The 55544-nt window shown below is 71.4% G+C and carries 54 protein-coding genes and 1 pseudogene (1 of these 55 running past the window's edge); 21 read left to right on the top strand and 34 right to left on the bottom strand.

Features of this window, described 5'->3' with window-relative positions:
* Both menD and A1QA_RS0111085 read right to left on the bottom strand, forming a co-directional pair.
* Positions 1–548: the beginning of a 2-succinyl-5-enolpyruvyl-6-hydroxy-3-cyclohexene-1-carboxylic-acid synthase gene (gene menD / locus A1QA_RS0111090; protein ID WP_017178976.1), read on the bottom strand. Its footprint begins 1273 nt before the window's first position; only the first 548 of its 1821 coding nucleotides appear in the window; it begins with the start codon at positions 546–548; its stop codon lies off the left edge, out of view.
* A gap of 35 nt (positions 549–583) precedes the next feature.
* Positions 584–1699 (bottom strand): o-succinylbenzoate synthase, encoded by a 1116-nt coding sequence (locus A1QA_RS0111085; protein ID WP_017178975.1) that lies wholly within the window; start codon positions 1697–1699, stop codon positions 584–586.
* 263 nt (positions 1700–1962) lie between these two features.
* Here A1QA_RS0111085 and A1QA_RS0111080 point away from each other — a divergent pair, with 263 nt between their 5' ends.
* The gene (locus A1QA_RS0111080; RefSeq protein WP_017178974.1) at positions 1963–3228 is read left to right on the top strand and encodes a hypothetical protein; all 1266 of its coding nucleotides are present in this window, start codon (positions 1963–1965) and stop codon (positions 3226–3228) included.
* 22 nt (positions 3229–3250) lie between these two features.
* Here A1QA_RS0111080 and A1QA_RS0111075 read toward each other — a convergent pair whose 3' ends face one another.
* Both A1QA_RS0111075 and A1QA_RS0111070 read right to left on the bottom strand, forming a co-directional pair.
* Positions 3251–4168 carry a DUF3800 domain-containing protein gene (locus tag A1QA_RS0111075; RefSeq protein ID WP_017178973.1) on the bottom strand — a complete coding sequence of 306 codons (918 nt, stop codon included), beginning with the start codon at positions 4166–4168 and terminating at the stop codon, positions 3251–3253.
* A gap of 158 nt (positions 4169–4326) precedes the next feature.
* Positions 4327–5724 (bottom strand): arginine deiminase, encoded by a 1398-nt coding sequence (locus A1QA_RS0111070; RefSeq protein WP_017178972.1) that lies wholly within the window; start codon positions 5722–5724, stop codon positions 4327–4329.
* A gap of 53 nt (positions 5725–5777) precedes the next feature.
* Here A1QA_RS0111070 and A1QA_RS0111065 point away from each other — a divergent pair, with 53 nt between their 5' ends.
* Complete coding sequence (locus A1QA_RS0111065) at positions 5778–6923, top strand: 1,4-dihydroxy-2-naphthoyl-CoA synthase (protein WP_017178971.1); 1146 nt, start codon at positions 5778–5780, stop codon at positions 6921–6923.
* A gap of 150 nt (positions 6924–7073) precedes the next feature.
* A complete protein-coding gene (locus A1QA_RS0111060) occupies positions 7074–7649 on the top strand; it encodes a YagU family protein (RefSeq protein ID WP_017178970.1) in 576 nt (191 codons plus the stop codon).
* 79 nt (positions 7650–7728) lie between these two features.
* Here the strand turns inward: A1QA_RS0111060 and A1QA_RS14540 are convergent, their stop codons facing one another.
* The 3 genes from A1QA_RS14540 to A1QA_RS0111045 all read right to left on the bottom strand — a co-directional run bounded on the left by A1QA_RS14540 (position 7729) and on the right by A1QA_RS0111045 (position 10950).
* A complete protein-coding gene (locus A1QA_RS14540; RefSeq protein ID WP_017178969.1) occupies positions 7729–8592 on the bottom strand; it encodes an anti-sigma factor in 864 nt (287 codons plus the stop codon).
* A 17-nt stretch (positions 8593–8609) separates the two neighbouring features.
* Positions 8610–9185, bottom strand: a complete 576-nt coding sequence (locus tag A1QA_RS0111050) for a sigma-70 family RNA polymerase sigma factor (RefSeq protein WP_017178968.1) — start codon at positions 9183–9185, stop codon at positions 8610–8612.
* Between the two features lie 73 nt (positions 9186–9258).
* Complete coding sequence (locus A1QA_RS0111045; RefSeq protein WP_017178967.1) at positions 9259–10950, bottom strand: cytochrome c biogenesis protein CcdA; 1692 nt, start codon at positions 10948–10950, stop codon at positions 9259–9261.
* 201 nt (positions 10951–11151) lie between these two features.
* Between A1QA_RS0111045 and A1QA_RS0111040 the strand changes: the two genes are divergently transcribed.
* Both A1QA_RS0111040 and A1QA_RS16345 read left to right on the top strand, forming a co-directional pair.
* Positions 11152–11397: a hypothetical protein gene (locus tag A1QA_RS0111040; protein WP_017178966.1), complete on the top strand. Its 246-nt coding sequence runs from the start codon at positions 11152–11154 to the stop codon at positions 11395–11397.
* A gap of 330 nt (positions 11398–11727) precedes the next feature.
* Positions 11728–12081, top strand: a complete 354-nt coding sequence (locus tag A1QA_RS16345) for a hypothetical protein (protein WP_017178965.1) — start codon at positions 11728–11730, stop codon at positions 12079–12081.
* Between the two features lie 76 nt (positions 12082–12157).
* On the opposite strand, the gene A1QA_RS0111030 is transcribed toward A1QA_RS16345, so the two are convergent.
* The 3 genes from A1QA_RS0111030 to A1QA_RS14530 form a co-directional block, all read right to left on the bottom strand.
* Positions 12158–13117, bottom strand: a complete 960-nt coding sequence (locus tag A1QA_RS0111030; RefSeq protein WP_017178964.1) for a 1,4-dihydroxy-2-naphthoate polyprenyltransferase — start codon at positions 13115–13117, stop codon at positions 12158–12160.
* Positions 13118–13287: 170 nt separating this feature from the next.
* Positions 13288–14877 carry a hypothetical protein gene (locus tag A1QA_RS16050; RefSeq protein WP_017178963.1) on the bottom strand — a complete coding sequence of 530 codons (1590 nt, stop codon included), beginning with the start codon at positions 14875–14877 and terminating at the stop codon, positions 13288–13290.
* A gap of 100 nt (positions 14878–14977) precedes the next feature.
* On the bottom strand, positions 14978–16246 hold the full coding sequence (locus A1QA_RS14530) for an AMP-binding enzyme (RefSeq protein ID WP_017178962.1): 1269 nt from the start codon (positions 16244–16246) through the stop codon (positions 14978–14980).
* 78 nt (positions 16247–16324) lie between these two features.
* Here A1QA_RS14530 and A1QA_RS0111015 point away from each other — a divergent pair, with 78 nt between their 5' ends.
* Positions 16325–16699 carry a PLD nuclease N-terminal domain-containing protein gene (locus A1QA_RS0111015; protein WP_017178961.1) on the top strand — a complete coding sequence of 125 codons (375 nt, stop codon included), beginning with the start codon at positions 16325–16327 and terminating at the stop codon, positions 16697–16699.
* A gap of 192 nt (positions 16700–16891) precedes the next feature.
* Here the strand turns inward: A1QA_RS0111015 and A1QA_RS0111010 are convergent, their stop codons facing one another.
* The 4 genes from A1QA_RS0111010 to A1QA_RS14520 form a co-directional block, all read right to left on the bottom strand.
* Entirely contained in the window at positions 16892–17449 is a 558-nt protein-coding gene (locus tag A1QA_RS0111010) for a hypothetical protein (protein WP_017178960.1), read from the bottom strand.
* A 275-nt stretch (positions 17450–17724) separates the two neighbouring features.
* A complete protein-coding gene (locus A1QA_RS16045; protein ID WP_154652393.1) occupies positions 17725–18510 on the bottom strand; it encodes a DUF6318 family protein in 786 nt (261 codons plus the stop codon).
* Between the two features lie 237 nt (positions 18511–18747).
* Positions 18748–20070, bottom strand: coding sequence for a hypothetical protein (locus A1QA_RS16570; protein WP_017178958.1), 1323 nt, complete (start codon positions 20068–20070; stop codon positions 18748–18750).
* Entirely contained in the window at positions 20067–20741 is a 675-nt protein-coding gene (locus A1QA_RS14520) for a histidine phosphatase family protein (RefSeq protein ID WP_017178957.1), read from the bottom strand. Before A1QA_RS14520 ends, A1QA_RS16570 begins: the two co-directional genes overlap by 4 nt.
* Before the next feature lie 85 nt (positions 20742–20826).
* Between A1QA_RS14520 and dapD the strand changes: the two genes are divergently transcribed.
* The 3 genes from dapD to A1QA_RS16825 all read left to right on the top strand — a co-directional run bounded on the left by dapD (position 20827) and on the right by A1QA_RS16825 (position 22348).
* Positions 20827–21807, top strand: a complete 981-nt coding sequence (gene dapD, locus A1QA_RS0110990; RefSeq protein WP_017178956.1) for a 2,3,4,5-tetrahydropyridine-2,6-dicarboxylate N-succinyltransferase — start codon at positions 20827–20829, stop codon at positions 21805–21807.
* A gap of 79 nt (positions 21808–21886) precedes the next feature.
* On the top strand, positions 21887–22192 hold the full coding sequence (locus tag A1QA_RS0110985; protein WP_017178955.1) for a nucleotidyltransferase family protein: 306 nt from the start codon (positions 21887–21889) through the stop codon (positions 22190–22192).
* Positions 22193–22240: 48 nt separating this feature from the next.
* Positions 22241–22348: a HepT-like ribonuclease domain-containing protein gene (locus A1QA_RS16825; RefSeq protein WP_017178954.1), complete on the top strand. Its 108-nt coding sequence runs from the start codon at positions 22241–22243 to the stop codon at positions 22346–22348.
* A 54-nt stretch (positions 22349–22402) separates the two neighbouring features.
* On the opposite strand, the gene A1QA_RS14515 is transcribed toward A1QA_RS16825, so the two are convergent.
* Positions 22403–23824, bottom strand: a complete 1422-nt coding sequence (locus A1QA_RS14515; protein WP_017178953.1) for a citrate synthase — start codon at positions 23822–23824, stop codon at positions 22403–22405.
* A 114-nt stretch (positions 23825–23938) separates the two neighbouring features.
* Entirely contained in the window at positions 23939–25144 is a 1206-nt protein-coding gene (gene dapC / locus A1QA_RS0110970; protein ID WP_017178952.1) for a succinyldiaminopimelate transaminase, read from the bottom strand.
* 167 nt (positions 25145–25311) lie between these two features.
* On the opposite strand from dapC, the gene A1QA_RS14510 reads away from it, so the two are divergent.
* A complete protein-coding gene (locus A1QA_RS14510) occupies positions 25312–25776 on the top strand; it encodes a helix-turn-helix domain-containing protein (RefSeq protein WP_017178951.1) in 465 nt (154 codons plus the stop codon).
* Here A1QA_RS14510 and A1QA_RS14505 read toward each other — a convergent pair.
* Together A1QA_RS14505 and fdxA are read right to left on the bottom strand one after the other, a co-directional pair.
* A complete protein-coding gene (locus A1QA_RS14505) occupies positions 25742–26536 on the bottom strand; it encodes a DUF3039 domain-containing protein (RefSeq protein WP_017178950.1) in 795 nt (264 codons plus the stop codon). The two genes, A1QA_RS14510 and A1QA_RS14505, sit on opposite strands and share 35 nt — an antisense overlap.
* Positions 26537–26848: 312 nt before the next feature.
* Entirely contained in the window at positions 26849–27202 is a 354-nt protein-coding gene (gene fdxA / locus A1QA_RS0110955) for a ferredoxin (protein WP_017178949.1), read from the bottom strand.
* A gap of 291 nt (positions 27203–27493) precedes the next feature.
* Here fdxA and A1QA_RS0110950 point away from each other — a divergent pair, with 291 nt between their 5' ends.
* Complete coding sequence (locus A1QA_RS0110950; RefSeq protein WP_154652392.1) at positions 27494–27691, top strand: hypothetical protein; 198 nt, start codon at positions 27494–27496, stop codon at positions 27689–27691.
* A 156-nt stretch (positions 27692–27847) separates the two neighbouring features.
* Here the strand turns inward: A1QA_RS0110950 and A1QA_RS15105 are convergent, their stop codons facing one another.
* From A1QA_RS15105 to A1QA_RS0110920, 6 genes are all read right to left on the bottom strand, one after another.
* Positions 27848–31048 carry a VanW family protein gene (locus tag A1QA_RS15105; RefSeq protein WP_017178947.1) on the bottom strand — a complete coding sequence of 1067 codons (3201 nt, stop codon included), beginning with the start codon at positions 31046–31048 and terminating at the stop codon, positions 27848–27850.
* Positions 31049–31086: 38 nt separating this feature from the next.
* Positions 31087–33009, bottom strand: coding sequence for a translational GTPase TypA (gene typA / locus A1QA_RS0110940; RefSeq protein WP_017178946.1), 1923 nt, complete (start codon positions 33007–33009; stop codon positions 31087–31089).
* A gap of 153 nt (positions 33010–33162) precedes the next feature.
* A complete protein-coding gene (locus A1QA_RS15100; RefSeq protein WP_017178945.1) occupies positions 33163–33918 on the bottom strand; it encodes a hypothetical protein in 756 nt (251 codons plus the stop codon).
* Positions 33919–34086: 168 nt separating this feature from the next.
* The gene (locus A1QA_RS0110930) at positions 34087–35094 is read right to left on the bottom strand and encodes an MsnO8 family LLM class oxidoreductase (RefSeq protein ID WP_017178944.1); all 1008 of its coding nucleotides are present in this window, start codon (positions 35092–35094) and stop codon (positions 34087–34089) included.
* Between the two features lie 202 nt (positions 35095–35296).
* Positions 35297–35863, bottom strand: coding sequence for a biotin transporter BioY (locus tag A1QA_RS0110925; RefSeq protein ID WP_017178943.1), 567 nt, complete (start codon positions 35861–35863; stop codon positions 35297–35299).
* A 211-nt stretch (positions 35864–36074) separates the two neighbouring features.
* The gene (locus tag A1QA_RS0110920) at positions 36075–37139 is read right to left on the bottom strand and encodes an alpha/beta fold hydrolase (protein ID WP_167320657.1); all 1065 of its coding nucleotides are present in this window, start codon (positions 37137–37139) and stop codon (positions 36075–36077) included.
* A gap of 3 nt (positions 37140–37142) precedes the next feature.
* On the opposite strand from A1QA_RS0110920, the gene A1QA_RS0110915 reads away from it, so the two are divergent.
* On the top strand, positions 37143–37712 hold the full coding sequence (locus A1QA_RS0110915) for an NUDIX domain-containing protein (protein ID WP_017178941.1): 570 nt from the start codon (positions 37143–37145) through the stop codon (positions 37710–37712).
* 82 nt (positions 37713–37794) lie between these two features.
* Here the strand turns inward: A1QA_RS0110915 and A1QA_RS0110910 are convergent, their stop codons facing one another.
* The gene (locus A1QA_RS0110910) at positions 37795–38739 is read right to left on the bottom strand and encodes a patatin-like phospholipase family protein (protein WP_017178940.1); all 945 of its coding nucleotides are present in this window, start codon (positions 38737–38739) and stop codon (positions 37795–37797) included.
* 202 nt (positions 38740–38941) lie between these two features.
* Here A1QA_RS0110910 and A1QA_RS0110905 point away from each other — a divergent pair, with 202 nt between their 5' ends.
* A complete protein-coding gene (locus A1QA_RS0110905; protein WP_017178939.1) occupies positions 38942–40126 on the top strand; it encodes an oxidoreductase in 1185 nt (394 codons plus the stop codon).
* A gap of 147 nt (positions 40127–40273) precedes the next feature.
* Here the strand turns inward: A1QA_RS0110905 and A1QA_RS0110900 are convergent, their stop codons facing one another.
* Together A1QA_RS0110900 and A1QA_RS0110895 are read right to left on the bottom strand one after the other, a co-directional pair.
* Positions 40274–40708: a YchJ family protein gene (locus A1QA_RS0110900; protein WP_026048882.1), complete on the bottom strand. Its 435-nt coding sequence runs from the start codon at positions 40706–40708 to the stop codon at positions 40274–40276.
* Positions 40705–42141 (bottom strand): M18 family aminopeptidase, encoded by a 1437-nt coding sequence (locus A1QA_RS0110895; RefSeq protein ID WP_017178937.1) that lies wholly within the window; start codon positions 42139–42141, stop codon positions 40705–40707. Before A1QA_RS0110895 ends, A1QA_RS0110900 begins: the two co-directional genes overlap by 4 nt.
* Before the next feature lie 185 nt (positions 42142–42326).
* On the opposite strand from A1QA_RS0110895, the gene A1QA_RS0110890 reads away from it, so the two are divergent.
* Positions 42327–42926, top strand: a complete 600-nt coding sequence (locus tag A1QA_RS0110890; RefSeq protein WP_017178936.1) for a GtrA family protein — start codon at positions 42327–42329, stop codon at positions 42924–42926.
* An 89-nt stretch (positions 42927–43015) separates the two neighbouring features.
* Here A1QA_RS0110890 and A1QA_RS0110885 read toward each other — a convergent pair whose 3' ends face one another.
* Positions 43016–43738, bottom strand: coding sequence for a hypothetical protein (locus A1QA_RS0110885; protein WP_026048881.1), 723 nt, complete (start codon positions 43736–43738; stop codon positions 43016–43018).
* Between the two features lie 65 nt (positions 43739–43803).
* On the bottom strand, positions 43804–45021 hold the full coding sequence (locus A1QA_RS0110880; RefSeq protein ID WP_026048880.1) for a hypothetical protein: 1218 nt from the start codon (positions 45019–45021) through the stop codon (positions 43804–43806).
* A gap of 191 nt (positions 45022–45212) precedes the next feature.
* Here A1QA_RS0110880 and A1QA_RS0110875 point away from each other — a divergent pair, with 191 nt between their 5' ends.
* Complete coding sequence (locus tag A1QA_RS0110875; RefSeq protein WP_341858234.1) at positions 45213–46475, top strand: M48 family metallopeptidase; 1263 nt, start codon at positions 45213–45215, stop codon at positions 46473–46475.
* 55 nt (positions 46476–46530) lie between these two features.
* Here the strand turns inward: A1QA_RS0110875 and A1QA_RS0110870 are convergent, their stop codons facing one another.
* Positions 46531–47217, bottom strand: coding sequence for a hypothetical protein (locus A1QA_RS0110870; RefSeq protein ID WP_017178933.1), 687 nt, complete (start codon positions 47215–47217; stop codon positions 46531–46533).
* A gap of 153 nt (positions 47218–47370) precedes the next feature.
* Here A1QA_RS0110870 and A1QA_RS16340 point away from each other — a divergent pair, with 153 nt between their 5' ends.
* The 5 genes and pseudogenes from A1QA_RS16340 to A1QA_RS16335 all read left to right on the top strand — a co-directional run.
* Positions 47371–48072, top strand: a complete 702-nt coding sequence (locus tag A1QA_RS16340) for a hypothetical protein (RefSeq protein WP_017178932.1) — start codon at positions 47371–47373, stop codon at positions 48070–48072.
* Between the two features lie 345 nt (positions 48073–48417).
* Positions 48418–50205, top strand: a complete 1788-nt coding sequence (locus tag A1QA_RS14490) for an MBL fold metallo-hydrolase (RefSeq protein ID WP_017178931.1) — start codon at positions 48418–48420, stop codon at positions 50203–50205.
* A gap of 167 nt (positions 50206–50372) precedes the next feature.
* Entirely contained in the window at positions 50373–51713 is a 1341-nt protein-coding gene (locus A1QA_RS14485; RefSeq protein ID WP_043508575.1) for a variant leucine-rich repeat-containing protein, read from the top strand.
* Positions 51714–51816: 103 nt separating this feature from the next.
* The gene (locus A1QA_RS0110850; protein WP_017178930.1) at positions 51817–52689 is read left to right on the top strand and encodes a variant leucine-rich repeat-containing protein; all 873 of its coding nucleotides are present in this window, start codon (positions 51817–51819) and stop codon (positions 52687–52689) included.
* A gap of 300 nt (positions 52690–52989) precedes the next feature.
* Positions 52990–53681 (top strand): annotated as a pseudogene (locus tag A1QA_RS16335) (glucosaminidase domain-containing protein); the annotation flags it as partial.
* Positions 53682–53735: 54 nt separating this feature from the next.
* Here A1QA_RS16335 and A1QA_RS0110835 read toward each other — a convergent pair.
* Both A1QA_RS0110835 and A1QA_RS0110830 read right to left on the bottom strand, forming a co-directional pair.
* Complete coding sequence (locus A1QA_RS0110835) at positions 53736–53990, bottom strand: Txe/YoeB family addiction module toxin (protein WP_017178927.1); 255 nt, start codon at positions 53988–53990, stop codon at positions 53736–53738.
* A gap of 9 nt (positions 53991–53999) precedes the next feature.
* On the bottom strand, positions 54000–54251 hold the full coding sequence (locus A1QA_RS0110830; protein ID WP_017178926.1) for a type II toxin-antitoxin system Phd/YefM family antitoxin: 252 nt from the start codon (positions 54249–54251) through the stop codon (positions 54000–54002).
* Positions 54252–54333: 82 nt separating this feature from the next.
* Between A1QA_RS0110830 and A1QA_RS14475 the strand changes: the two genes are divergently transcribed.
* Positions 54334–54948, top strand: a complete 615-nt coding sequence (locus tag A1QA_RS14475; RefSeq protein WP_017178925.1) for a tetratricopeptide repeat protein — start codon at positions 54334–54336, stop codon at positions 54946–54948.
* Here the strand turns inward: A1QA_RS14475 and A1QA_RS0110820 are convergent.
* Both A1QA_RS0110820 and A1QA_RS0110815 read right to left on the bottom strand, forming a co-directional pair.
* Positions 54923–55207 (bottom strand): HigA family addiction module antitoxin, encoded by a 285-nt coding sequence (locus A1QA_RS0110820; protein ID WP_154652390.1) that lies wholly within the window; start codon positions 55205–55207, stop codon positions 54923–54925. The two genes, A1QA_RS14475 and A1QA_RS0110820, sit on opposite strands and share 26 nt — an antisense overlap.
* A 13-nt stretch (positions 55208–55220) precedes the next feature.
* On the bottom strand, positions 55221–55544 hold a 324-nt coding region (locus A1QA_RS0110815), incomplete at its 5' end, for a type II toxin-antitoxin system RelE/ParE family toxin (RefSeq protein ID WP_279625150.1).

The raw sequence follows: 55544 nt of genomic DNA, 5'->3' as shown, positions 1-55544 counted from the left end.
GCGGGGCCCGGGTCCCGGGTCAGTGTCCCGGCGGCGGCGAGCACGGCCCTGCGCACCTGCCCGGCGATGGAGGCCCGCCCGGCCTCCTCCCCCAGACCGGCGGGGGCGGTGAGATCCGCGGGGATGTCGGCGGTCGCGCGCGGGGCGAGGGCGAAGATGCCCGCCTGCTCGGTGGTCTGGTTCGCGCCGGTGCCCACGAGCTCGTGGGGGCGGTCGGTGGAGACGACGAGGAGGGGGATGCCAGCGGCGTCGGCCTCGGCGAGCGCCGGGTGGAGGTTCGCCACGGCGGTGCCCGAGGTGGTGACGACGGCGGCGGGGGCGCGCTGGCCGGCCAGGAGCGCCGCGCGGCTCATGCCCAGGGCGGTGAAGCCCGCGCTGCGCTCGTCCAGCACGACCCGCAGCCCCAGGAGCCCGGCGTCCTCGGCCTCGGCCAGGGCGTAGGCCATGGGGGCGGATCGCGATCCGGGGCTGAGAACCACCCAGTTCACGCCCGCGGCCACGAGGGCCTCCACGATGGCAGCGGCAGCGGTCAGTGAGGGGGGCTGCATCAGTCCTCGTTCGTTACGGGCGCGGGTGGCGCGGATCAGATCGGCAGGCCTCCGACGGCGCTCGAGGCGTCGCGCGCCTCCCGCTCCCGTCGGGCGGCCAGCGCCCCGAGCATATGGGTGAATCGGGGCTGCCACCGGGAGACGGTCTCCTCGCCGGCGAGCACTGCGCCGAGGATCGCCTTGGACAGGTGGGGCTTGCGCACCGCGAGGGAGCCGTTGACGGGGACGGCCGAGGGCACGGCGACGTCGCGCGCGAGCAGTCGGATCGTGCCCAGCCCGCAGGCGCGCCCGAGCACCGGCAGCGCTGCCGCGAGGCGGGCCCCTTCGGACAGGCCGATGGTGGTGTCCAGGGAGGAGGAGACGACGGTGGGAAGCCCGAGCCGCTCGGCCATCGCGAGGGCGCGGGTCACCCCTCCCAGGGGGGCGGCCTTGAGGATCGCCAGGTCCGCCGCCCGCAGGCGGGTGACGGCGAGGGGGTCGTCCGACAGGCGGATGGACTCGTCCGCCGCGATCGGCACACTGAGGCGCTTGCGCAGCGCGGCGAGGTCGTGGACATCGGAGCAGGGCTGCTCCACGTACTCCAGGCCGCCCGCGGCGCGGTCGAGGATGGGGATGTGGCGCGCGGCGGCGTCGAGGTCCCAGCACCCATTGGCGTCGATGCGGACGCGCCCCTCGGGGCCGAGGGCGTCCCGGACGGCCTCCAGCCGCTTGATGTCCTTGCGCATGGAATCGCGCCGCCCCGCGACCTTGACCTTGGCCGTGCGGCAGCCCGAGGAGACCACCATCTCGCGGGCCTGCTGCTCCCCCACCTCGGGGATGGTCACGTTGACAGGGATGTGGGCCCGCACGACGGGGTGCTGCGGCGCGGGGGCTCCCCCGGGGCCGATGCCGGTGGCCGTCTCGAGGGCCGCGGCGAGCCACGGCGCGGAGACGTCGGCGTCGTAGTCCCAGAAGGGGGCGACTTCACCCCAGCCCGCGGGGCCGTGGAGGAGGATACCGTCGCGGCGTGTCAAACCGCGGAAGCGGCTGGTCAGGGCGATATCCCAGACGACAATCCTGTCAATATCAGCCAGGAGGCCGGTGCGGTCCTTCTCCCGGAGAGCCCCCAGGTCGAGCTCTCCGCGGATCCGCGCATGGGAAATGGGAGTCACGCCCCCAGGATAGCCAGAGGTCGGCGTATCCATGGCTCGCCGTCGCAATGGTCGCGCAGAGCCGCAGGTCATGGTGAGCCCCGAGGTGTTGCGCATCAGGGGCGGAGACGGGCGCTGGCGGGTCGACCGGCCCATGCCCCGCGGCCGAGATCCGTGGCATCCTCGGTGTCATGGCCGCAGATCCGTCCCCTTCCCCAGATCCTCAGCGGCGGTCCGCCGCCGGGGCTCCGCCCGGGAGCGCCCACGCCAGGAGGCGCGCGCTCATGTCGATCGTCCTGGCCGTCAGCCTGCTCCTGGCGGGCGGGGCGTCGGCGTACGCGCTGCTGGGCGCGTCATCCCCTCAGGCGCCGGAGGATCTCACCCTGCGCGCGATCAGCCCTTGGAGCACGAACTGGCTCAACGGCGCCGAGCAGGCATGGACCTACGACGCTCCCGGCAAAGGCGAGCGGACCGAGGTCCGGCCAGCGGGCGACAAGTTCGTCCGCATCGTCGTCCAGAGTGACTCCACTGTCATCACGGTGCTGCGGCAGACCGGCGACGGCGTCGAGGCCGTCTGGGAGCAGACCCTGGACCACGCCCTGAGCAGCATCGGGGTGTGGAAGAACTGGGTGATCGACCGAGACCAGCTCATCGACATCGACACCCAGGAGCGCGTTCGCGCCCCGTGGTCGGCGGACGCGGTGGTCAGTGTCTCGCCGAGCGCCGCCGTGGCCTGCGAGGGCCATGACTGCGCTCTGTGGACCTCCCGCTACGACGAGCGCTGGAGGACGACGATCGACTCGACGAACACTGATCTCCGCGTGAGGCTGGGTTTCTCGTCCGGCGGCAGGTACGCCGCGGTGACGAGTGGGATCAAACCCGGGAACGGGGCGAGTGATGGGGAGCTGCTCGCATTGGACCTTGATGATGGATCAGCCCAGTCCATGGGCTCGATCACATCGGATGACACCTGGGTGAACCTGTCTGATGGCTGGCTGGTCACCTCGACGGACAAGAGCTCCGGGAGCACGCGGATCACCCTTTACTCCTCTGATGGCTCGTCATTGGGCGATATCTCCCAGAGCCTTTCCAAGAACTACGCCACATTCCCGTACTCGCCCACGCAAGTGAGCGTCGCCCAGGCGCGCGCCTGGATCGAGAACGCCGACACCTCCTGGGCGCCGTCGACGATGTCGATCTCGCTGACGGGCGCGGATTGCCTCAACAAACTCGAGCACGGAGGCTCCACTCTCTCGCTGGCTGATGTCAACTCCGTTGTCCGCAAGGCCGGCAGCAAAAGCGACAAAGACTGCACACCGGCGACGATCAATTACATCGGACTCAGCGGGTTCGGGCCTCTTGCCGAGGTCCGCGAGGTGCGCGATCACAACCTTTATCTGCGCCTCGTCGACCCCGGCTCGAGCGGGGAATCGGGCGCGATCCTGATCGGGGACATCGATTCGTGGAGGTACTTCCATGACGGCGACCTGCTGATCGGCTACGACAACACGGGGAAGCTGACGGCCTACCGGCCCAAGCCCGCCGCCTGACCCCCGGGCGGAGCGCTCCACCTCATTCTTGTCGCCGTCGACGCCGAGAGGCCTCCGCGATTCCTCTCATCTTCCTTGCGACATCGGGGTCGACACTGGCACCAATGAGATGCCCGTGAGGAACAGGATAGATCGGTCGGAAACGGGCAAGTATCTCCGAGTTGTTAATATCCTCGACAGTGCGCTCATGGAGATGCAGCTTTGATTCGTAAGTGAACACCCCTTTGAGATCATTGAGCGGTTCGGCATCGACCACCCATCGATGCCTCGAGTCCCGCACAAGCTGGTAGTCGATCGCCCGAGTCACCCATGCGGCAACCCAGTCGGCGAATTGAACGGATGCGCTCAGCTTGGAATCAATGTGCATCGGCGGCTCAACCAGCCTTCGTATCTCCGGATAATCCTTCACACGATTGAAGACATGGCCATACATGCGGGCGACACGCTCGACTCGCGTCTTCTCGTTGATCTGATCGATCATCACAAGAATGTTCTCGCCACGGTGATCGGCGTATCTAGCGAGGCGATTGAGAGCCTCCCTCATCGCGTTGGCTTCTCTCTCCTCGGGATCCAAGAGCGTCTGCTTCGGAGTACCCAAAGGCTTCTCATCAGCGTAATAGAACAGACTCCCGTCTCTCCTGCGAAGCTCTTTGACGAGCCCAGAGAAGACGCGGAACTGTTGCGGATGGCTCAGCAACGTCTTCTGGCGGAAGATACTCGCGCCCTTGCGCTCCCATCGACCCGGATTCTCGACGCCCTCGACCTCCGAGGCGAAGACTTCCCTCTTCTTGCGCTGGAAACTCGAAGCGAAGTCCCACACTGAGGTCTCCGGAATAACGAATCCGGCATAGCCGAAGGCTGGGCTCGTCTTGTACCGATCATGATGAGGAGAGACGTAGGCGCCAGGCTCGCCAGTCTCATCGATGTACGCCAGAAGCATGAGTCCCCTCGTTCACGCGAAGAGGCCCTGCACTCAGGTGCAGGGCCTCGACGGATCAGTGCTCGGGGAACTATTTCATCCCTAGCTGCTAGTCCGATGCTAGACCGGGCGCATCGTGACTGTCAAAGGATCGGCGATCAACCCCGGTCACAGATCGCTCACACGGCGTCGCGGGTAATGGGGCAGGTCATGCAGTGGCCGCCGCCGCGGCCGCGGACGAGCTCGACACCGGGGGTCTCGATCACCTCGACGCCCGCGGCGCGCAGCGCCTCATTGGCCCGCCGGTTGTGGGCGTAGCCGATGACGAGGTTCGGGGCGAGGGCGACGACGTTGCAGGAGTCCCGCGCCAGCTCCCGCAGGGCCTCGGCCTCGTCGGTCATATCGGGGCTGATGATGCGGAAGGAGTCGATGCCGGCCGCCCGGGCCAGGACCTGGTCCATCTCGGCGCCGTCATGGATCGTGACGCTCAGCCCTGGGGCTTGGGAGCCGTGGGCGGGGCCGGGCTCGATCTCCACGGTGGTGACGTCGTCGAAGCCGGCGAAGCGCAGGTAGGTGTCCGGGGCGACCATCGACATGAGGGTGTCCAGGTGCATGACGGCGTCGAGCTCGGTGTAGAAGGCGCGGTCGGGCATGTGGACGCCGATGACGCGGTCCGCCGCCCCGTCGGCGAAGAGGCGGGAGGCCAGGCGCTCGACGCCCGCGGCGGTGGAGCGGTGCGAGAGCCCCACGACGAGCGTCCGGTTGCCCATCACCTGGATGTCGCCGCCCTCGACGGTGGCGCGCGTGGCGTGGTGCGGGGCCGCCCAGAGGGCCGCCCGGTCGGCGAAGGCCGGGTGGTAGCGGTACACCGCCTCGTAGTTGGCGGTCTCGCGGCGACGGGGGGCCAGCGCCATCGGGTTGAGATGGCAGGCGCCGTACATCCACGACGAGGCGTCGCGCGTGAACAGGTGGTTGGGAAGGGGGGTGATGACGAACTGCCCTTCGAGGGTGGACAGGAAGGTCGTGGCGAACAGGGTCTTGGAGTCGGAGGCGTCGAGGCGGTCGTGCAGCTCGGCGCGGGTGAGGCCCGCCAGGAGGATGTCGGCGAGCTCGGCGTCGGGCAGGCCGGACAGGTAGGCGGTGAGCACCTCGGAGGTGGACAGGCCGACCGCCTCGGGGCCCACCGCCTGCTCCAGGACGAGCGCCCGGGCCTCGGGCACGGCGAGGGACTCGGCGAGCAGGTCGCGGAAGTCGTGGACGATGACGCCGTGCTCCCGCAGGATCGCGGTGAGGGTGTCGTGCTCGGCCTGGGCGAGGGAGATGTCGAGGGCGTCGTCGAACAGGAGTCTATTGGCGTTGATCGGGGTCAGGCGGGCGACCTCCGCGCCGGGGCGGTGGACGACGACCTCGCGCAGGCGGCCGACCTCGGAGTCGATCCGCCCCCCGCCCTGGGCGGCGGGGATGGTCTCGCGCTGGTGGGCGGGGCTCGCCGTCGGCGCGCTGGTGACGGTGGGCACAGTGTTCGGCGCTGCGTTCAGAGCTGTGCGGGGCGCGGCGCCGGCCTGGGACTCGTTCATGCCTCCCAGCGTAGCGGCGCTGCGTCCCACGCCACTCGCTTACCCTGATGTCCATGGCCGCATCACCCTCATCAGCCCCTGCCCCGTCCGGGCCGCCCACGCCCGCGTCCGGGTGGTACTCCGCCGCTCCCGGCGCGGCGCATCCCCTGCCCCGCCGCGTCTCGGAGATCTTCGATCCCCTGCGCTGGCGGGAGGTCGAGGGCTTCGGCGAGGGCGAACTCACCGATGTCACCTACCACCGCGGCTGCGAGCGGGACGCCGACGGCGCCTGGCTGCGCGACCTCCCGGTGGTCCGCGTGGCGATCGACCGCCCCGAGGTGCGCAACGCCTTCCGGCCCCGCACCGTGGACGAGCTCGCCGCCGTGCTCGACCACGCGCGGATGAGCGGCGACGTCGGCGCCGTCATCCTCACCGGCAACGGTCCCTCGCCGCGCGATGGAGGCTGGGCCTTCTCCTCGGGTGGCGACCAGCGGATCCGGGGCCGGGACGGCTATCTCTACGAGACCGACGACGACGCTAGCGGCGCTGGCGGCCCCACATCCAGCGGCGCCAGCGCGGAGGGCGGGTCGGGCGCAGCGCCATCGGAGCCCTACTCCCATGAGGCGGATGTCGCGGCGGCCAGGGCCCGCACAGACGCGGCCCGCGCCGGGCGCCTGCACATCCTGGAGGTCCAGAGGCTCATCCGCATGATGCCCAAGGTCGTCATCGCCGCCGTGAGCGGGTGGGCCGCTGGCGGTGGGCACTCCCTCAACGTCATCTGCGACCTGTCGCTGGCCTCCATCGAACACGCGCTCTTCAAGCAGACCGATGCGAATGTGGGCTCTTTCGACGCCGGTTATGGCTCGGCGCTGCTGGCCCGCCAGTGCGGGGACAAGCGCGCCCGCGAGATCTTCTTCCTGGCCCGCCCCTATGACGCCGCCACCGCCGAGCGCTGGGGCGTGGTCAACGAGGCAGTGCCCCACGCCGAGCTGGAGGAGCGCGCCCTGGAGTACGCGGCCATCGTGGCCTCGAAGTCCCCGCAGGCGATCCGCATGCTCAAATACGCCTTCAACCTGGCCGATGATGGGCTGGCGGGCCAGCAGGTCTTCGCCGGGGAGGCCACGCGCCTGGCCTACATGACCGATGAGGCCGTCGAGGGACGCGACGCCTTCCTGGCGCGCCGCGAGCCGGACTGGTCGCCGTTCCCCTACTACTTCTGAGCCGGCCTCTGCGCGCGGCCACGCACAAAGGTCATCCCAGAACCGTGGACACCCGCGAGCGCGCCGTGCCAGGCTGACCGGCACCAGGCGCGATCAGCGTCGAGGTCCACGACCCGGCGGCACGCTGTCGCCGTCCAAGGAGGTCTCCTCGTGTCCGCATTGCTCACCAAGACAGATCCGGCCCGGCGCCGCATCGGCCCCGCGATCATCGTCGGCCTCATCGGCGGCTTCTTCTCCGCGATCGTGAAGTTCGGCTGGGAGGTCCCCTTCCCGCCCCGCACCCCGGGCATCCGCTCGGAGACCAATCCCCCGCAGTCGATGCTGGAGTGGTTCGGGATGTCCCACGACACCTCGCACACCATGGTCACCTTCAACAACAACCCGGCGCCGATCATGTCCTTCTGCGTGCACTTCACCTTCGCGATCGTGTTCGCCCTCATCTACTGCGTCATCGCCGAGTACTACCCCGCCATCAAGCTGTGGCAGGGCGCCGCCTTCGGTGTCTTCGTGTACGTCGGCGCTCACGTCGTCGTCATGCCGCTGCTTGGCTGGGCGCCGAATCCCTTCCCGTGGGTGGCTGGCGCGCAGACCTGGTCCGAGCACTTCTCGGAGTTCTTCGGGCACATCATCTGGCTGTGGAGCATCGAGGTGGTGCGCCGCGATATCCGCAACCGGATCACGCATGAGCCCGACGCCGAGGTGCCCCTCTCCGAGGGCGCCCGCTGACGCCCCCTCTCACCGCATAGTGCGGCCCCGGTACCGATCGCTCGGTGCCGGGGCCGCCCTGTATGCCGCGCCGGTGGCCTCAAGCGTGGCTGGTGCCCGCGGGAGCGGACGACGGCGTGGAGGCCGGCCCAGCGACGGGGCCGCTCGGGGGCGCCGGCGCGCTCGCCCCTGCCCCCTGCCCGCCGACGGCGAGGACGACGAGTGGCGCCGTCGTCGGCTGGGAGGAACCCCCGGTGGGCTCAGCGGTGATGAGGACGCGCTGGCCGGGGCGCGGCATCGCGGGCAGGAAGGCGAAGGTCGCGTCCCCGTCGGGCGAGTAGACGCCGAGCGAGGTGATGCCCGAGGCCGGGTCCTCCAGCCACACCTGCAGGCTGGCCCCGCTGGCGGAGGAGCGCATCTCCTGGGGCAGGGACAGGGCCGTCATGGACATGCCCTCGCTCCAGGTCAGCGTGGCGACGTGCCCGTCGGGCATCGTGTCCGTCACCCGGCGCACGTCCTGGGCCTCGTTGAGGTGGGCGTAGTCGACCATCGGGGTCATGTGCTCCACGGCGGTGTCGTGCCCGCCGCCGTAGCCCGAGCCGTAGCCGGAGTGGAATCCGGCGCCGAAGCCAGCGGCGATGAGCACGACGGCGGCCGCCGCCTGGGCGGTGTAGCGCCAGGCGCGACGGCGCCGCAGCGGGATGACGGGGGCGAGGCCGTCATCCGCGGGCATAGCCTTGCCAGCCTTCCCGCCCTCGCCGGCCTGCCCGGGCTCTGGGGCCGCGCCGACCTCAGCCGCCTGCGCGGGCCGCTCCTGCTCGATCCCCCTGATCTGCTCCAGGAGGGCGGCGCGCATCGGCGCGGGCGGATCGACGGGGCGCAGGGAGGCTCCGAGGAGCGCTCCGGTCTCGCCGTCGAGGAGCGAGTCCAGCTCCTCGCCGTCGGCGCGCGTCGCGTCAGTCATGTCGTCTCCTTCCCTGCTCATCGCTGTCCTCCTAGATGTGTTCTCATCTTGGCCATGCCGTCCCGGATGCGGCTCTTGACGGTGCCCAGCGGCACTCCCATGCGCTGGGCGATCTCGGTGTGGGTGAGGCCGGTGAAGTAGGCCAGGGCGATCGTGGTCCGATGGGGCTCCCCGACGGCGTCGAGGGCCTGGCGGACCCTGCTGGCCTCCATGCGATCCTCCACCTCGGCGACGGTGACGTCGGTGTCGGGCAGGTAGCCCTGCCAGGCGTCCTCGCGGTCGCGCGCGGCCTGGGCCGCGCGGACCCTGTCGATGGCCCGATGGCGGGCCATGGTGACGAGCCAGGCCCGCCCCGTCCCCCGCGCGGGGTCGAAGGAGGGAGCCCTGCGCCAGGCTTCGAGCATGACCTCCTGGAGGACCTCCTCGCTCTGGGCGCGATCGACGACGATGCGGATGATGAGGGCGAGGAGGCGCCCCGCCCAGGCGTCGTACAACTCGGCGAAGGCCTGCTCGTCCCCCTGGGCAACGCGCTCCAGGAGAGCATCAGCCTGATCGCCGCGCTCGGTGTACCGCTGCTTATCCACACCGCGCATGGTACGGGCCCGACGGGGCGCCTCCTCATTCGACTCCTCCTCTCTTCTCATTCGCAGCCGGGGACTGCCTCTCTCACCCGAAGGTGAAGGAGTACAGGGAGACCCCCGGGTCGACCGTGAGCTCAAGCTGCCCTGAGGAGGGCTCGGCGAGGCTCACAAGCTCATTGGTGTTGGGCGTGCCGGAGATGTGGATGCTCTTCTCCTGGCCACCGTCCTTCCAGGTGACGTTCCCCTCCCCTGAGGCGACGAGGTAGACATGCTTGCCCTTCCAGGACAGGCGCAGCTTGCCTGGGGCGCCGTCGGGGTTGATCTTCTGGCCCTCGACGTTCCAAGCGCCGTCGAGGGAGAAGCCGCTCTCCTTCTGCTCGGCGGGGAAGCTGAACGTGCCGGATCCTGGCTTGAGGACACCTCCTGCGAAGTACTGGGCGCGGTCGGAGCCGAGGTAGGTCTCAGGGCTGCGCGCGGCGGAGACGTCAGGGGCGTTGTCCGCCTCGGTGAAGACCGGCTCGGGGAGGGCAACGGAGGGGTTGGCCTGCGTGAGGAGCTCGCGGACGAGCTTCTCAGTGGTCTCCTCGCCGCCCTCGCCGAACTTCACCTGGCGCAGCTGCCCGGTGGCGTCGACGAGGTAGTGGGCGGGCCAGTAGTGGTTGTCGAAGGCGGTCCATGTGGCCAGGTCGGAGTCCACGGCGACGGGGTAGGTGATCCCGAGCTTCTCGGCGCCGGCGCGGACGTTGTCGACCTCCTTCTCGAAGGCGTACTCCGGGGAGTGGATGCCGACGACCTGCAGGCCGGAGTCACGGTAGGTCTCGTGGAGCTTCTCGATGCCGGGGATGGAGCGCTGGCAGTTGATGCAGGAGTAGGCCCAGAAGTCGTAAAGGTGGACCTTGCCCTCGCGGTCGGCGGCGGTGAGCGGCTGCTCGCCGGGAGTGTTGAACCAGGCCTTGATACCGGTCAGCTCGGGGACGGTGCCGCAGTCGGCCAGGTGGTCGGCGCCGTCGACGCAGGCCCCGCGGCCCTCGGGGACCCTGCGGGTGGCGGCCAGGGCCTCATCGGTCTTGGCCTGGAGGGAGGCGGTGTAGTCCGGCAGGGCGCGCTGGACGGCGGCGGGCAGGTCGGTGACCAGGGCGACGGACAGCAGGATCATCATGGCACCGGCGGCGATCCGGATGCCCTTCTGGCGGGTGCGGAAGGCCTTGAGGCGCTCGGTGATGCCGCGGCCCGCGAGCGCGAAGGCGAGCAAGGGGATAGCGGTGCCCAGTCCGAAGGAGACGGCCAGGGCCACGGTGTCCGCCCCGATCTTGCCGGTGGAGCCCGCAACGGAGACGGCAGCGAGGACGGGACCGGCGCAGGGGACGTAGGCGGTTCCGAGCACGAGGCCGAGGAGGAAGCCGTTGCTCGGCGTCTTGCCGCCGCCAGCGCTCTGGAAGCGCGCGAAGGGGCGCTCGATGATCTCCATGACCTTCGGGATGATCATCGCGATGCCGATGAGGGCCAGGAGGATGACACCGGCCCAGCGGATCGCGTCCTGCGCGAGGTTGAGCAGGTTGAGCAGCGTGGAGCCGATGAGCGTGAAGGTGGTGAAGCTCAGGACGAGGCCGCCGACGACGAGGTAGGGGTGCAGGCGCGAGGGCGCCTTCTCCCCCTCCCCCTTGGCGCCCTGGGCGCCCCCGGACAGGAGGATGACGGGCAGGACCGGCAGGATGCATGGCGATATGCCGGTGATGAGGCCTCCGAAGAAGCCGATGAGGACAAGACTGATGAGCATCTGGGCTCCTCGTGTGTCGGTGGGATGGATTCACCCGTGGTTCGGCGCCGGGCGGTGGGCGGATCGGTGGAAACGGGATCAAGAAGCTATGGCGAGCGTCACAGGAATGGATCCGATCCGGCGGGGCCCCGGCCCCGAACGAGGGGTGATGGCTCGCCACGAGGCGGGCCCGACCACGACACCTCGTACAGGAGAGATCCCATGCGCATTCGCACCGCTCGCACCGCCCTGGCCGCCGGCCTCATCGCCGTCTCCGCCGTCGGCATCGCCGCCTGCGGCTCGTCCAGCGACTCGAAGGACATGAAGGACACGAAGCCCGCCGCGACCGCCACCGCCGACAAGATGGATGACGGCAAGATGAGTGACGACAAGATGTCCGACGGGAAGATGACCGACGGCAAGGACGACAAGATGTCCGACGGGAAGATGACCGACGGCGCGAAGTGACCCCCGCGATCATCGCGGAGTAGAAGCTCCCTCGGCGCGGCCTCTGAGTTGGGGAGAGGGCCGCGCCGAGGGCTCGTCGTGCTCGCGCACGCTCCGTGAGACGGGCGCCAAGAGATCCCCACGGATACGAGAGGGCGCCAGCGGAATGGATCGCCGCGCGATTCCGCGCCGAGCGGCGGTCGGGCAAGCATGAGCAGCCACCAACGATCACCAGCGATTATGAGGTACACCACAGAATCTGCCGTGATCTATTCGTTATGGTGCCGCGAACCGACCGCGACGACGCACGTCTCGTGTGCGCTCGCATCACCCCATCACTAGGAGAAGCACATGCGCATCCGCACCACTATGGCCGCCGCACTCATCGCCGTCGCCGCTCTCGGCGTCGCCGCCTGCGGATCCTCGGACTCCGGGGACTCCAAGAACACGACCCCCGCCGCCACTACAGCGCCGGCGACCACCAAGGGCGCTGACTCCTCCTCCGAGCCCACCGACTCGATGAAGGATGGCCCCACCATGGGTGACGACAACAAGATGGGCGGGGACTCCACCGAGCCGGCCGACTCCATGAACGGCGGATCCACCATGGGCAGCGACGACGACACCATGGGCGGGGGCGCGTCCGAGGCGCCCACCGACTCCATGAGCGGTGACTCCATGGACTCGGACAGCGACGGCAACTGAGCCCCACGAGCAGCGCCCCGACGCCCCGCCCCGTTCCTCGAGGCAGGCGCCGGGGCGCTGTCGCGCCTGCGAGTCCTCAGGTCCCCACGATGAGGAAGGCCAGGCCGACGACGACGCCGTAGACGAGCTCGTAAAGGCCCGCGTTGCGCAGGGAGGCGATGAGCTCGCGTCCCGTGGCACCGGCGCTGACAGCGGCTGCGGCGCGCCATGCGAAGGTGGAGATGAGGATGACGGGGGCCAGGAGGTCGATGAGGACCACGACCCCCTGGTCACCGCCGGAGGCGGTGTGGGCCCACAGGAGCGATCCCGCGGCGATGAGGATCGGCAGGAAGACCATGATCGTGTAGGCGGTCCGGGCGCGGGAATCCCCGAGGCGCACGGCCAGCGTCATCTTCCCGTGGGCTGGATCGGTGGCGATGTCGCGCAGGTTGTTGACCATGAGCAGGGAGCAGGCGATGAGGCCGATCCCACTGGCGGCGAGCCAGAGCCAGCCTGGCACGGCCCCGCCCTGGACATAGGCGGTGCCGCAGGTGGCGACGAGCCCGAAGAACACGAAGACGAAGACCTCCCCCAGGCCCGCGTAGCCGTAGGGGCGCGAGCCGCCGGTGTAGAACCAGGCGGCGGCCACCGCCGCGGCGCCGACGCCGATGAGCCACCACTGGCCGGTCAGCACCACGAGCACGAGTCCGAGCGCGGAGGCGATCCCGAAGCAGGCGAAGGCGGCGAGCTTGACGCTGCGGGGCGCCACCTGCCCCGAGGCGGTCAGGCGCGGGGGGCCGGAGCGCTCATCGTCCGTGCCGCGCACGCCATCGGAGTAGTCATTGGCGAGGTTGCAGCCGATCTGGAGCGCCAGGGCGACGCCCGCCGCGAGCAGGGTGCGCAGCAGGGATCCGGTGCCGAGCGAGGTGGCGGCGCCGGCCCCCAGGAGGACGGGGGCGACGGCGGCCGGCAGGGTGCGCAGGCGCACGACCTCCGCCCAGTTGGTGGCGCCGGGGGACGGCGCCGCGGCAGGACCGGGATGGGCGGTGGCGGTCATGGGGTCCTCTCAAGCGGAGCGCGGGCAGCGCATACGCGCGCGGCACGGCGGTGAGCCTACCCGACGCCCCTGGGCTCCAGGCACGAACGCATGCGCTCCAGGCCGGGAGGGGGAGAGAGGCCTCCCTCTCGGCGAGGGGGGGAGGGCCCGGGGAGGGAGCGCCAGCGGGGCTATGGGCGCGGCGGGTGGTCGCCGGCAGTCAGGCCATGGCGCCTCTCCTGCCTGTTGCGCAGGGACTGCTCCAGGTCGTAGATGGAGTTCTTGAGGTAGGTGTACTCGCCGCTCTCGATGGTGTAACCGCGGGCGCAGGCCCAGGCCCAGATGCGGTCGGCCTGCTCGACGGCACCGCGCTCGGCCGCCTCATAACCGAGCTCCCCGTCATGGACGTCGGTGCCGGGCAGGGGCTTGGGATCGCCATCGGAGCGCACCAGGACGAGCCGGGAGCCCGCGACCGACGGCCGGGGCATGGTGTCCTGGTCGGCGTACAGCCCGGTGCGCGAACGCGGCCACGGCCAGCGCCGTGAGGAGATGAGGGTGCGCACGGCGATGCCGCGGGAGTCCAGGACGGTGCGGCCGGTGGCCCTCACACAGGTCCGGGCCAGGAGGAGCGATCCCGCGCCAACCAGGAGGATCGCTCCCCAGGAGGAGCCGGACGCGCTCCACAAGCGCACGCCCCACCACATGGCCGGGAGAGTGAGCCCGGCCATCACCGCGATCCTGCGCAGGGCGATCGGGGGCGACCATCGGGGCAGGACGATCCGGTCCTTGTCCAGGGGCAGGGGGTCCACCACCCTGCGCGGGGCGGGGCGCCACGGGTGCGGCGCAGTCGCCCGAGGAGCAGTCGCGGCGCTGCCGCCACCGGGGGCCGGGCCTGCCTGGGCACCGGCCGCGGCCCCACGCTCGGAGGCCTTCTCGCGGCGCTCCCGCTCGGCTTGAACGGCCCTGCTCTCCTCCAAGGCGGCGCCGTACTCGTCCGCGAAGCGGAGGGGGGCACGCGCGGCGCCGCCCTCGGCGCCGACGGGCCAGGATGGGCCCCGGATCGCACCTCGAGGCTCCGGCGCCCGGGCGGGGCGCGCGCTCTGGATGTATCCGCGCGCCCAGGCCCAGGCCCAGATGCGGTCCCCCTCCGCGTGGGCGCGCCGCGTGAGGGGAGGAACGCTGGGGCCCATCCACTCCAGGCCCGTCAGGCGCACGGGCTTCCCGTGCGGGGTGATCACGTTCAACCAGGCGGAGCATCGCACAAGACCGGCCTTGCCCCTCGCCCGGGTGCCGACGGTCAGCCCCTCGCGGGCGCTCGGCCACGGCACCGTTCTGGAGCCGAACAAGGTGCGCAGCTCAATGCCCTCGGGGCCCAGGATCGAGCGCATGGAGAGCAGAACGCACCCCACGAGCACGAGCAGGCCCCCGATGACGAAGAAGTAGATCGACTGGGCCTGGCCTCCCCCATCCGCGATGAGGGCGACGACGCCGCCCCAGATAGCGAGGAGGCCCACGAGCGAGGGGACGACGAGGATGACGAGGCCCGAGGGCGTGGACCACTGGCGCAGGACGATCCGCTCCTTGTCGACGGGAAGAGGCGGCTTGCCCTGGAATGGGGCGGGCGGCGCGGTCCCCGGGCCGAAGGATGGCGCCGCCGGCAGTGCCCGTCCGGGCGGGGCCTGCGGCGGGTAGCCCCGCGGGGCCGGCCAAGGCACGCCGCCGGGGGCCGTGCGGCCAGAAGCCGCGGCGTTGTCCTGCGGAACATAGCCGTACCCCGTCATCGCGCGCCTCTCTCGCTCCACCGGGGCCCAGCGTAACGGCGAGGCGGCGCGCGCTCCATGGAGGGCGTCCCGGGGCGCCAGGGGGAGGCCGGCCCGCCGGCTAGAGCGGCTCCCCCCTGAGAAGATCCCGCACGGCCCTGCGGTCGGGTTTGCCGGGGCCGCGCAGGGGCAGCTCGGGCACGACCACGACGCGCTTAGGGGCCTTGGCCCCCGGGAGAGCGGCGCGGGCGGCCGCGCGCAGGGCCTCGGCGTCCAGCCCGGCGCCCTCGGTGGGCGCGGGGACGACGGCAGCCGCCACGGCGCTCCCCCACTGGGCGTCGGGAACGCCGACGACGCAGGCCTCCCCGACTCCCGGCAGGGCGGCGAGAGCCGCCTCGACCTCGCGGGGGTCCACTTTGATGCCGCCAGTGATGATGACGTCGTCGAGCCGGCCGAGGACCATGAGGCGGCCGTCCGCGCCAAGGCGCCCGCGATCGGAGGTGAGCAGGAGGGGTGATCCGTCGCGGGTGATGAAGCGCGACGAGGCGGGCGCGCCGGGCTCGGGCGGGGCGGGGGCGGCGCGGTGGGCGTATCCGAGGGCGAGGACCGGCCCGGCCAGGGCGATGCGGCCGGCGCCGTCGGCGTCCGGGTCCTCGATAGTGGCGGTGACGCCGTCGAGGGGGACGCCGTCGTAGACGCAGCCGCCGCCGGTCTCGCTCATCCCGTAGGTGGTGATGACCGGGATGCCGGCGCTGCGGGCGCGGTCGAGCAGGGAGGGGACGGCGGCGGCCCCGCCGAGAAGGACGGCGCTGGTGCGGGCCAGGAGGTGGACGCAGGCGGGGTCGGCCAGCGCCCGCAGGAGCTGGGTGGGCACGAGCGAGAGGTAGACGGGGCCGCTGCTGGCGGCGAGCGCGCGGGTGAGGCCGGCGGTGAGGGCGGCGGTGGTGAATCCGCTGGTGGTATCGACGACGACGGGCTCGGTCCCCGCCACGAGGGAGCGCACGAGGATCTGGAGCCCGGCGACGTGGTGCGCGGGGAGCGCGAGGACCCAGGTGCCGGGGCCGGACAGCCGGTCGTGGGTGGCGCGGGCGGAGGCGGCGAGCGCGGTGGCGCGCATGGCGATGAGGCTGCCGGTGCCGGTGGTGGAGCCGGAGGTGCGCAGGAGGAGGTCGGCCAGCGACGCGGGGCCGTCGGGGTCGAGGCGGCGCTCGAGGTCGGCGAGGACGCGGGATTCGTCCTCCTGGGGGGAGATGGGGACGAGCGGCGGGTGGGGAGCGCTGGTCGTGGCGCCGCCCAGGTGGAGCAGGGGGGCGAGGGCGGCGCGGAGGACGGCGACGTCGTCGGGACTGGTTCCGCCGCGCAGGAGGAGGGGGGCGGGGCGCGTGCTCACGGGGGCATCCTCGCACCGCCTGTGCTGTGGGACGGCCCGGGTCTGCCCTCCGTCGGCGACTCGGATAGGGTTAGAGCCGTGCGCGCCGTCTTCATCGTCCTCCTCATCGCCCTGGCGATCTACTCGGTGCTCGATTGCGCCCGCACCCCGGGCGAAGACCTGCCCGCGCGGCTCCCGAAGCCCATGTGGATCCTCATCATCCTCGCGCTCACCGGCGTGGGGCCGATCGCGTGGATCATCACCTCGCGGGTGAAGGTGGCCGAGGAGCGCGGGGGCGTCGTGGAGCCGAACCTGTGGTCCTCGCGCGAGGGCGTCGAGTTCCGCCGCCCGGAGAAGCAGCGGCCGCTGGGCCCGGATGACGACCCGGAGTTCCTGCGGAACCTGGAGCGCGATATCCGCCGTCGCCGCAATGAGGGCCCCGACGGGGACTCCCCCTCCCCCGACGCCCCCTGACACCCCATAGCCCCTCCCTATATGCGAGACCGGGCGATCAGCACGGCGAAACCGGGCGATCAGCACGGCGAGATTCTGTTCTTGTGGGCGGTTAGGCGTGATCGGGGCGCGCGGTTCGAATAGGGTGCGTCTTCATGACAAGACCGGTCGAAATGAGAAGCGAGGCCGGTTCGGTGTGGTGTGTGGTGGGGGTTAGTGGCCTTGGTGTTCTTCTGCGTCGTCGGACAGGTAGGGGATGAGTCGGCGGATGTTGAAGGGTGGGGCGGATTGGGTGGTGGTGACGTAGCCGTCGACGGGTTGCCAGTCGGCGGCGCCGGAAGGCTTGAAGCGTGCGGTCCAGGTGGTGGTCAGTGAGACGACGACGTTGTCGGCTGTGGCGGCGTACAGGTGGGTGACGCTCTGGTTGGGGTAGGGCTGGCCGGCATCGGTGGTGGAGAAGGTGGTTCCATCTCCCCAGTTCCAGGTGTAGGTGGCGGGGGTGACCTCGACGTCAACACTCGTGCCGCCGACGCTGGTGGTCAGTGTTCTGGTGGTGGGGTTGGTGTAGGCGATCAGCGGCATGTGGAGCAGGACGGTGCCGCCGGGCGGCTGGATGAAGACGCCGGAGCCGTCGACGATGAGGGTGGCCACGTCGTGGGAGGTGAGCACGATGGGCGCGGGGGCCGGGGCGGCGGGAGCTGGGTCCGCTGGGGTGTCGTCGCTCTGCAGGGTGCAGTGCCCCGTTTTGTTGAGATCGCTGATCTCCTCCACCCAGCAGTTCCAGTGTCCTCCGGTTGGGCTGTCTTGAGGCGATGCCGCTGACACTGCGGGAGCGCCAGATGAGCCGACCGCAGCGTTTCCAGAACCCGCTGGCGGAGCGGAATTTTGAACCGGCACTTCCTCGTATGTCAAGGACTCTGCGGCAACCATGTTGCCGTGGCCGTGGGCTTCGAAATACTGCTGATCATCGGTTCCCACACCTTGGGTGGCTGGCATTGTCTGGGCGACGAGTAGTGCCATTGCGCAATATGCAATCGTCAAAGCGGTCATGACTCCACTCCTGTTTCGCCAATATGCCACGAACCGTCATAGTATCGCAAGGCGACAAATATTGTTTCCTGCTTGGTGTTGTGCCGCACTTGATCCCCCGCCCCGTTAACTGTAATGGAATCACCAACTTGCACTTTTACTCTAACTCCATCATAGTCTTTCCCATTTGCTTTGGGGATATAGTCGATACTTTGAATATCGAGTTCCCAAGGGTTGGCCCATCCGCCTTCCTGGTGGAGCTTGGTGGCATCGTTGGCTGCCGATGAGCAGAACGTGCACCTGTCTTCGCTCATGGCGGCGAGGTCGGTGGTGTCGCCGGTGATGAAGGCGTAGCGGTAGAGTTGGAGGAAGTAAAAGGCGGCGGTGACGGCGCCTTCTTCGGTGTTCTCACTGGCCTCCGGCGGTATGACTGGTTTGGGCTCGGCCAGTGCGCTGGCGCGTTGAGCCTGTAGCTCTGGGCTGAGGGACGGCGATGCGCTTGCGGCGGGGGTTGCTGAAGCATCTGCGCTGGCGTCGGGGGTGGAGAAGAAGCGTGTGGGCAGGGTTCCAGTGACTTCGGTCGGGGGCGCGTCTTTGGCGCAGGCGGTCAGCAGTGTCAGGCTGGCGGCGCAGCAGGCGGTCAGGATGAGGGCGATTGGGTGGGCCCAGCGCCCGCCCGCCGCTGTCGCGAGGTGCCTGCGCGGTCGGCGCCGACGGGGCGGTTGTGTACCGGGGCCAGGGGGTCGTCGAGATCCTGTGGCGCCAAAGGCGCGGGCGGGGGTGCGGGGAAGCGTGGGGGCCATGGGTCTGGGGCCTTCCAAGCAGGAAGCGAGCGGGCGGATATGGACCAGGGGATGGATCCGAGGCCCCAGGTCGGCCCCAGTGACGGCGGCCTCGCCGTCGGCCCCCACCTTAGGGCCCGCCCGGCCCGCGCGCCAGGCCCTCTCGCAGATCTGTGGATAACCCGCCAACACCGCCCCGACCAGCGCCGGCCTGTGGAAAACCGCCCGGTTTCGCCGTGCTGTTCGCCCGGTCTCGCTTCAGGGGAGGGAGGGCGGATCCGGGTTCGGGGTGAATCGGGGCCAAGTGGAGGTGTCCACCGGATAGCCATTCGCCGCCGCGTGATCCAGCCAGCCCTGGGGCAGCCACGTGCGGCCCACCACCTGAGGGTGCTCGGGCATGTACAGGACCGACCACAGCACGAGGACGAGCTCGGCCCACTGGCCGCGCAGCTTCCAGCGCGCGGTGCCCTTGGCGTTGCTCGCCGCCATGACGATCTCTCCCGGGCCCGTGGAGGCCACCTCCTGCACCTCGTGGTACCCCACCGGCATGATGCCCTCGCCCGTGCCGATGTAGATCCCGTGCGTGGACACGGTCAGCCGGGCATTGGCCAGGTGCCGCCATTTCTCGACGGCGTCCGCGGCGGCGGCGCGTCGCCGCTTCTTGTTGACGACGGCCTGCCCGCTGAAGAACGCGGCGGTCAGGGCCAGGCCCACCGGCCCTCCCGCGAGGAAGAATCCCCGGGAGGGGTTGTAGGTGGCGTCGCCGCGCCGCCACATGAGCAGCTCGGCGTCACAGCTGGCCAGCATGCACTCCCCCGAGCCGAAGGAGCTGCGCACGGGATCGATGATCGGCGAGACGGGGTTGGGTCGGCGCCCGGCGCGCGCGGCGGTGAGGACTGCGGCGGTGTTCCACCACACGAAGTCCTGCCCGGTCCAACTCGGCTGGGCAGCGGCCCGCTCCGCCGCGAGGCGCTCGGCCTCGGCCTGCGCCTCGCGGGCGTCGACGATGTCGAAGATCTCCCGGACCTTGATGGTGACGACCTCGTCGTTCTTCGACGACGCCCGGCGGATGAGCCCCTTCTTCGGCTCGGCCACCGGCGCGACGGCGTCGGGGGCCTCCTGCGCGGTGGCGGGGCTGCTCGGACTCGCCGGGCCCGCTGGGCTCCCGGGGGAGACAGGGCTCCCCGCGCTCACCGGCCGGAACGACGGCGGCGCCGCATCCGGGCTGCCAGCGCTTGCGGCACTGACGATGCTTGCGGCGCTGACAGTGCTCGCCCCGCCTGCCGTGCCTTCCGCGCCACCCGCGGCGGTCTCGCTCTCCTCAGCGCCGCCATGCTCCTCGGGGTGCTCTGCGTCCCCGGGGCTCTCGACGTCGTTCGCGTCCTCGGCGCTCTCAGCACTCGCAGCGCTCCCAGGTGCCTCGGGACTCTCGCCGCTCGGCGCGGAGTCGCCACTCGCGGCGCTCCCAGCGCTGGTGGCCCCCGCCTCGGCGGCGGCTTCCCGGCGCGCCTCGGCGCCCTCCTCGAGCGCGCCCTCCGCCCGCTTCTCCGGCTTCTCCTCCTGCTTCTTGTCCGAGGTCACGCTGCTCCCTTCTCACTCGCGGCGGAGGTCCCGGGAACCATGTCCTCGGCCACGCGCAGCAGCTCGCCAGCGGGCTCCCAGTAGTCCACGCCCACGAGCGTCCCGCCGTCGAAGGTGAGGGACGTCAGGGAGGCGAGCGCGCACTGGCGGTGCCGGGGGTCGTGCGCCAGGGGGCGGCCCTCCACCCAGAGCCGCGTGGCCCACACGGGCAACTGGTGGGAGACGAGCAGCGCCTCGCGGCCGCGCGCGACGGGCAGCGCGGAGCGGATGGCGCCGCTCATGCGGGCCACGAGCTCGGTGTAGGGCTCACCCCAGGAGGGGCGCAAGGGATTGGTGTAGTAGGGCCAGTGGCGCGGGTGGGCCAGGACCCAGCGGTTCCGATTGACGGCGACGCCCTCGAAATGGTTGCCAGCCTCGATGAGGCGCTCATCCGTCGTCGCCTCCAGCCCGTAGGCCCGCGCGGTGGGCGCGCCGGTCTCGATGGCGCGCTCCAGGGGGGAGGTGATGACGGCGGCGATGTCGTGATCGGTGGAGCGCAGGACCTCGGCGACGCGCGCCGCCATGCGCTGGCCGAGCTCGGAGAGGTGGTACCCGGGCATGCGCCCATAGAGGACCGCCTCGGGGTTGTGGACCTCGCCGTGGCGCATGAGGTGGATCGTGGTGCGCTCCATGGATGCGATTGTGCCACCCAGGTGGGCCCGGCCCGGATACCGGGAGAGTCGAGCCGTGTCGGCACTCCTCCCGTAGGCTGGGGCCATGACAACGCGAAGCGCCTGGGGCCTCGGCCTGGCCACCGTCACCGACGACGGCTCCACCCTCGACGTCTGGTACCCGCAGCCGATCCTCGGCGAGGAGCCGGCCGACGGCCACGCCGACCTGCTGGCCACGCTCACCGCGATGGAGACGAAGGACGAGGCGCGCGGCGTTCACACCACGGTGGTGCGCACCTGGGCGGATCTCGACGATGCCCCGCAGACGGTCGCCGGCGCGTACCTGCGCCTCCACGTGCTCTCGCATCATCTGGCCAAGCCCAACACGGTGAATCTGGACGGCATCTTCTCCCGCCTGCCCACCGTGGTGTGGACGGGGGCCGGGCCCTGCGCCGCGGAGGGCTTCGAGGAGACGCGCATGCGCCTGCGCCGGGCCCTGGGCCGCCCGGTCCACGTGCATTCGGTGGACAAGTTCCCGCAGATGGCGGACTACGTGGTCCCCAAGGGCGTGAGGATCGCCGACGGCGCCCGCGTGCGCCTGGGCGCCTACCTGTCCGAGGGGACGTCGGTCCTGGCGTCGGGCTTCGTCAACTACAACGCGGGCACCCTGGGCCGCTCGGTGGTGGAGGGGCGCGTCTCGCAGGGCGTCATCATCGGCGACGGCTCCGACATCGGCGGCGGCGCCTCCACGATGGGGATGCTCTCCGACGGCGGCCTGCGGCGCGTGAGCATCGGCGAGCGCTGCCTGCTGGGGGCCAACTCGGGCCTGGGCATCCCCCTGGGCGACGATTGCGTGGTGGAGGCCGGGCTGTACATCACGGCGGGCACGAGGGTGTCGGTCATGCCGTCCGGCGGCGTCGTCCCCGGCGGGCACGGCCTGTTCCAGGAGCCGCGCGTGGTGCCGGCGCATGAGCTCGCAGGCGCCTCGAACGTCCTGTTCCGCCGCAACTCGCAGTCGGGGGCGGTCGAGGCCCTCCCCCGGGGCGGGAAGAGCATCGAGTTCGACGCCGCGCCGCGCCGCGACTGAGCGGGAGCCGAGCTCCCTGCCGGGGACTTGAGCTCAGCCCTGCCTGGTCTCGTGCCACACGAGATGAGATGATGCGGGAATGAGCCCCCTCCTAGCACTGGATCGCGAGGCGATCACACGCGCCTGCGAGCATCACGGCGTCGCTCGCCTGCGTCTCTTCGGCTCGGCTCTGACCGATAGATTCGATCCGTCCCACAGCGACATCGACCTACTGGTCGACTACAAGCCCGACGCCGAGAGGACATTCCATGCATTCTTCTCACTGCGCAGCGACCTTGAAAGCAGTGTAGGAGCGCCCGTCGACTTGGTCGACGCGGAGCAACTGCGCAACCCGTATATCGCCCGCACAGTTCTGAGCACCGCCCAGGAGCTCTATGCTGCCTGACACACCGGCGCACCTCTGGGACGCCTTGCAAGCCGCACGACGAGGAACGTGATCGCGCATGGTTACGACTCGGTCGATCACAGACGCGTCTGGTCGATGCTCGAGCACGATATTCCGCCGCTGATCGAGGTTCTGGAGCACCTTCTACCCGAGTAACGCTATCTCAAGACGGCGCTCTCAAGAAGCCGCTCCCGCCACGTGGGCCCCGCCTCACACCTTGTTGACGTGGTCGAGCGCGCGCTCGCCAACCCGGGTGCCGGGGTAGACGGCGTCGGAGCGCTTGCGTCGGTGGATAGCGACGTAGTGGCGCTCGGTGGCGCCGGTGTAGACCTGGCGGGGGCGCCCGATGCGCTTGGCCGGGTCGGAGATCATCTCCCGGTACTGGGCGATCCACCCGGGCAGGCGCCCCAGGGCGAACAGCGGCGTGAACATCTTCGTGGGGAAACCCATCGCCTGGTAAATGAGGCCCGTGTAGAAGTCCACGTTGGGGTAGAGGCGGCGGGACACGAAGTAGTCGTCGCTCAGCGCCGTCTCCTCCAGCTCCATCGCGATCTGCAGCATCCGGTCCCCTGAGTCGCTGCCCAGGCGGGTGAGCACGTCATGCGCGGTGGCCTTGACGATGGCGGCGCGCGGGTCGTAGTTCTTGTAGACCCGGTGGCCGAAGCCCATGAGCCGCACGCCGTCCTCCTTGTTCTTGACCTTGCGGACGAACTCGGCGGTGGTCATGCCGGAGGCCTGGATCGTGTCGAGCATGCGCAGGACGGCCTCGTTCGCGCCGCCGTGCAGCGGCCCGGACAGGGCGCCCACGCCCGCAGCCACGGAGGCGTACATATTGGCATCCGCCGAGCCGACGAGCCTCACCGTGGAGGTCGAGCAGTTCTGCTCGTGGTCGGCGTGGAGGATGAGGAGCATGTCCAGGGCCTTCACGATCGCGGGGTCGATCTCGTAGGCCTGGTAGGGCATCCCGAAGGTCAGGCGCAGGAAGTCCTCGACGTACCCGCACTTGGGGTCCGGGTAGACCAGGGGAAGGCCGATGGCGCGCCGGGCGATGTAGCTGATCATCGTCGGCATCTTGCTCAGCAGCAGGACGGTGGCGAGCTCGCGCTCGTAGGGGTCGTGCGGGTTGAGGGTGTCCTCGTAGTAGGTGGCCAGACCGGAGATGCCCGCCTGGAGGATCGCCATGGGGTGGCCCGAGGAGGGGAAGGCCGTGAAGAAGCTCCTGAAGTCCTCGTGGAGGAGGCGGTGGCGGGCGATGCGCCGCTCGAAGCGCTCGAAAGTCTCGGCGTCGGGCAGCTCGCCGTTGATGAGGAGGAACGCGACCTCCAGGAAGGAGGAGGACTTGGCGAGCTCCTCGATGGGGTAGCCGCAGTAGCGCAGGATGCCGGCGCCACCGTCGATATAGGTGATCTCGGAGGTGCACGACGCCGTGTTCGTGAAGCCCGGGTCGAGGGTGACCATGCCGGTGGACGCGAGGAGCTTGCCCACGCCCAGCCCATCGGAGCCCTCGGTGGCGTAGGCGCGGGGGAGCTCGAGGCGGCGGTCCTCGATGGTGAGGACGCCGACGGCGTCGCTGTCGTTGAGGGACTGCGGCTCGGCGGCGGCCGGGCCCATGGTGGGGCTGGTGTCGGTCATATCGGTCTCCTCACTGTTCGGCGCTCCGCGCGGGCGGGCGCCTCGAGCCGGTGGGCCTGGGTCCCCAGGGTCCGACTCACTGTAGCGATCGCGCCGTCACCTCCGCGTCACCTCTCAGGAGGCGAAGAGCTCGGCGGCGCGCGGCGAGCGCAGCCGCTCGCAGGCCGCCGCGACGCGCTCGTCGGTGTCGGTCAGGCTCATGCGCACGCGCCCGGCGCCGGCCTCGCCGTAGAAGTCACCGGGGGCGACGACGATCCCGAGCTCGGCGAAGGCGCCGACGAGCTCGTAGGCGCCCCGTGGCGCCGCGCCCTCGGGCAGGCCGAGCCACAGGTAGAGGCCCGCCACGGAGGCGGGGTCGCGCACGAGGCCGGCGGCCGCCGTCGCCCCGACGAGCGCCTCGCGGCGGGCGCGGTAGACATCCCGCTGCGCGGTGACGTGCTCGTCGTCGGCGAGGGCGGCGGTCATGGCGGCCTGGATCGGGGCGGGTGGGAGCATCCCGGTGTGCTTGCGGATCTCGGTGACGGCGCCGACGAGCGCGGGGTCCCCGGCGAGGAGGGCGGCGCGGTAGCCGGCGAGGTTGGACTGCTTGGACAGGGAGTAGAGGGCGAGCAGCCCGCTCAGGTCCCCTCCTGTGGCCCGGGGGTCGAGGAGGCTAGGAATCGGCTCGGTGTCCCAGGGGGCCTCCCAGCCGAGCTCGGCGTAGCACTCGTCGGAGGCGACGACGGCGCCGCGCTCGCGCGCCCAGGCGATGATCCGGGCGAGCTGGGCGACGTCGAGGACGTGGCCATCGGGGTTGCCGGGGCTGTTGAGCCAGATCATGACGATCGGATGCTCGGGGGTGCCCGCGCCGTCGGGGAGCTCCCAGGTAGCGGGGTCGGCGTCGGTGTCGACGGGGACGGGGGTGGCCCCGGCGATGCGGGCGCCGACGTCGTAGGTGGGGTAGGCGGCGCGGGGGTGGAGGACGAGGTCGCCGGGGCGCGCGCCGAGATGGAGGGGCAGGAGGGCGACGGACTCCTTGGAGCCGATCGTGGGGATGACGTGCGCGTCGGTCAGGCCGGTGACGCCGCGGCGGCGGGCGGCCCAGTCGATGATGGCGGCGCGCAGGGCGGGGGTGCCGACGGCGGCGGGGTAGCCGGGGGCGTTGGAGGCCGCTGCCAGGGCCTCGCGGGCGATCGCGGGGGTGTCGTCCACGGGGGTGCCCACGGCGAGGTCGACGACGCCGCCGGGGTGCTCGGCGGCGCGCGCCCGGTAGGGGGCGAGCGTGTCCCAGGGGAAGTCCGGGAGGGCGAGGGGACGCGGGAGGGCAGGCGAGGTGGTCACACGCGCATTGTCCCCCGTGAGGAGATGATCACTCGCATTTACATGTAATACAGATATCTCAGATGCTACAGTTACGACGTCAGCCGCCCTCTCCACGCGCCATCCGCCAGGCACGACACTCGCGCACCCCCTGGAACCACGCGCCCCATCACCAGCGAGGTGAACCCATGGCAGTCAAGACAGCATCCCTCATCACCGTCGAGGCCTCATCGCTCGACTCGCAGAGCCTTGAGGCACTCGCGCGCACCGCGCAGGGGCTCCCCCAGGACGACCCGTTGGCGATCCTGCTTGAGAACCTCATTGTGTCCCTCGAGAACGGTGCCGATGTCGCAGTTCTCCGCCTGGACCAGCCCCTGACGCCCACGCAGGCGGCCAAGGCACTGGGCATGAGCCGCCCGAGCGTCTACAAGCTCATGGACCGGGGACTCCTAGCCTTCCACTACGTTGGCAAGGATCGCCGCATCCCAACCCCCGAGGTCCTCGACTACATCAAGCGCCGCGAGGAGGCGAGCGCGCAGATGGCGTACGACCTCGCCCACAAGGAGGAGATGCTCCAGGCCGCCGTGAACGAGGAGGCTCCGCTTTCCCCGCAGGCCCTCAAGGACCTAGAGGATCTTGAACCATCTTCGTAAGATGATCTAGAACTTCCCGGGCAACAGGCAGGCGGCGTTCGCAGTCGGGGCAGATCGGCAGCCCCGATTCCTCGCCGCATTTCCGCACGAACCACCTACCGCACAACGCCCTGAGCGCAGAGCCCTCGTAGACGCTCTCCGCTATGAGGCCCTTTCTCACGTAGTGCACATGGGTGGGAGCCTTGAGAACCTCCAACCTACCAGCCACATCACAGTCGACCCTCTCCGAGGCCGCGAGTGCCACCAGACGGCTATATGGCACCTCGATGTAAAAAGCGAGGCCTCGACCGTCCGGCGTGACAACCGAATCGACTCTCCCTTCGCCAAGCCACTGGAGGAACTCCTCCAGGGATGTGCGCACAAGAGGATCTTCACGGAACCCGACTGTCATCAAGACCTCGACCAGTGCGTCATGCTCGTGCGCCTGTTCCCACGCGACGTCCGACGCCTCCCCAGGCACGATGATCGCTTCGATCGGTATACGGCGAGGAGACTCAGCAGAGGCCGTCTGAACACTGGAAAGCACGGGTTGATCCGGTGTCCGCGAAGCCTGGACCAACACGTCGACGAACTGCTCCACCATGACTCGCCGGACCTCGCGCAGGCGACGGCGCTCCAGGTCCTGCGCAAGCACGTCGCGGTCGAGTCTCCTGGGCATCCACGCCTCAGCGGTGGACGCCTTGAGAACGCCGGCGACCGTTGAATGGAACTTGTCATGCTGATCGACGTGGACAATCCAGCCCACGTCGCCTTCCAGCACGAGGGCTCCTCGCCAGGCGGCTCCTCCAGACATACGGATCTCCCAGACCCGCCTGCCCGCCGATTGAGTGGCTTGGCGATGAGTCGTCCCACAACCGCCGGAGTCGAGGATCCTCCGCGCGTCATCGAGAAGCGGGTGCTGCAGTCCATCAAGGCCCGTGTTCACCAAAGAACGCAGATCGTGCCGCTCAGCTCTTCAGGAACTCTGCCACTGAACGACCCAAGGTCCAGCGACCTGAGCACGCGGAAGGTGAATCGAACATCCATGGCAGCCCTTCCCTACGCCGCGGTCCCGCCGCTCCGACGAGTGCGCTCAGTCGAGGCCGTGCTCGGCGCGGTACTCCTCGTTCTGCGGGGGCAGAGCGGCGATCATGGGGTCGTCGTAGTCCAGGGCGCCGGTCTTCTGGGCGCCGCCGGGCGAGCCGAGGCCGCGCAACTCGAAGAAGTCGATGTTGGCGCGGGTGTAGTCCGCCCATTCCTCGGGGACGTCGTCCTCGTAGAAGATCGCCTCCGTGGGGCACACGGGCTCGCAGGCGCCGCAGTCCACGCACTCGTCGGCGTTGATGTACAGGCTCCGCTCGCCCTCGTAGATGCAGTCCACCGGACACTCGTCAACGCAGGCGCGATCCTTGACATCCACGCACGGCTGGGCGATGACGTATGTCATGGCAGGGTTCCTCTCGGCTAGGGCCCGGCGCCGATCCTCGGCGGCGTCCGATCAAGGGCAAGTATTCCCCCGCCAGGCCCAAATCCCCAACACGGCCCGACAGTGGCGGCTGGCACGCCCATTCGACCCGGCTAACCGGCGTCGAGCCCACTCGCCAGGCTAGGCTGAGTGGCGCGGACAGTAGCAGCTCCGATCATCAAGGAGGCTGATCGTGATCGAGCCACAGCGGCATGTTCTCGCCGCCATCCTGCGGCAGCGATGCGTTCAGGAGCCCGGAACGGAGTGCCGATGATGCGGCCGGATCGAGTCCGGGGCCCGCAGGCGCTGTTGGCGATCGTCGGCTGCGGCGTCGCGACCCTCGTCATTGTCGCCGCGGCGGTCTATCTCTTCAGGCCCTCGGCCACGGGGCTCACCGCGATCATCGTGGTGGCCTGCGCGCTGTCAGCGGCGGTCGGGGTGCGCATCGCGCGGTCCTCGCGGCGGGGCTGAGGACTCCCCGGAGGCCTGATGCGGTGCCGGGCACTCGCGCCCGCGCGCTCCCGGCCCACATCCACCGCCTCGTCGCGCTGCGGGCGCGGCCTGGCCAGTCCCGGCCAGTCTGGGCTAGTCCTTCTGCCCTAGATCGCCCCCGGCGCCGGGGGCGATCTAGGCCGCCGTCGTCGACTGGGGAGCGGGCGCCGGGGCGGGCGCGGGAGCGGCGTCCTGCGGCTGGGGCGCCGCGGGGGCGGCGTCGGGCGTGGACGCCTGAGGAGAGCCCGCGGAGTCCGGCGCCGAGGATGATCCGCCCGAGGGCGCCTGCTGGCCCTGCGCGCTCGTCTGGGACGACCCGCCCGGGCTCTGGGCCTGCCCTGACTGCGCCGCGGAGGCCTGGGCCTGCCCGCCACCCCCGCCGGAACAGGTCACGGCGTTGTCCGGGCCATAAGTGGTGTGGAGGACGTCCTCGGTGGCGGTGCCGTCCGGGGCCTTGCGGTTCCGGGTCACCGTGATGGAGAAGCCGCCCTCTCCCCCACCGTAGGGCTCGCAGCCGGGCCCGGAGCGGTTGGTGGTGCCGATGGGCGTGTAGCCCTCCTTCTCACCGGAGACGATCGAGACGTCGTAGTAGTGCGTGGACCACAGGCGCACATGCACCTGGTCGTCAGCCACCCACGCCTGGATAAGCGCGGGATAGGGGGTCGAGTTGGCGAACTTGACGTCCAGCTCCTCACCCTCCCCATTCTCCGGGGACCACAGAGTCGCCTCACGACCGGCCGGGTAGCGCTCGAACCAGTAGGAGTGCGGGTGGTGCTCGACGTCGTCCATCCCCGCCTCATAGCTGGCGTTGAAGACGGTGGTGCCGATCTGGGACAGGCCGCCGCCGAAGGCATTGGTGTGGACCCCGTTGAGGATGACTCCCGAGTAGGTGAAGCCGTGGGCGGCATCCACAGGTTCCAGGGCGTCATTCGTGGAGAAGGTGGCGCCCGGCATGATGATCTCGCCATTGATCGCGGCGGCCCCGGCGGTGAGGTTCTGGGTGCGCGCGGCGTCCTCGTAGAAGGGGGTCGAGTACTCGCCGACGACCTCCTTGATCCCCCAGTCGGCCTGCGCGGTGGTGGACGACGGCGCGGAGGCGGTCATCGGGAGGGTGACCGTGCGCTGGGAGGCGTCCGTCTGGGCACTGCCGGTGGTGATGATCTCCGTGGACAGCGCGGCGGTGTCGATGGTCAGGCCGTCAACGGGGGCCACGTACTGGGGGGTGGCGTCGGCGTGTCCCTCGATGGTCCATCCGGATTCGACGGCGGCCCTCTCGATCTGGGACCCCATCGCCCCGGTGACCGCCTGCCGCAGAGCCTCGGGGTCGACGGTGGCGGACAGCTCACCCGTCTCGGAGCTGATGCGCAGCATCGGCGCGAGCTGCTGGGGGCTCAGAGTGAGGGTGCCGTTGGCCGGCGCGGCCGTCGTCGCCCCATCGGCGGTGATCGTCACGGGGGCGGACAGGACCGGTGTGATGACGGTGTCGGCGTAGGCCTGGGCCTCGTCGTCGGTGACGGCGGGGCGGGTGGTGCCCTCGGCGAGGGTGATGCTGGACGAGTCCAGGGGCCAGTCGGAGGACAGGCCGTCCACGGAGGCCTCGACGTCGACGCCGGCGCCCGCGTGGCTCGGCGAGACGACGGGCTTGGTGCCCTGCAGGGAGATCTCGGCGTTGACAGTGCCCGAGGAGAGCTCGCCCAGGTGGCTGTTGAGGCTCCGGGTGAGGGCGGCCGAGTCCACCGAGGTGGTGGCGGGAACCGAGTCGCCGCCAAAGCGGTCGATGATGGTGAGCGGGTTGAGGGTGAAGCCCGTGAGGCGGCCGACGCTGGCCTTGGCATCCACGCTCACGCCGGAGTCCGCGGGCGTGATCTGAGCGGACTTATCGCCAGCGGTCACCGTGACCGGCTGCGCCAGACTCGTCGCGAAGGACTGCTCGACGGCGCTCCTCGCCTCCGAGGGGCTCATCCCGCCGACGCTCACGCCGCCGACGGTCGAGTCATCGGCGAGGGCCTGGGTGGTCCAGATGGCCGAGCCGAGCCACACGACGGCGACGGCGGCCGCCGCGGCGATCATGAGGTGGCGGGGGTTGTGGAGGGAGCCCTTGGCCAGGGCGAGGAGAGCGGCGGCGCGGCTGGTCCCCTCAGCCGCGTCAGCGCGATCGGCGGCCTCCGCCCCGTCATCCGCGCCAGCCTCGGAGCCGGGCTCCTCGGAGGCGATCTCCGGGGTGGCGGTCTCGGGGAGCGTGAGGCTCGGAGCCGCGGCGGCTGCGGCGGCCGCGGCGGCGCCAGCGGCCACTGCCACAGCGGCCCCGACAGCGGCAGGGCCGACAGCGGCGGGCTCGGTAGCGTCAGAGTCCGCGGCGGTCTCGTCGGCGGGCTCCTCATCTGCGGCCTCGGCCTCGGCCTCAGCTGGCTGCTCCGCGGCAGGAGCGTGAGAGGGCTCGGCGCTGGTAGGCGCGGCCTCCTCCTCGGCGGGCTCGGTGTCAGCGACAGCCTCATCCTCGGAGGTCGCAGCGGCGTCCTCCGCACCATGGGCAGAGGCCTCTGCGTCGTCGGCGTCCCCTGTCGGCTCCTCCGGCTCATCCGCGCCGTCGGCATCGGCGGATTCAGGCTCGGCAGCGACGACGTCATCGAGGGTGTCGGCCTCGTCGTCGGCGGACTCGGCCTCATCCTCGGCGGCGCCGTCCTCCTCGGCCTCGTCAGGCGCGTCCTCCGGGGTGTCGGCGGAGGCGTACGCGCGGAAGGCCCGCTCGGCGGCGGTGATGACGCCCAGGGCGGCGGCCGCGACGGCGGCGTTGGAGACCACGGGCAGGACCACAGCATCATCGCTCTGACCAGCAGGAGTCTCCTCAACCTGCTCAGCCGCGTCATCGCCGCCCTCGGCCGGCGCGCCCTCGGGCTCGCGCTCCGCGCCGTCGGCGGACTCGGCGCCATCAGCGTCCTCAGCCCCGCCGTCGTCGGCTGCCTCGGGCTCGGCGCTCTCCACCGCGGTCTCGGGAGCGGCCTCCGGGAGGGGGACGCCGATCCGGTCGGCCGCGGTGGCGATGGCAAGGGCTCTCGCCGCGATGGCGGCGTCCTCGGGCAACTCGAAGTCGGGGATCGTGTCCTCGACCTCGTCGTGATCGTCGTCGGCGGGCTCGGCCTCGGCGGCGCGATCGGCTCCGTCAGCCCCAGCCTCGTCCGTATCGACGGCGTCGGGCGCCCCGTCCACCTCGGGCGCGCCCTCGGCGGGGCCGGCGCCGTCGGCCATCGTCTCGACCTCGGCCTCCTCCGCGGCGTGGTCGGGGGTGGCGGCGTGCAGGGCCTCCAGCGCGGCAGTGGCCTCGTCAGGGCTGGTCACAGCATCATTCATTGGGGAACCTCCAGGGAAGGGCGGCTTCAGGACTGGGAACGACGGCGGCGGGCCGCCTCCTTGAACCGCTCCTGGGAATCAAGAATCACCTTGCGGATGCGCACGGCCTCAGGGGTGACCTCCACGCACTCGTCGTCGGCTGCGAACTCGAGGGCCTCCTCGAGCGTGAGCTTGCGGGGCGGAACGAGCCCCTCGAAGGAGTCGGCGGTCGAGGAGCGCATGTTGGTCTGCTGCTTCTCGCGCACGACGTTGACGTCCATGTCCTCGTTGCGGGGGTTCTCCCCGACGACCTGGCCCTCGTAGGTCTCCTGGGTCGGCTCGACGAAGAAGGTGCCGCGGTCCTGCAGGCGGATGAGGGCGTAGGCGGTCACCGCGCCCGCGCGGTCCGAGACGAGGGAGCCCGTGGTGCGCGAGACGATCGTGCCGGCCCAGGGCTCGTAGCCCTCGGCGATGGAGGAGGCGATGCCCGTGCCGCGGGTGTCGGTGAGGAACTGGCTGCGGAAGCCGATGAGGCCGCGCGCGGGCACGAGGAACTCCATGCGGATCCAGCCCGTGCCGTGGTTGGTCATCGTCTCCATGCGGCCCTTGCGTGCGGCCATGAGCTGGGTGACGGCGCCCAGGTGCTCCTCGGGGACGTCGATCGTCATGCGCTCCACCGGCTCGTGGCGCTTGCCATCGATGGTGCGGGTGACCACCTGGGGCTTGCCGACGGTGAGCTCGAAGCCCTCGCGGCGCATCTGCTCGACGAGGATCGCCAGGGCGAGCTCGCCGCGCCCCTGGACCTCCCAGGCGTCGGGGCGAGTGGTGGGAAGGACGCGCAGGGAGACGTTGCCGATGAGCTCGCGGTCGAGGCGGTCCTTGACCTGGCGGGCGGTCACCTTCGCGCCCTTGGTCCGCCCGGCCATCGGGGAGGTGTTGATCCCGATGGTCATGGAGATGGCGGGGTCGTCCACGGTGATGAGGGGCAGCGGGCGGGGATCCTCGGGATCGACGAGGGACTCGCCGATGGTGATGTCCTCGATGCCCGCGATGGCGACGATGTCGCCCGCGTGGGCCTCTTCGGCGGGCTTGCGGTCCAGCCCCTCGGTGACCAGCAACTCGGAGATGCGGGCGTTGGCCACGGTGCCGTCATGGCGGGCCCAGGCAACGGCCTGGCCCTTGCGCAGGGTGCCGTTGTGGATGCGCAGGAGCGCCAGGCGGCCCAGGAACGGGGAGGCGTCCAGGTTGGTGACGTGGGCCTGGAGCGGGGCGCCCTCGTCGTAGGACGGGCCGGGGATCCGCTCGATGATGGTGCGGAAGAGGGGCTCGAGGTCCTCGTTGGCCGGCAGCTCGCCGTCGGCCGGCTGGACGGTGTCCGCGCGGCGGGCCTTCGCGGAGGCGTAGATGACGGGGACGTCGAGGACGGCGTCGAGGTCGATGTCCGGGTGCTCGTCCGCCAAGTCCGAGGCCAGCGAGAGCAGCAGGTCGGTGGACTCCGAGACGACCTCGTCGAGGCGCGAGTCGGGGCGGTCCACCTTGTTGACCACGAGGATGACCGGAAGGCTCGCGGCCAGGGCCTTGCGCAGCACGAAGCGGGTCTGCGGCAGGGGCCCCTCGGAGGCGTCCACGAGGAGGACGACGCCGTCGACCATCGACAGGCCGCGCTCCACCTCGCCGCCGAAATCGGCGTGGCCGGGGGTGTCGATGACGTTGATGGTGATGCCGTCCTCGAGGCCGGCGTCGATCGCGGCGGGGCCCGCGTAGTGGACGGCCGTGTTCTTCGCGAGGATCGTGATGCCCTTCTCGCGCTCGAGCTCCCCGGAGTCCATGACCCGCTCAGCGGTGTTCTCCTGCGTGGCACGGGCGCCGAACGCGCCCGCCTCCCAGAGCATGCCGTCGACGAGGGTGGTCTTGCCATGGTCGACGTGGGCGACGATGGCGACGTTGCGCAAGTCCTGGCGCACGGTCATAGGTGGGTTCTTCTTCCGTCTGGGGAGCGCCCGGGGAGGACGCGGCATCCGATCCGACGCCGCGCGAGGCGCACAGCGGGCCAAGGCTAGTCGCGAGCCCGCCCAGCGCGCCATGGCGAGGGTGACACCGTTCCTGTGCTACCGCTCACGGCCCTAGAGCAGGACCAGCGTCCCAGCCACGACGACGGCGAGAGCAGCGACAGATATCACAGCGACCGCCCCGGGATTGCGCTGGGCGCTGCGCTCGCGCGAGAGGGCAGCGGCGGTTGGAGGGGTCTCAGCGCCGGGCGCAGTGCCAGGCTCAGTGCCGGTGCCGGTGCGGGTGCCGGTGGTCAGCGTGGCGCCCCCGAGCCGGGCGCGGTAGGCCTCGATGAGAGCGGCGGCGCGCTCGGCGGGCAGGGCGACCACGATGGGGCGGCCCTCCTCGCCCGATCTGGCGCGCGCCCCGATGCCCGGGAGGAGCTCCTCGGGCGCGCCAGTCGTTCCCCTTCCCCCCTTCGGGCCTTCCTCCAGGCCATCCCCGACGGCGGCGCGCGAGCGCTCGATCTGCCGGTTGATGCCGATGGAGAGGCCACCCTGGCGGGGCGCTGCGGAGACGGGGACGCGGGCGCCGTCGTCAGTGATGATCTCCAGGCCCCAGCGGCCACCGCAGCGCTGGTAGGCGCCCCAGCCGACGCGGTGGGTGACCAGGAGGTTGCGCGCGGTCAGGCCGCGGACGTCGAGGCGCAGCTCGGGCTGCCACCACAGGGCGTACGCGGCCGCCGTCGCGGCGAGCGCGCAGGCCAGGGCGATGAGGAAGTGCCGGGCGCCGTCGTGGACGCCGATCGTCACCGCGAGCGCGGCCCCGAGCCCGGCAACGAGGAGGGTGAGGACGCGCCCGAATCGGGAGCGGACGATGACCGTGGGCATGCCCTCATCCTGCCCCATAGTGCCCACCCCCTCACCCCTCGCCGAGACCGGGCGATCAGCACGGCGAGACCGGGCGAACAGCACCGCGAGATCCGAAACCACGCGGCAATTCCGAATCTCGCGGTGCTGTTCGCCCGGTCTCGTTCATAGGGGAGGGGGATGAGTGGGTCAGGAGTGCCAGGCGGAGGCGAGGAGCTCGTAGGAGCGGTGGCGGGCGGCGGCGTCGTGGATATCCGACAGGACGAGGATCTCCTCCAGGCCCCAGCGCTCCTCGAGCTCGCGCAGATCGGCTGCCACGGCGTCGGGCTCCCCCACGGAGGACAGGCGCATCACTTCCTCGACGACACCGTCCCTCCCAGCCGCCAGCGCCCGCCAGCCCTCCGGGTCCTCCAGCGGCGGCTCCAGCGGGCCCGCCGCCCCGGAGACGACCCGCGCCGCGGAGGCCATCGCCGTCGAGAAGAGGCGGCGCGCCTCCTCCTCGCTGGGCGCGACGGCGGCGTTCACCGCCGCTGCCACGCGCGGCGCCTCGATGGTGGCCGTGGGGGCGGAGGCGTCGAAGACCGATCGGTAGGTGGCCACGGCCGCCTCGGCCTGCGAGGGCGCGAAATGCGAGGCGACGACGAAGGGCAGGCCGAGCGCGCCCGCGACCCTCGCGCCATTGACGGACGAGCCGAGCACCCAGACCGGGGGCCGGGTCCCCTCCCCCGGGACCGCCCGAACCCCGCGCTCGGGCCCGCCCGGCTCGCAGTGCCCCAGGTACTCCAGGGTCTCGGTGATGCTCGATGTGAACGCGGCGGGGTCCGCCGAGCCCCTGCGCAGGGCCGCCGCCGTCCTCGTATCCGTTCCGGGCGCGCGCCCCAGCCCGATCCCGACCCGGCCGGGGTAGAGCGTGGCCAGGGTCCCGAACTGCTCGGCGACGACGAGGGGCGGGTGGTTGGGGAGCATCGAGCAGCTGGCCGCGCCGATCCGCCGCGTGGCGGCGAGGACCTGGCCCAGGAGGATCGGGGTCGCCGAGGACAGGTAGAGGGGCGAGGCGTGGTACTCGGTGATCCAGTAGCGGGCGTATCCGGCGCTATCGGCCACGCGCGCGAGCTCGACCATCTCGGCGACGGCGGCGCCCCGGTCGCGTCCACGGGACAGGGGGACAGGGTCGAGGACGGACAGGTCGGCGCTCATGCCGAAACGATAGGGCCCCCGCCGGGAGGAATCGTGGGCCGGAAGGCACAGCGCGTCACCTCGCGCGCGATCCGCCCTCGCCAGCCCTCGCCACCCCGCGCCCCGGCCCTCCCCGGCGCGACGCGAGCCCGGCCTCCCAACGCGACGCGCGCGGCCGGCCCGGGCGATCGCCCGGGCCGGCCGCGAAAGCGATAGCGCGCGCTCAGCGGCGCTTGGTGGTCACCACCGTCATGAAGGCGGTCTTGAGGACATCGCCGATGAGGAAGGGGGTCAGGCCCAGGGCGATGGCCTTGCTCCAGCCGACCCCGAGGGCGATCTTGAGCCAGATGACGCCGGGGACGAACACAGAGCTCGAGGCGAGGAGCATGAGGGCGAAGCGAACGGGCAGGCTGGCGCCCGAGCGGGCGACGCGGCCGGCGAGCCCCGCGGCCAGGGCGTAGCCGAGGACGTAGCCGAAGGAGGCGGTCACACCGCTGCTCCAGCCGGCGAGGACGGGGGCGCCGACGGCGGCCAGCGCGGCGAGCAGGAGGGAGGAGGCGATGCCCCGGCGGCTGCCGAGAACCGCGCCGACGCCGAGGGCGGCGAGGGACCCCAGGGTCACCGGGACCGGGGTGAAGGGCAGCGGGAGCGAGATCTGGCCGATGAGGGCGAGGGCCACAGTACCGAGGCCGATGAGGGCGGTCTCGCGCGCGGCCAGGGCCAGGCGAGAGGTGGGCGCGGCGGTCGTGGCGCGAGCCGTGGACGTCGCTGACGGGGTCTTCTGGATCATGGGACCACGGTATGCGGGCTCTCCCCGCGCGGGATACCCCGGACCCACGCAGGCTCGCCCCACGCGCTCTTGTACGGATCCCACAAAACGACGCCGAGCAAGGAGGGCAGCGCGCGGGCCTGGGCGGCGCCGCGCCGTGGCGCCCGTGGCCGGGCGCTCCTGGGAGGCGGCCGGGCGCCGTCGACCCCCTCCGGGCACGGCCAAGCAGGGCTCAGACGAGGCGCGCGATCCACTCCAGGACGTCGCCGATGACCTCATCGCGGTTGGTCTCGTTGAGCGCCTCATGGCGCGCGCCCGGGTAGAGGCGCAGGCCGAGGGGGTTCACCCCGGCCCTGGCGTAGCGCTGCTTCACCCAGCGCGGCCCCTTGCCCATCGCGCCGACCGGGTCCTGCCCCCCGGAGAGAAGGAGGATCGGCAGCCCCACCGGGGTGGAGGCGAAGACGGCTCGGCTGGAGGCCTTGCGCACGAGGTCGACGAGGTCGCGGTAGAAGGCGTTGGTGTAGTCGAATCCGCACAGAGGGTCGGCCACGAAGGCGTCGACGATCGCCTCGTCCCGGCTGAGCCAGTCGTAGCGGGTACGGGTCGGGGCGAAGGGCTTGCTGTAGGGGCCCTGCACGAGGGTGTCGAGCAGCTTCTGGCGCCGGCGCGGCCCGCGGGCGCGGCACAGGGCGCGGGTGAGGGCCGGGCCGATGACCGCGAGGATCCCGGCGCTTCCGGCGGTGCCCACGAGGATGAGACCGGTGATGGCGGTGGCGGGATCCGCCCCGGGGCCCGCGCCGAGGCGGGGGGCGAGGACCCGCGCCAGGATGGAGCCCCAGGAGTGGCCCATGAGGATGACGGGGAGGCCGGGGAAGGCGTGAGCGATCCAGCCCCGGACCTGGGCGAGGTCGGCGAGGATCCTCTCGGCGCCGTCGGCGTCGGCGGTGTGGCCGCTCTCCTCCGGTGAGGCGATGGTCAGGCCGTGCCCGCGGTGGTCGTCGGCCACGACGGCGTAGCCAGCGGCGACGGCGCGGCGGGCGAAGGCGTCGTAGCGCGCGGTGTGCTCGCCCATGCCGTGGACGAGCTGGATGACGGCGCGAGGCCGGGGCGACGGCGAGCCTCCCTCGGCGGGTGGCTCGCCTCCCGCACTGGCCCGCGATCCGTCCGCGGGCGCCCAGACGCGCAGGGCGAGGCGGCGTCCGTCGTCGGCGACGATCCATTCCTGGTCCGCGCGCACTCCCCCGGGCTCAGGGGGGACCTGACCCGAACCCGCATCGGGCGTTTCGTTTATGGTCATTCCATGACTGTACCCCCGCCCGCCTCGCCTGTTCAGCCCTTCGCCCTCATCCCCGCGGCCTATCTCCTCCTCATGCGGGAGGAGGCCGGCGAGGCGGCGCCGTCGCGCCGGACGCGGGTGCTCCTGCAGTTGCGGCAGAGCACCGGTTACATGGACGGGTACTGGGCCTGCGGCGTCGCCGGGCATGTGGACGACGGCGAGCCCGTCACTGCCACGGCCGCGCGCGAGGCGGCCGAGGAGGTCGGCATCGTCGTCGACCCGGACCGGATCGAGCCGCTGACGACGCTGCACCGCTCGAACGACGTCGGCGGGGCGGCGCTGGAGCAGCGCGTCGACTTCTTCTTCACCGCGCGCGCCTGGGCCGGCGAGCCGCGGATCATGGAGAGCGCGAAGTGCGCGGGCCTGGAGTGGTTCTCCCTGGCCGACCTGCCCGAGCGGGTCCCGCCGCATGAGCGAACGATCCTGGCGCGCCTCGCCGCGGCTCTCGACGGAGGCGCGCCCGTCCCCGCGATCCTGCCCTTCGGGTTCGACGGCGAGCGGATCGAGCGCTACAGGGTCGCTCGCCCGCACTGAGACGCGCACGATGCGTGACGTACCCGAGGCAACTGAGGCGCAGCCCGGAGGAGGCCTCCGCGCGGGCCCGCGCGGGAACGGCTCAGAGCCCGAGGAACGCCTTGATCGCGGGCATCTCCCGCTTCGCCTGCGCTAGACCGGCCTCGAAGGCGGTGGTGAGGCGGTCGTAGCGCAGCTCGCCGTTGGCGATGTCCATGCGGTCGGGGCAGTAGAGGTAGGCGCTGCCCTCGGCGCAGCGCCGCTCCAGGTCCTCCAGGGTGGTGTTGTAGTGGCGGGGGCGCTCGATGAGCGCCTCGGCGGCCGCCGGGTACTGGCGCAGGAGTCGGCGGTAGACCTCCGGGCGCTTCTCCTCGGGCTTGCGGTAGCCGGCGGGGCGGGTGGAGATGACGAGGAGGCGCTCATACCCGTCGGCGAGCGCGGCGTCGACGGCGAAGCCTCCACCGGGGCCGAGGGCGCCGTCGAGGTAGGGGGCGCCGTCGATCTCCACCACGGGCATGAGAAGCGGCATCGAGGCCGAGGCCTGGGCGCGCAGGAGGAGCTCGGCGGGGGTCGGCATGTCGGAGCGGTGGAAGTAGACCTGCTCGCCGGTGTCGCAGCGGAAGGCGCCCAGGACGAGCTCGACGTCGGAGGCCTCGAGGGCGGGCCAGTCGACGGGCATCTCCTCATCCTCGGCGGAGGTGTGGTGGTAGATGCGGTCGGAGTTGAAGTAGCCGCGGCCGCGGGCGAAGCTGCCCCAGCCGCCGGCGTCGCCGAGCAGTGGCATGCCGAGGTAGGCCTCGCGGGCGCGCCAGGTGTCGCGGGTGACCATGTTGACGGCGTTGGTGCCGCCGGCGCTGATGCCGCCGACCCAGCCGAACTCCAGGCCCTCCTCCAGCAGGGCGCGCACGAGGGCCCCGGTGTAGGCGCCGCGCATGCCGCCCCCCTCGAAGACGAGGGCGACGTCGTCGATCCGCGCGGCCACGGGCGCGGGAGCGTGCAGGGGGTGCCCGTAGGGGTAGTAGCCGGGCTGCTGGTTGCGCGAGGTCACGGCGCCACGCTACCCCTCCCGCCCTCCCCCATCGAGACCGGGCGAACAACACGGCGAAACCGGGCGAACAGCACGGCGAGACCGGTCCGCCTCGGCCCCGGGCGGCGATCCGCCCCGCCGTTCCTGGTCCCCGCCCACGAGACCGTGAGCACCCCCCGGCCTACCCCTGTGCATCGGCCTCGGATGGTCGTAGCGTCGTCCCATGACTGCTCCAGCGCTCCTCACGCCCCTCCAGATCGGCCCGCTGACCGCCCGCAACCGCCTGTGGCTGCCGCCCATGTGCATGTACAGCGTCGAGGCGCGCGACGGCGTCGCCACCGACTGGCACGTGCTGCACTACGGCACGCGCGCCGTCGGCGGGTTCGGCACGGTCATCGTCGAGGCCACGGCCGTGAGCCCCGAGGGGCGCCTGTCCGAGTTCGACCTGGGCCTCTGGGATGACGCGCAGGTCGAGGGGCATCGCCGCATCGTCAAGGCGATTCACGACGGCGGGGCGCTGGCCGGGGTGCAGCTCGGGCACGGTGGCCGCAAGGCGGGCACGCTCCCGTGGCGGCCGGATGTGAAGGGCGCCCGCGCGGGGACGCTCGAGGGCTGGGATCTCGTGGCCCCCAGCGCGATCCCCTACCCGAGCGAGGGCCACGCGGTGCCGCGAGAGCTCGACGAGGCCGGGATCGCGCGCCTTGTGGAGGCGTTCGGGCAGGCCGCTCGGCGGGCGATCCACGCCGGGTACGACCTCATCGAGATCCATGGCGCGCACGGCTACCTCATCCACCAGTTCCTCTCGCCGCTGTCCAACACGCGCGCCGACGCCTTCGGGGGCGATGAGGAGGGGCGCCGCCGCTTCCCGCTGCAGGTGGTCGCCGCCGTGCGCCGCGCCATCGACGACGCCGAGCGGGGCAGTGCCGGAAGGGGCAGTGCGGGGCGGGACGGCGCTGGCTCTGCCCCGCGGGCGCTCGGCATCCGCCTGTCGGCCACCGACTGGGCCGACGGGGGCCTCACCGGGGAGGAGACCGCGGCCTTCGCGCTCGAGCTCGCGGCGGCCGGCGTCGACGCCATCCACGTCTCGACCGGTGGGAACGTCCCGGCCAAAGTCCCGGTGGGCCCGGGCTACCAGGTGCCCTGCGCTGCCCAGGCGCGCGCCGCTCTCGCCGCTTCGGCGGCCGACGGCGGGCCGGGCGCGGGCGTCGTCGTCGCCACCGTGGGGGTCATCGAGTCAGCGGAGCAGGCCGAGGCGATCCTGACCGCGGGCGATGCCGACGCGATCGCCGTGGGGCGCCCGGCCCTGCGGGACCCCTATCTGCCGGTGCGCTGGGCCCATGAGCTCGGCGTCAACGGCTGGCGCGAGGCGGGGCTGCCGATCCAATACTGGCGGGGCGCCTGGCGCTGAGGCTCCCTGCCCCGCTGGCGGGGCTGGCCTCTACCGGTCTCGACCGCCCTGCTGCGACACCGCAGAACCGGTCTCGCCGTGCTGTTCGCCCGGTTTCGCCGTGCTGTTCGCCCGGTCTCGGCGAGGGACGCGGGTCAGAGGGCGGTCTCAGAGGGCGGTCTCGTAGAGCCAGCGGCCGGCGCGGCGGATGAAGCGGCTGCGCTCGGCCAGCTCGTCCTCCACGACCCCGCCGCGCCCGTCCCAGGCCCGGTAGCGGGCCACGAACTCCACGATGCCGGTCTCGTCGTCCTCTCCCCCGCCGACCGTCTCCACGATCCGCAGGCCCAGCCAGGCCGTGCCGAGATGGCAGTACGGCCCGGGCGGGCGGGTGCGCGGGTGCCAGGTGCGGAAGAGGTGGTCCTCATCACCGACGACGAAGGCCGAGTACCGCGAGCGCATAAGCGCCTCGGCGGTGGGGGCGGGGGCGCCGTCATGGATGGGCTCACAGCACGCGCCAAACAGCGCGCCGCTCGCGCAGGGGCAGGGATCGCCGGACCGGACCCCGGCGGTGCGCACGGGAGAACCGGAGGAGGCGCCGCTCATGCCCCGGCCCAGTAGGCGGCGAGCGCCTGGGCGAGCCAGGGGCCGTCGGCCACGGCGCACATCTCCCGCTGGGAGTGCATGGACAGGATCGGCTGGCCGACGTCCACGGTGGTGATCCCGAGCCGCTGGGCGGTGATGGGCCCGATGGTCGTCCCGCAGGGCACGGCGTTGTTGGACACGAAGACCTGGTGGGGCGCGCCCGCGGCCGCGCAGGCCCTCTCCCACAGCGCCTCGCCGACCGCGTCGGTGGCGTAGCGCTGCTGGGCGTTGATCTTGAGGACGGGGCCGTCACCGAGGACGGGTCGCACGACGGGGTCGTGGAGCTGCCCGTAGTTGGGGTGGAGCGAGTGGGCGGCGTCGGCGCTGATGCAGGTGGAGCGAGCGAGCATCGCCTCGTAGGCGTCACCGGTGATGGTCAGCGCCCCGGCCAGGCGCCGCAGGACCTGCTCGAGGAAGGGCCCGGCGGCGCCGGAGCGGGTGCCGGAGCCGACCTCCTCATGGTCGTTGGCGATGAGGACGACGACGTCGCCCGTCGCCGCCCCCGCGCTGGTGGCCGCGCGCTTCCCGCTGCCTCCGCACAGGGACTCCAGTGCGGCGAGCGAGGCGGCCACGGAGCTGAGGTTGTCGAGCCGGGAGGAGGCGATGAACTCCGCGTGGCGCCCGAATCGGGCGGGGGCCTCGGTGGGGTAGGTGAGGATGTCGTGCCCGGCGAGCTCGCCGACGTCGATCCCGGCGGTCTCGCACAGGTAGGCCTCGACGTCGGCCGGGGCAGCGGGCGCCCCTGCTTCCCCCGTCTCCCCGGCCTGGCCGGTCAGCCCCCAGATGGGGGCGAGATGGGCCTGGCGGTCGAGGTGGAGGGAGTCGTTGACGCTGCGGTCGAGGTGCGGAGCGACCTGCGCGACACGGGCGATGGGGCCGGTGCGCACGAGGTGGCTGGCGCCGTCGCGCGTGACGAGGCGGCCGGCCAGGCCGAGCTCGCGGTCGAGGAAGGAGTTGAGCAGGGGCCCGCCGTAGACCTCGGCGCCGATGAGGGCGAAGCCGTCGCGGGTGGCCTGGGCGGAGGGCTTGAGCTTGAGGGCCGGGGAGTCGGTGTGGGATCCGACGATCCGGAAGGCGCTGCCGTCGCGGGCCGCCTCGGGAAGGACCCAGGCGGCGATGGCGCCGTCGCGGATGGTGTAGCCGCGCTGGGGCGTGGCGATCCCCCAGGGGGAGATCTCGTCGACGGCGGTGAATCCGACGGCGTCCAGTCGTCGCGCGGCCTCGGCGGCGGCGTGGTAGGAGCTCGGGGAGGCGACCACGTAGTCCATGAGCGCGCGGGCGTAGGCGTCGGCGTCGTGGAGGACATCGCGCGCGCTGGCGGGGCGGGCGGCGCGCGGCTCGCCGGCGGGGCGCGGGGCTGCTGGTGTCGAGGGTGTCGCTGCTGTCTCGGCCATGCCCGCATCCTCCCACCGATGGCGGCCAGCGCCCAGGCGCCTCATCCCTCAGGGGGAGGGGGTGGGACCGGCTATCCGCCTTGAGGACTTGGCCGGCGGCCCGGGACTGGGCAAGACTTGGGCCGCATGACGGGTGGTGCGAGCCATGGCTGGCCCGCCGTGGACGAGAGCGAGGAAGGACCGGGATGTCGAGCACGAGGCCCGAGACCGCTGTACTGACCGATGAGCGGGGCGCCGCGCCTGGGGCGACCGGTGCCCTCAGCGGCACAGCGGCCGACGAGGCCGTCGCGGCACCCGCGTCTCGCGCCTCCAGCGCGCCCGAGCGCTTCGCCGCCTTCACCGGCGCCGTCCACCGCGCCCTCCCGGCGCGCCTGCGCCGCTTCATCCCGGAGACCTTCATCGGCTACGCGGTCATCAACGGCTCCGCCTTCGTGCTCGACATGATCTGCCTGACGATCTTCTACGACCACCTCCACTGGTTCTACCCGGTGGCCGTGACCGTCGGGTACGCCGTCGCGGGCCTGTACTCACTGCTGCTCAACCGCTGGCTCAACTTCCAGTCCCATGAGCACCTGGCGCTGCAGGGCAGCCGCTACTTCCTGGGGCTGGCCAGCCAGTACGTCATCTTCATCCTGGGGCTGTCCAGCCTCCTGCACTGGTTCGGGGTCAACGCCCAGGTCGCCCGGGTGATCTCCGCGTGCTGCGAGGGCCTGTACCTGTACGTGTTCGTGCGCCTGTGGGTGTTCCGCGACTCCGCCAGGGACAAGGCCCCTACGGCGGCCTGAGGCACAGGGCTGGTGGGAGGCCAGCCCCGCGCCGCCGGACAGGGCCCTACCGCCCGGCCCGCCTCACCCATCGTCCGCGCGCCCGCTGCTCACCAGCGGGCGCGCGTGGTCTCCGTGGGGCCGTCGAGCTCGGTGAATCCGGCGTCGACGACGCTCACCGGCCTACTCGCCACCTGCCAAGCCTCGCGATCGGGGTACTCGATGCGCACCCGGTAGTCGTCGGCCGCCCACGCCGCGCGGAGCCCCTCGGGCATGGCCGGGCTCTCCCAGGCGAGCTGTGCCGCGTGGGCGGCCTGGGCGCAGAGCTTCCCAGAGGTCATCTCGTGCAGCGGCGTCACCTCGACGGTCACGAGCGCACCGCTCGACGACGATCGGGCGCCGAGCGCGATCCTGTCCGCCGCGCTGGCGGGGTCCTTCTCGATGGCGGCGGTGATGGCGGCGGGCGGGGGCGGGAGCGCGGCGCCGTCGGGGAAATGTGTGCCCTCCACCTGGGTCTTGGCCAGGGGCGCCGGCAGGGGGCGCACGGGTCCGGGAACGAAGGCCCGCGCGGCGGCGCGCCCCCAGCCCAGCGGCCCCTCCTGCTCCACCGTGAGGCCGGGGAGCTCCTGGACCTCCTCCCAGCGCTTGCCGCGGGCGCGGCGCACGAGTTTGCGGATGCGCCCGTCGCGCCAGTAGTCGACGTCGTGCGCCCAGGGCCCGCCGGGGGCGCTGCGGGGGTCGGCCAGGAGGTGGACGACGGCGCGGGCAGCGGCCTCGGCGACGTCGATGGCGCGCGGCGGGTCGACCTTGTCATAGCGCACGGCGATCTGCATCGCCCATGGGATGTCGTGGTCCGGGTGCCCGGTGATGGAGTGGCGCCCGTCCGGGGCCTCGGCACTCACCAGCGGCCCCCGGCCTGCGCGTAGGCGGCGGCCTGGGCCTGGCCGCGCTCGCCCGCGGAGACGATGGCGCCGCGGATCCGCCCCAGGATCCACACCACGAGCGCCAGGACGAAGAACCCGCCGACGAGCGAGCCCATCCAGGTCAGCCAGTCGTCCTTCTCAGGGTCGAGGAACTCGTACATGGCGCGGCCGGCCTGGCGCGCGTCCCACATGTACAGGAGGATGTAGGGAAGGAGAGTCATCGTCCAGGTCACCGGCGTGGAGAAACGCAGGAGGTTCTGGTTGCGGCCCACGAGGATCCAGTCGATCCCCATGGCCGCGGGAAGCGCCACATGGGGGATCCAGCTGATGGGCTTCTCGAGGCTCCCCTCCATGAGGAAGCCGAAGACGAGCCCGGTGAACACCGACATGACGACCGCCAGCCCGCGCACCCACTGGCCGAGCGCGCGCAGCCCCAGGCTGAAGGCGCCCGTGCGGCCCACGAGCGGCTCGAGGAGGGCGCCCGCCACGGCCACGAGCACGACGGCGTTGCTCAGAGTGGTGAAGAAGCGGAGCTGCTGGAGGACGAGGGCGTGACCGCCGACGACGTCATCCGCTCGGATGGCGGGCTCGAGCTGGAGCCAGAGCCCGTACCCGGCGAGCCCCGCGATGGCGGCCCGCCAGATCCAGGCGAGCATGACCGCGTACCAGGCGGGCCCGGGGCGGGGAGGGAGGGGCTGGGGGCGCTGCGGGGCGGGGGCCCCCATGGGCGGCCCCGCGGGCGCCATCCGCGGCATGGGCTGGAAGGGCATCGCGGGCGCCTGGGGCTGGGAGTAGGGGGTGGGAGTCGGCTGGGCCTGGTAGGCCGGGGCCAGGGGGGCGACGGGTGGCAGGTAGGCGGTCTCGGTGGGGGCCTGGGACGCCGGGGACATTGGCGCCGCAGGGGCGGGATAGCCGACCATCTCGGCCAGGACGGCGTCGCGGGGCAGGGCCATCGTCTGGGCGAGCGGCGCCTCAGCGGGCGTGGCAGCGGCGCCCGGAGCGGCATCGGCCCCACTGGTGCCCTGGGCGCCGAAGCTGCCATAGCCCTCGATCCCCTCGTAGCCGGAGAAGACATCGGTGGCGACGGCGTCGGCGGCCTCATCGCCTACCGCTTCGCTCACGGCGGCGTTCGGGAAGACATCCGTGACGCCGTCGGACCGCGGGCTCAGGGGCTCGGCTCGGTAGTCGTTCATGGGCAGGATTCTCGCGCGCCGCCGTCGACACCGCTACGGCGGGAGCATGGTGGCGGAGAGCACAACTCCTTCTTTGCGCTGCGACTGCGCCATTCCTCGTCCTCCTCCCTCCCCCAGCCGGAAGTGCGCCATCGGCGTATCCGCCGCCAGGACGACCGCCCCGCATAGGGGCGCCCATTACGGTGCTGCGTATGACAGACCAGTTCTTCCCCGGGGCGGCCTCCGGCGCGCCCCTTGATGGGCAGCCTTCCCAGAGCCCCATGCCGGGCGCGGCGCCGGCCAGCGCCCCCGAGGGCACGGCGACGAGCGCCCCGACCGGCATGATCGCCGCCGCCCAGGCCCCCCAGGTGGCCCAGCCGCCGGTGGAGCCGCCCACCCTGTTCAACGGGGCGACCATCCACGGATGGTTCGGGATCCGCGCGCTGCGCCACCCCAAGGAGCTCCCGCTCATGGCGGTCTGCGGCTTGCTGACCCTGGGCGCCTACGCCTCGTGGTTCGGCCTCATCGCATGGCTGATCGCGGTCCCCAACCCCTCCGGCGCCGAGGCGGGATTCCGCTCGCTCGTCATGAGCACCATCGGCCAGTACCTCCTCCTCGTGCCCATCATCCCGATCGTCCTGTGGGTGGTGCGCGCCGTCCTGTACGCGCAGCAGCGCGCGCAGGGGGTGCAGATGAGCTTCACCCAGTTCCCCGAGGGGTACCGGATGGTGGTCGAGGCCGCGCACAACTTCGGGCTGCGGCGCGTGCCGGACGCCTATGTCGTGCTCGGCAACGGGAAGATCAACGCCTTCGCCGCTGGTCACGGGTTCCGCCGCTACGTCGTCGTCTACTCCGACCTGTTCGAGGTGGGAGGCTCGGCGCGGGACCCGGAGGCGCTGCGCTTCGTCATCAATCACGAGGTGGGGCACCTGGCCGCCGGCCATGTCTCCTTCCTGCGCCTGGCCATCACGACGCTCGGCATGCAGTTCCCTCTCATCGGCTCGGCGCTCAGCCGCGCCCAGGAGTACACGGCGGATAACCACGGCTACGCGGGCGCTCCGCAGGGGGCGCCCGGCACCATGGGGCTGCTCGCCGCCGGGAAGTACCTCGGGGCGCAGGTGAACTTCCACGCCATGGCGGACCGCGCCGTGACGGAGCGGGGCTTCTGGCTCCACATCGCCGCCTGGCGGACGAGCCACCCGGTGCTGACCTGGCGCTCCCATGCCCTGCGGGACCGCAGCCGGCCGGGCAGGCTCATGGTCCGCCCGAAACAGGGGATCCTCGCCGGGCCGATCAGCCCTGTGGGCCGCGAGGGCAGTGGGGCGTGGCCGACGCCGGGGCAGGTCCTCGCCTTCATGGACGCCACCCGGCCGCAGGCGGCCGCCGAGGAGCAGTTCGGGCGCTACCCGGGAGTGGAGTACACCGTCCCGCGCGATGCCGTGCGCCTGTCCGACCCTCGGCCGGTCAGCCGCTGACCAAGAGCGCCGACGGCGCAGCAGAGCCCGGTGGGTCAGGGCCCGGTGGGGTGGCTCAGGCCGCGCCGCCGGGCCCCTTCGCCTCTGCCCCCGCCTCCGCCGCAGAGGGGTCCGCGGCCTCGTGGAGGAGCAGGACGCCGTCGCCGGTGGGGAAGGTGATGCCGGCGTAATGGGGGAGCTGCCCCACCCTCGTGAAGCCCGCGGCGAGGTGACTGGCGACGACGGCGTGCTCGCTCGCCTCGACGAAGGCCCACAGAGGGGCGCCGGGGTCGATGGCGTCGACCGCCTCAGCCAGGCCCATGAGGAGGTCGCGGCCGATGGGGCGGGTCTTGGCAGCGGGGTCGATGATGAGGCCGGTGACCATCCAGGCGGCCTCCCGCCCCTCCTCAGTGTCCGCGGGCAGCATGAACGCGCCCGCGAGCGCCACGGACAGCGCGGCGTCGACGTCATCGGGATGGTCGGGGTCCTCCAGGGAGGCCAGGACGAGCAGGGGAATCGTGTCGATCATCCCGGGGGCCGCCTCAAGGGCCTCCTGGGCCGTGATGCCGCGCAGCGCCAGGAGCTGGGCGACACGGTGGGTGTCACGGGGGTCGGCCTGCCAGAGCACGAGGCGCCCATGGGCCAGGGCCGCGGCAAGAGCGGGGTCGGCGGAGGCAGCGCCCAGGGCGGCATCCGCTGGGGGCTCCGCGGCGGCGGCTGCGAGGATCCCATCGATGGGCCCGGAGGGCGTCGAGTTCGTCATAGCGCCAGCCTAAGCGGAGTCCCCTGAGCACCTGGAATGGATCCCAGCGGCGCGGTGAGCATCGCGAGCGGCATGGGGCGGCGCCTTGGAGGCGCAGGACGGCGGTATTCTGGACCTCCCCCCTCTTCCCTCCTCCCCTCATCGGAGATTCTCATGAGCGTTCCCAGACCATCCCCCGACCTCCCGCAGGACTCCGGGGCCTACACCCCCGCGCAGGCGCCCTACACCGCCAGCGCCTATCCCGGTGGCGCGCCCGCCGCGAGCCCCTCCCCAGCCTCATGGCACCAGATCGTGCTCTACGCGGTCCCGGTCCTCGCCCTCCTCGGGCTCATCTCGACGTTCCTGCCCGTCGCCACCGTCACCATCGGCGACGAGTCCCACTCCGCCAACTACTGGAGCGACTCGGTGGACGCGAAGGGCGAGGCCATCCTCCTACTCATCCTCTTCCTCGTCGCGACGGGCCTCGGCGTCGCCGCTGCCGTCCGGCGGCTGCGCCCGCTGCTCATCACCACGGGCGCCATCAGCGCGATCGCCGGGATCTTCGGAACGATCGACGGCTTCGGGAACCTGGGGAATTACAGCGATGACGATCTTGACCTCCGCGGTTTCATCGAGACGGATCCCGGAATCGGCACCTACCTGCTGGCCTTCGCCGGGTTGTTCCTCATCATCGGGGGAATCCTGCAGATCATCATCGGCGCCGTGACGAAGCCGACGGCGACCGCGCCCGTCATGCTGGCCGGCGGCTACGGGATGCCCGACGCCAGCGCCCCGGGCCAGCCGGGCCAGTACGGCGCGCAGCCAGCGCCCTACCAGCAGCCCGGTTACGGCACACAGCCGCCGTACCAGGGCTGAGCGGCGCGGCTCCGGCGCCAACCTCCCACACGCCGAATACGTCGAGTTCGTCCTTTCCACGTCGACTTCGTACCCTTACCCACCAGTTCGACGACAAAGGTACGAACTCGACGCGCGGCGCCGCCGCCACACCCGCCGTCGCGGGCGCCACACGCCGAGCCGGGCCTCGCTCCCCTTGTCGCATTTCGGCGTCATTGCTGGCCTATCTCTCGGTCAGGTCGAGCCCACGCGGTACTCTCACTCGGCATAGCGCCCCCCAGATCAGGGTCCTAGGCGCTTCACCGCTCGTGCTCAACAGCCCTTCCCCAGGCAGGGCAGAGCCTCCCGAGAGACTGATACACCCCCATGCCCCTTTCCCCCACGAGGGAGGGCTGGCATCGCGCGCGCCACGAGCGCGTCTCGCGACCGGCCCTCCGCGTCCTCGCACCGATCCTGACCGCGGCCACCACCGCGCTGGCCGCACTCGGCGCAGCCGCCGCCCCCGCGCTCGCCGCCCCCACTCCTCCCACGCCCACCGCCGACGCCTCCACCGCCCCTGCTAGCGCCACCGCCGCCGACGAGTCGATCCACATCATGGCCTTCACGGACTCCGACGTCATCGTGCTGGAGAGCAATGGGCGCTTCGCCCTCGTGGACTCCGGCGAGGACAAGGACTACCCGGATGGGAGCGACCCCCGCTACCCACTGCGCCCGGGGGTGATCCAGGGAGCCCCGAACGAGGACGCCATGTGGGCCTACCTCGATCAGCTCGGCGTCAACGACACCAACCTCGAGTTCTACGTCGGGACCCACGCGCATTCGGACCACATCGGCACCGCCGACACCGTCATCGAGAGGTACCACCCGAAGCGCATCTACACCCCCGAGTACTCCGACGCCTGGATCACGAGCGCGCGCAACCTGTGGGACAACCAATACGTCTACGACCAGATGATCGCGGCGGCCAACAAGGCCACGGCCGAGCACGGCTCCGCGCTCATCCAGCACCTGGTCCCCGGCGCCCCCGTGACCCCCGCGCCCGAGGCCCCCACCACTGCCTCCCCCACCTTCGATTTCGGGGATATGCGCATTGAGATCGTCAACTACGACGAGTCCTACAAGCAGCCGCCCTATATCTACGACGCCAACGAGAGCGCCTGGGGTGTCAAAGTCACGGCTCACGACCACTCGGCGTTCCTGGCCTCGGACATCGAGAACTTCTACGGCGACGAGGACCGCCTGGCACCGCAGATCGGCGACGTCGACGTCCTCAAGCTCGGCCACCATGGGTCCATCTCCTCCAACAGCGAGGGCTACCTGACCACGCTGCGCCCCGAGATCGCCTTCCAGACCGGGCGCTTCTCGACGCTGGCGCCCGCCACCCAGCGCATCCTGGACCGACTCGGCACCCGGTGGTACCCGGCCGATGAGGTCCGCGTCTCCGGGCACAACAGCATCGTCGTCACCCTCGCCGACGACGGCGTCCACCTGGCCGACGTCGACCCCACGAGCGATGGGCTCGTGTACCGCGTCCGCCCATCCGCCAGCCCCCGCGTGGCCGCCTACAAGCATGGCGTCGCCGTCCCGCAGAGCGGCTGGCGCTGGATCGGCGAGAACTACTACTGGTTCGACAACAGCCCCTACGCCACTGAAGGCGGCTGGGTGAAGTGGCGTGGGGCCTGGTACTACCTCGGCCCCGACGGCGCGATGCTGGCGGGTCGCTGGCTCAACGACGCGGGCGCGTGGTACTACCTCGGCGCGGATGGCGCGATGCTGACCGAGTGGGTCCGCGACGGCGCCACCTGGTACTACCTCGAGCCCGGCTCGGGGAGGATGGCCGCCCATCGCTGGGTCGCCAGCGGCGGCTCGTGGTACTACATCGGGAGTTCCGGGGCGATGTCCGCCAGCGCCTGGATCCGCTCGGGCGGCGCTTGGTACTACGTGGGCCTCTCCGGCGCCATGGCCACCGGATGGCTGAAGGATGGGAGCACCTGGTACTACCTCGATGGCTCGGGCGCGATGCTGGCGGGTCGCTGGCTCAACCTCTCAGGAACCTGGTACTACCTCACCGACTCCGGGGCCATGGCCACCGGCAGGGTGACGATCAACGGGACCACGCACACGTTCTCGTCCAGCGGTGCTTGGCTCGGTTGAGGGCCAGGATGGGGCCCGCCCGGGGCCGGGCGCGCGGGCCGACGGACCCCTGGCATCCGCGCGATAGGGCCTTCTTGGGCATACGTGGCCTGTGAGAGGCGGAACTGTTATCAGCGGCAGGGGACACGGTACCGTGGCCTCAGTGGAGGACCCCTACAGGAGATCTCATGACCGTCCTTGATCCGATGTCGTGCACCCCTGCCGACCTCGCGAACCCTGCGATCACCCAGATGGACCTCGCCCGGATCGCCCAGTTCCGCCCGGACATGCACCCGCTGGTGCGCAAGCACCCCGCCTGCTACCCGGAACTCGCTGTGTGGATCGAGCAGCGCGCCGCGCTCCAGGAGTCGGATGCGCCCGAGCGGTCGGGCGCGCGCCGAGCCGCATCGGACGACGGCGCCGCATCCGAGTCCGCGAGCCCCTCCACCGCATCGGCCTCAGGCCCGGGATCGCGGTCGGCGTCGGGCCCCGGATCCGTGTCGGCGTCGGCGACCACGGCGTCCATCACACCGATCAACGACGCCATCACGACCACCGCCTCGCCAGCGCCGGCCAGCGACTTCGAGCCCACCGAGCTGCCCTCTCGGGGCAGGCCCGCAGCCCTGGCCTCCCCCGTCTCGGCGGATGACACAGCAACGCCCGTCGGCAATGTCGCCTCGCCAGCGGCCGCCGTCGTCCCAGCTCGTTCCACTCGCTCGGCGCGCTCCGCCCCCGAGATCATCCCGCCCTCCTCCGCCCCTGAGGTCATCACCGTGGTTCCCGGCATGACCGCCCCCACGGGCCTCGCCCCGTCTCAGCCAGCGTCCCCCGCGGCGCAGGCGGCCCCTGCGACCGCGATGCCGAGTGCCCCCGCCCACGACGGTGCGCCGTCGAGCCACAGCGCCGGTCCCATCGGGGGCAGCACCGCCCGCCCATCCCCCGAGCCCCTCATCCCCGCATCCGCTGTTCCCTCGGCGATGGAACAGCCCGCGGACGCCACCCTCCTCGCGCGCGCCGACGACGGGACCGCCGCTCTCTGGCGCCGACTCCTGCTCTACGCCGTGCCGCTCCTCACCGTCCTGTGCCTCGTCTCGACCTTCCTGCCGATCGTCACGATCACCTTCGATACCGGCACCTGGTCCTTCAACTACTGGAATGGCGACGGCCTCCAGGAAGCGCTCATGCTCCTGGCGGTCTTCGTCATCGCCACCGGCATCGGCCTCGCCGCGATCATCACCCCGGGGCGGTCGCGCCTCATCCTCACGGGGATCGCGGGAGCGGCGTCCGCCCTCCTGGCGATCAGCGACGGATTCCGGAACATCATCCGTTTCAGCGGGAGCGCGCCGGATCTTCAGGGCGCCACAGGAGCCTCTGTCGGCGCTGGCGCGATCCTCCTGGCGATCTGCGGCGTCGTCCTCCTGCTCATCTCAGTCCTCCACCTCGCCTTCACCATGCGGGAGGAGGAACCGGACACGCGGACGGGCCTGGTCACCCAGCCCTCGCCCGCCCCCGGCGGCTACGAGGAGTAGTTTTCACCCCGCGCCTCGCACCCCATGCGGGTAGCCCGGCCCATGCGCCGCGCTTGCATCCCCGCTACGGTGTTCCTACCTCGACCACTTCCCAGGAGCTCGCATGACGGCCATCGACCCCTTGTCCTGCACACCTGCACATCTCGCAAATCCCGCCATCGATCCGGGGACGCTGACGCAGATCGCGCAGCATCGCCCTGACCTGCGGGCCTACGTCCGGCAGCATCCCGCCTGCCCACCCGACCTCGCCGCGTGGATCGACCAGCAGGCCTACCAGCAGCCGCAGTTCCCGGGCGCGGCCGCCCAGTACGGCATGGCGCGCCCCCAGGCGGGGCCCGGCGGCGCCGCGACAGGGTCCTCCCCGACCTGGCACACGATCGTGCTCATCGCCGCTCCGGTGATCGGGCTGCTCGCCATCATCGCGACCTTCCTGCCCGCGATCTCCGCGACGATCGGATCCCACAGCGAGACCTCCAACTTCTGGGATGTCGATGACAAGAGTTATGACGTGCAGATCCTCATCGCCAGCCTTCTGGTGATCGCGGCGGGCATCGGCGCGCTGGTCGTGAGGAAGTTCCCCGTCGTCATCGGCGCTGGGGCGGTCACGATCCTGGGCGGAATCTGGAACGGCATCACCTGGCTCAACGCCAATTCGGACATCTCCGACGCCCAGAAGCAGATCAAGCAGTCCAAGAGGGCCTACGGCGGCCTCGGCGGCTCGATCGAGGTCAGCAGCGGCGTGGGCATGTACATCCTGCTCATCGCGGCCCTCCTGCTCCTCGCGTGCGGAGCGGCGCTCATCGTCGCTGGACTGCAGCTCCGGCCCGCCGCCGGGGTCGCAGCGGGCGGCGGCGCAGGCGGCTACGGCGGCTACCCGGGCGCGGTCCAGCCCGGTGGCTACACGGCCGCTGGCCCGCAGATGCAGCCGGGCGCAGGGCCCTCGCCGTACCAGCAGCAGGGCCCCTACTACCAGTAGGCCCTTCCACGCGACCGATATCGGCCCCCGTCTCGTCCAAGCGAGGCGGGGGCCGACGCCGTCGAGGGCACGGGCCGCCCGAGAGCGCCGGGAATCCATTGACATAATGGGTCTCACCCATCCCTGGAGTCACATCTGTCCCATGCTCGTGCTCCCAGACCTGAAAGGCGCTTCATGCCGTCCCGCACGCTCTCATCTGCCGCGTCATTCGCCCTCGCCGTCACGGCGCTCGGCGGAGTCGCCGTCCCCGCTGCCGCGGCCATCGCCGCGCCTCCCGCCGCCGCGGCCCCCACAGGGGCCACCGGATGGGTCGCGAGCAGCGGTCGGTGGTACCACTTCGGTCTCAATGGGACGCGGACGGTCGGCTGGCTGCTCGACGGCGCCACCTGGTACTACCTCACCGACTCCGGCGCGATGGCCACCGGCTGGGCTACGCGGACCTGACCCCGGTGCTGGCGGCGCCGTCGTCGAGCCGGGAGGCGCTCATCTCCTCGATGGCGAGCGCCTACCGCTCCTCCGGCCGGACCTATCCGTCATCGGCGCTCAGCACTGGGGGCGCGCCCACGATCGAGGCCTTCGCGGGGATCATCTACGACGAGGCGACGGCCGAGGGCGTGAGCCCCGAGCTGCTGTTCTGCCAGGTGATGAAGGAGACCGCCTGGCTGCGCTTCGGCGGGGATGTGCGGATCGGCCAGTTCAACTTCGGGGGACTGGGGGCGACGGGCGGCGGCGCGGGTGGCGCCTCCTTCGCGGATGTGAGGACGGGCCTGCGCGCCCAGGTGCAGCACCTGCGCGCCTACGCCGACCCCTCGGCCTCCGCCCCCTCCCTCGCCTACCCGGTGGTGGACCCGCGCTTCTCCTACGTGCGCAAGGGCGCCGCTCCGTACGTGCAGCACCTGGGGATCCAGGAGAACCCGGCCCGCGTCGGCTGGGCGACCGACCCCGGCTACGGCACCAACCTGGCGGAGATGATGCGCGACTACTTCGGCTGAGGGCCTGGGTGGCGCCGGGGGCGGCGGCCAGCCAGGGCGCCCGCGGCGTCCAGCTCAGTAGCGATAGCGGGCCTGGAGGATGACGAGGTCATCGCCGTCGACGAGGTAGACAAGTCTGTGCTCGTCCGTGATGCGGCGCGACCAGGCCCCTGGAGCGCCGTACTTCAACTGCTCAGGCTTGCCGATCCCGGTGAAGGGCTCGCGAAGACAGGCCTGAATCAGTGTGTTGATCCGCTTCAGGACGCGCCGATCCGCCTTCTGCCAGGCGCAGTAGTCCTCCCAGGCCGAGGGGTCCCAGACGAGCCTCATCGCAGCGCCTCAGTCAGAGAAGTCGAGCTGGTGCTCTTCGACCCGCCCCGCGCGGGCTCGCACGTAGGAGTCCAGGAGCCGGCGGGCGTTCTCAGGCGAGCGGAAGAGATAGGCGGTCTCCTGCCAGGCGGAGTACTCCTCGGCGGGCATGAGCACCGCGTTGCCGTGCCGGGAGACGATCTCGACGGCGTCGCGGTCGGCGTTGATCCGCTCGATGAGCGGGAACAGGGTCCGACGGGCCTCGCTAGCACTGATCGACATCACACACTCCTGAGTAGTGGTACGGAACAACGGTACCATTCATCCTGATCTCTCATCATCGCGGGAAGGAAGGGGATCAGCCGTGAGCGCCCAACTGCCCGAGGATGCGAGGAAGCCTGCACCTGATGAGAACGGCGGGGACGCCTCCGCCCTCATCGGCGCGTTGCGCGATGCGACGACGGCTGGCCGCCCGCGGGAAGCGACGGCGCTCGCGGGCGCCGTCGCTGATCTGGCCGGCGCCCTGGGCCCGGAGGATCACCGGGTGTTGGGCGCGCGTTTCCACTTGGCGCGGGCCTACCGCGCGGCGGGTGATCCGGCGTCGGCCGTGGCGCTGCTCGAGCAGGTGGTCGCGGGCGCGGAGCGGCTGCTCGGCCCCGACGCGCTCCAGGCGCTCACAGCGCGCGGCGCCCTGGCGAGCGCTTGCGCGGACGCGGGCGAGGCCCGTCGCGCGGTGGGGCTCTACGAGCGGATTGTCGACGACGCCGCGAGGCTGCTGGGCCGCGCGCACCCGGATGCGCTGTCGGCCCGCAACAACCTCGCTCGGGCCTGTGAGGCGGCCGGGGATGAGGCGCGGGCACTGTCCTTGTACGACGCACTGGTGCGCGACGCCGAGGCTGTGCTCGACGCCGCGCACCCGCACCTGGCGCTCTTCCGCCGCAACCTGGAGCGGATCAGGCCACCTGAAGAGGGGCGATAGCGTCCAACTGCCCCGCCATCCGATCCTCGGCGAGGTCGAGTTCGTACTTTGACTGAAGGTTGAGCCAGAACTCCGCCGAGGTGCCGAAGTATCGGCTCAGGCGGAGCGCGGTGTCCGCCGTGACGGCCCGTTTCCCGTGCACGATCTCATTGATACGACGAGGCGGGACTCCGATCGACACAGCCAGCCTGTGCTGGGTGACCCCAAGCCCCTCGAGGAAGTCCTCAGCGAGCACCTCCCCCGGGTGGATGGGAGGCATCACGTCCTGCGGATCAGTGATAGTCAACGATCTCAACCTCCTCGGCGCCACCAGCGGTCCAAACGAAGCAGATGCGCCACTGGTCATTGATCCTGATACTGTGCTGGCCCGCGCGGTCCCCACGGAGAGCCTCCAAGCGATTACCCGGAGGGATCCGCAGGTCGTCAAGGCTGACAGCAGCCTCCAACTGCCGCAGTTTGCGCAAGGCCACTCGATGAATCCGAGGATCGATTCCCCGCACGCGCTGACGCCGCCAGAGCCTCTCGGTGTCGCGACTCGCGAAGGAGTCGATCATGACACCAGCCTCCCATGCATAAACGCGATACGTCAATAACGT

Origin of the sequence: Actinomyces timonensis DSM 23838 (assembly GCF_000295095.1) — a bacterium.
Taxonomy (GTDB): Bacteria; Actinomycetota; Actinomycetes; order Actinomycetales; family Actinomycetaceae; genus Actinomyces; species Actinomyces timonensis.
The sequence above is the reverse complement of the archived record's forward strand: the minus strand, read 5'-3'. Positions and strand labels throughout refer to the sequence as shown.

Excerpts from the sequence above, each read along its gene's own strand:
- A1QA_RS0111080 (WP_017178974.1), top strand. The coding sequence starts at position 1,963 with ATGTCGATCGTCCTGGCCGTCAGCCTGCTCCTGGCGGGCGGGGCGTCG.
- A1QA_RS0111075 (WP_017178973.1), bottom strand. The coding sequence starts at position 4,168 with ATGCTTCTGGCGTACATCGATGAGACTGGCGAGCCTGGCGCCTACGTC.
- A1QA_RS0111070 (WP_017178972.1), bottom strand. The coding sequence starts at position 5,724 with ATGAACGAGTCCCAGGCCGGCGCCGCGCCCCGCACAGCTCTGAACGCA.
- A1QA_RS0111065 (WP_017178971.1), top strand. The coding sequence starts at position 5,778 with ATGGCCGCATCACCCTCATCAGCCCCTGCCCCGTCCGGGCCGCCCACG.
- A1QA_RS14540 (WP_017178969.1), bottom strand. The coding sequence starts at position 8,592 with ATGACTGACGCGACGCGCGCCGACGGCGAGGAGCTGGACTCGCTCCTC.
- A1QA_RS0111050 (WP_017178968.1), bottom strand. The coding sequence starts at position 9,185 with ATGCGCGGTGTGGATAAGCAGCGGTACACCGAGCGCGGCGATCAGGCT.
- A1QA_RS0111045 (WP_017178967.1), bottom strand. The coding sequence starts at position 10,950 with ATGCTCATCAGTCTTGTCCTCATCGGCTTCTTCGGAGGCCTCATCACC.
- A1QA_RS0111040 (WP_017178966.1), top strand. The coding sequence starts at position 11,152 with ATGCGCATTCGCACCGCTCGCACCGCCCTGGCCGCCGGCCTCATCGCC.
- A1QA_RS16345 (WP_017178965.1), top strand. The coding sequence starts at position 11,728 with ATGCGCATCCGCACCACTATGGCCGCCGCACTCATCGCCGTCGCCGCT.
- A1QA_RS0111030 (WP_017178964.1), bottom strand. The coding sequence starts at position 13,117 with ATGACCGCCACCGCCCATCCCGGTCCTGCCGCGGCGCCGTCCCCCGGC.
- A1QA_RS16050 (WP_017178963.1), bottom strand. The coding sequence starts at position 14,877 with ATGACGGGGTACGGCTATGTTCCGCAGGACAACGCCGCGGCTTCTGGC.
- A1QA_RS16045 (WP_154652393.1), bottom strand. The coding sequence starts at position 18,510 with ATGGCCCCCACGCTTCCCCGCACCCCCGCCCGCGCCTTTGGCGCCACA.
- A1QA_RS14520 (WP_017178957.1), bottom strand. The coding sequence starts at position 20,741 with ATGGAGCGCACCACGATCCACCTCATGCGCCACGGCGAGGTCCACAAC.
- dapD (WP_017178956.1), top strand. The coding sequence starts at position 20,827 with ATGACAACGCGAAGCGCCTGGGGCCTCGGCCTGGCCACCGTCACCGAC.
- A1QA_RS0110985 (WP_017178955.1), top strand. The coding sequence starts at position 21,887 with ATGAGCCCCCTCCTAGCACTGGATCGCGAGGCGATCACACGCGCCTGC.
- A1QA_RS14515 (WP_017178953.1), bottom strand. The coding sequence starts at position 23,824 with ATGACCGACACCAGCCCCACCATGGGCCCGGCCGCCGCCGAGCCGCAG.
- A1QA_RS14510 (WP_017178951.1), top strand. The coding sequence starts at position 25,312 with ATGGCAGTCAAGACAGCATCCCTCATCACCGTCGAGGCCTCATCGCTC.
- fdxA (WP_017178949.1), bottom strand. The coding sequence starts at position 27,202 with ATGACATACGTCATCGCCCAGCCGTGCGTGGATGTCAAGGATCGCGCC.
- A1QA_RS0110950 (WP_154652392.1), top strand. The coding sequence starts at position 27,494 with ATGCGGCCGGATCGAGTCCGGGGCCCGCAGGCGCTGTTGGCGATCGTC.
- typA (WP_017178946.1), bottom strand. The coding sequence starts at position 33,009 with ATGACCGTGCGCCAGGACTTGCGCAACGTCGCCATCGTCGCCCACGTC.
- A1QA_RS15100 (WP_017178945.1), bottom strand. The coding sequence starts at position 33,918 with ATGCCCACGGTCATCGTCCGCTCCCGATTCGGGCGCGTCCTCACCCTC.
- A1QA_RS0110930 (WP_017178944.1), bottom strand. The coding sequence starts at position 35,094 with ATGAGCGCCGACCTGTCCGTCCTCGACCCTGTCCCCCTGTCCCGTGGA.
- A1QA_RS0110925 (WP_017178943.1), bottom strand. The coding sequence starts at position 35,863 with ATGATCCAGAAGACCCCGTCAGCGACGTCCACGGCTCGCGCCACGACC.
- A1QA_RS0110920 (WP_167320657.1), bottom strand. The coding sequence starts at position 37,139 with ATGACCATAAACGAAACGCCCGATGCGGGTTCGGGTCAGGTCCCCCCT.
- A1QA_RS0110915 (WP_017178941.1), top strand. The coding sequence starts at position 37,143 with ATGACTGTACCCCCGCCCGCCTCGCCTGTTCAGCCCTTCGCCCTCATC.
- A1QA_RS0110905 (WP_017178939.1), top strand. The coding sequence starts at position 38,942 with ATGACTGCTCCAGCGCTCCTCACGCCCCTCCAGATCGGCCCGCTGACC.
- A1QA_RS0110900 (WP_026048882.1), bottom strand. The coding sequence starts at position 40,708 with ATGAGCGGCGCCTCCTCCGGTTCTCCCGTGCGCACCGCCGGGGTCCGG.
- A1QA_RS0110895 (WP_017178937.1), bottom strand. The coding sequence starts at position 42,141 with ATGGCCGAGACAGCAGCGACACCCTCGACACCAGCAGCCCCGCGCCCC.
- A1QA_RS0110890 (WP_017178936.1), top strand. The coding sequence starts at position 42,327 with ATGTCGAGCACGAGGCCCGAGACCGCTGTACTGACCGATGAGCGGGGC.
- A1QA_RS0110885 (WP_026048881.1), bottom strand. The coding sequence starts at position 43,738 with ATGCAGATCGCCGTGCGCTATGACAAGGTCGACCCGCCGCGCGCCATC.
- A1QA_RS0110880 (WP_026048880.1), bottom strand. The coding sequence starts at position 45,021 with ATGAACGACTACCGAGCCGAGCCCCTGAGCCCGCGGTCCGACGGCGTC.
- A1QA_RS0110875 (WP_341858234.1), top strand. The coding sequence starts at position 45,213 with ATGACAGACCAGTTCTTCCCCGGGGCGGCCTCCGGCGCGCCCCTTGAT.
- A1QA_RS0110870 (WP_017178933.1), bottom strand. The coding sequence starts at position 47,217 with ATGACGAACTCGACGCCCTCCGGGCCCATCGATGGGATCCTCGCAGCC.
- A1QA_RS16340 (WP_017178932.1), top strand. The coding sequence starts at position 47,371 with ATGAGCGTTCCCAGACCATCCCCCGACCTCCCGCAGGACTCCGGGGCC.
- A1QA_RS14490 (WP_017178931.1), top strand. The coding sequence starts at position 48,418 with ATGCCCCTTTCCCCCACGAGGGAGGGCTGGCATCGCGCGCGCCACGAG.
- A1QA_RS14485 (WP_043508575.1), top strand. The coding sequence starts at position 50,373 with ATGACCGTCCTTGATCCGATGTCGTGCACCCCTGCCGACCTCGCGAAC.
- A1QA_RS0110850 (WP_017178930.1), top strand. The coding sequence starts at position 51,817 with ATGACGGCCATCGACCCCTTGTCCTGCACACCTGCACATCTCGCAAAT.
- A1QA_RS0110835 (WP_017178927.1), bottom strand. The coding sequence starts at position 53,990 with ATGAGGCTCGTCTGGGACCCCTCGGCCTGGGAGGACTACTGCGCCTGG.
- A1QA_RS0110830 (WP_017178926.1), bottom strand. The coding sequence starts at position 54,251 with ATGTCGATCAGTGCTAGCGAGGCCCGTCGGACCCTGTTCCCGCTCATC.
- A1QA_RS0110820 (WP_154652390.1), bottom strand. The coding sequence starts at position 55,207 with ATGCCTCCCATCCACCCGGGGGAGGTGCTCGCTGAGGACTTCCTCGAG.